We start from the raw sequence: 55,316 nt of genomic DNA, 5'->3' as shown, positions 1-55,316 counted from the left end.
GATCGTCTGTGGCCGGTTCGAAGGGATCGACCAGCGGGTGATCGATGCGCGCAACCTCGAAGAGGTGTCGATCGGCGACTACATCCTCTCGGGCGGCGAGCCGGCTGCACTGACGCTGCTCGACGCCGTCATCCGCATCCTGCCGGGCGTCATGGGCAACGCGCTTTCCGGCACCCACGAGAGCTTCGCGGACGGCCTCCTCGAATATCCGCAATACACGCGGCCGCAGCTCTTCGAGGGCCGGGAAATCCCGGCCGTGCTCACCTCCGGCAATCATGCGGCGATCGAGAAATGGCGGCTCGAAGAAGCGAGGAAGCTGACGGCCGAACGCAGGCCGGACCTTCTCTCCAATCAGCCAGTCACGAAATAGTAGACCGTCAGGCCGATCCCGACGGCAACGACGCACCAGCGCATGACGGACTGCGGCACGCGCCGCGCCATCCACACACCCGCATATCCGCCGAGTGCGCCGGCCGGAATCATGACAATGGCCTCGGCCCAGGCGATCACCCCGCCGCCCACGAAAACCACGATGGCGACTGCCGCGATCAGCACCGCCAGCAGGTTCTTCAGCGCGTTGAGATGATGATACGTCCCGCCGGTGGTGATGCCCAGCACCGCGAGCATCATGATGCCCATGCCGGCGCCGAAGAAGCCGCCATAGATGGATGTCAGGAACTGGCCGATGATGCAGGCGGGCGAATTCCCCGACCGTTCGGTGGAGGATTTCGGCTTCAGCCAGGGGCCGGCGGCAAATACAGCCGTCGCGGCAGCGAGCAGCCAGGGAACGATCTGGCGGAAGGAAGGATTGTCGAGCGACAGGAGCGCAAAAGCGCCGGCAAACGCGCCGACGACCGAGACGATGGCCAGCAGGAGGGCGCTGCGCCAGCGGTGAGCGATCTCATCCCGATAGGCGATCGTCGAGGTGATATAACCAGGAAACTGTACGATCGACGAGGTGGCGTTGGCGGAAATCGGCGGAACGCCCGCAAGCGTCATGGCTCCGAATGTCAGGAACGTGCCTCCGCCCGCGATCGCGTTCACAGCACCGGACAGAAAGCCCGCGGCGGCGAGCAACGCTATCATCGTGATTGTCATGGTGTTTCCTCATCCCTTACGCGTGACATAGCCGCTTCGGAACCAGGCGGCAACGGCCGGCACATTCGTCACAAAATCGCGATGCAAGGGATGACAAGCGGGTTCGTTTCGTGTATTGGCCCACGCGGAAATGGGATCTGTCCCATCGACCGGCAACAAAGAATGGCGAACCCGCTCTGCCGACAAGGCAAACCCCGAGGCTTTGACCCAGGGATCATCGAGCGCTCTGGCTGTTTCAGAAGAACCAAAGGTTTGAAACGATGAACATCATTCAGCAGCTTGAGGCCGAACAGGTCGCCAAGATCGAAGCCAAGCGCACGCTTCCCGAATTCTCCCCGGGCGATACCGTCCGCGTCAACGTGCGCGTCACGGAAGGCAACCGCACCCGCGTGCAGGCCTATGAAGGCGTCTGCATCGCCCGCTCCGGCGGTGGCCTCAACGAAAGCTTCACCGTCCGCAAGATCTCCTACGGCGAAGGCGTCGAGCGTGTATTCCCGATCTGCTCGCCGATGGTCGAGAGCGTGGAAGTGGTCCGCCGCGGTAAGGTCCGCCGCGCCAAGCTCTACTACCTGCGCGATCGTCGCGGCAAGTCGGCCCGTATCGTCGAGAACACCAATACCCGCGCCCGCAAGCTGAACGAAGCAGAGCGCGCCGCAGCCGCCGAGGAGCGTGCACGCATCGAGGCCGAGAAGGTCGCAGCCGCCCAGGCGCTTGCCGCGGAAAAGGCAGCAGCCGAAGCCGCAGAAGCAAAGGCCGCAGCAGAAGCTGCCGAAGCAGCCAAGGCTGCGGAAGCTTCTGCCGAATAAGCTTCGGACAATCATTTCGGAAAAGGCGGCCGGCGTGCCGCCTTTTTTGTTTGTGGCGCAGTCGACGCAATGACGCGCCTTGCCATCCGCTTTTGAAATGTGAGAATTTCGGACGACTGATCTTCTAGGAGTTTTTCGATGCTCGCCCGACGCACCGTTCTCGCCGGCTTTGTTGCGCTCGCTCTCGCCCCGGCCCTGAGTATTGCCGCCGAATTGCCGGACCTGAAGGGTCGGACCGTCGTCATCGTGACCGAAAACGCCTATCCGCCGCTGCAGTTCGTGGATCCCAAGAACGGCCAGGCGATCGGCTGGGAATATGACGCTATGAACGAAATCGCCAAACGGTTGAATTTCAAGGTCGAGTACCAGAACACCAGTTGGGACGCGATGATCCAGGCGGTTTCCGACGGCCAATACGACATCGGCATGACCGGCATCACGATCAAGGACGACCGCAAGGAGAAGGTCGATTTCTCCGATCCCTACATGCGCTCGCAGCAACTCATGCTGGTGCGCGGCGACGAGAAGCGGTTTACCGATGCCAAGAGCTTTGCCGCCCTGGACAACGGACTGATCGGCGCGCAGCCGGGAACGAGTCCATTCTACACTGCGGTCTATGAGATTCTGGATGGCAATGAGCAAAACCCGCGGATCAAGCTCTTCGAGACTTTCGGCGCGACCGTACAGGCCCTGAAGGCGGGCGACGTTGACCTGGTGCTGACGGACAGCACTGCCGGCGAAGGTTATGTCAAGGCCTCCGGCGGCTCCTTGAAGACCATCGGTGAACCGCTCGGCACGGAGGATTTTGGCTTCATCTTCAACAAGGGGTCCGACCTCGTCGCGCCGGTCAACGCGGCGATCGCAGCGCTGAAGGCCGACGGCACGCTGGATATGCTCAACAGGAAATGGTTCCTCGACTACAAGATGGGCGAATAAGGGCATGGCGCCTCCGCGCTGGAAAGCCGGGCTTGAGGATTTCCCCTGGTGGCTGGTGGCATTCGGAGCTCTCTGCCTCGGCCTCGCAATTGTCATAGCCGCCAGCGATCTCTACGTGCAGGTCTTCGGTGTCGTCGTCAAAGGCATCGGCATCACGATCGGCGTGACGCTGGCCGCCTTCGCGCTTGCGACGGCATTGGGTCTGGCGATCGCGCTAGCCGGACTTTCCGGCAACGTCGTGCTGAGGCAGATCGCTCGCTTCTATGTCGAACTGATCCGCGGCATCCCGATCCTCGTCCTGCTCTTCTATATTGCCTTCGTCGGCGCACCGGGTTTCGTGGCGCTCTATAACTGGGCGCTGGCGCCGCTGATCGCGCGGGGATGGGCGGAAGCGCTTCTCGTGCGCGACGTTTCGCCGCTGTGGCGGGCGGTGATTGCCCTGACGATCGGCTATGCCGCCTTCATTGCCGAGATTTTTCGCGCCGGCTTTCAATCGGTGAATGAAGGGCAGATCGAGGCGGCCAAGGCGCTTGGTCTCACGCGCTTCCAGCGCTTCCGCTTGATTGTCTTTCCGCAGGCGATGCGGGTGATCTTCCCTCCGCTTTCCAACGATTTCGTCTCGATGGTCAAGGATTCATCGCTCGTCTCGGTGCTTGGCGTCGCCGACATCACCCAGATGGCCAAGGTTTATGCGGCCGGTTCCTTCCGCTTCTTCGAGACCTATTCCATCGTCACCTATATCTACCTCATCCTGACGATCGGCCTGTCGCTCATGCTGCGCAGCATCGAGGGTCGGATGCGCAGACGGACAGAGCGGTGAAGGCGCGAAGACTGCAAACTATATTCCGTCATGCCCGGGCCCGTCCCGAGCATCTGCAACCATTTTATCCCGTGAGGTGCAGCAGATCCTCGGCACGAGGCCGAGGATGACGTCGAGGGCGGAGCAGCGTTTGTCAAACAAAGCCCAGGCGGCGGCCCGGAGGCCGCCTCACGTTCCATCTCAAGCTCTTCCGAGCGCCAAACGCAGCGAGATTTCGACGGGCGAGTAGCCGCCGTTCTCGCGCTCCAATCGATATTGCTCCGCAAGACCGAGCGGCGGTTGCGCCATGAAACGCGGCTCCGTGCCGCGATGCTTCTGCGCCGCATGGATGAGCAAGGGGTGGCAAAGATAGACGGTACCGGCCTCCCCGGTCGCCAGCACCTCCGGGCGGCCGGTGCCGACATGCTCCAGCCTCATCGGCGGCATGCCCGCTTCGCCAGCCGGTTCGAGCAGCCGCGCCATGTCCATGTGCGAACCCGGCCGGATGCGGGTCGGTGCATCGTTCTCCCCGACATCGGAGAACAGGAAGAGCATCAGCAGCGCCCGATCGCGCGAGGTATAGTTCGCCCGCCAGTTGGAAAAGTCATGCTGTTCGCTCGGGTTCGACAGGGGCTTGGGGAAGCTGAGGTCGATATGCCATCCGTCGTCGCCGGCACTGTCCGGATGCGGAAAGCGCACCGGGAAACTGCCGAGCCCTTTGCGCGCCAGCCAGCGGCCCTTGCCGACGAGCTGGTCGAAAGCCTGATGGAGAACCGCTGTGTTGGCAGCGATCTCGAACGGTCCGCCGCCATAGCCGGGTAGCCGGACGACGGGCAGCGTCCAGGTTTTCGGATCGTCACGATCGAAAGGAATGTCGCGCCACATGATGTTGCGAGCTTCCGCAGCGATCTCTTTGGGAAAGGCATTGTCGATCCGCACGAAGCCGTCACGGATGAAGGCAGTGATCTCGGCAGCAGACAGCGCCCGCGCCTGGGCAGGATGATGATCGGTCATGTTAAAAACTCTCAGCTGATGCTCCGCTTCATCGGCACGCACGATGCTCGGGACGGAGTGTTTCGGTCATGAACCATCGCCGGCCCGAAGGGTCGCGGCTTGGCTCGTGTTCTTCATGGCCTGCAGCTCAGGCGGCTATGAAGAAGACCGAAGCGATATGGCGAGTGTTCATCATCATGATCGGACCAAGGTAAAGTCCGCGCTCCGCAGCGTCAACGGCCGCGAGGCGCGATCTACATCAATAGACTTCCGGAACGTACATGTCCGGCGGCACCGGATGGCGGATATAGTCCGGATGGCGGACGCGTTCGGGAAGCATGACCGTCTCTTTCGGCGCCGTCTCGTAAGGAACCTGCGCAAGAAGGTGGGCAATCATGTTGAGCCGTGCCCTCTTCTTGTCGACGGCCTGCACGACCCACCATGGCGCTTCCGGAATGTGGGTGCGCTCCATCATCTCCTCCTTGGCCTTGGTATATTCCTCCCAGTGAACGCGGCTTTCGAGGTCCATCGGGGAGAGCTTCCACTGCTTCAGCGGATCATGGATGCGCATCTTGAAGCGGAATTCCTGCTCCTCATCGGTGATCGAGAACCAGTATTTGAGGAGAATGATGCCGGAGCGGACAAGCATGCGCTCGAATTCCGGCACAGAGCGGAAGAATTCCTCCAGCTCGTCCGGCGTGCAGAAGCCCATGACCCGCTCGACGCCGGCGCGGTTATACCAGGAGCGGTCGAACATCACCATTTCGCCGGCCGTCGGCAGGTGTGGCACATAGCGCTGGAAATACCACTGGTTCTGCTCGCGCTCGGTCGGGGCCGGGAGTGCTACGACGCGGCAGACGCGCGGATTGAGGCGCTGGGTGACGCGTTTGATCGCCCCGCCCTTGCCGGCGGAATCGCGGCCCTCGAAGATCACCACCATCTTCAGCTTCTTGTACTGGACCCAATCCTGCAGGCGGACAAGCTCATGCTGGAGACGGAAGAGCTCGCGGAAATAGATCCTGCGGTCCAGCGTCTGCTCGGCGGGGCCTGACATGCCCTCGACGACCAGCTCATCAAGCTGATCTTCCTCCATCTGCATTTCCAGCTCTTCATCGAAGCTGTCGGCAATCTCTTCCTTGATGCGGCTGAGCTGTTCGTGAATGGGTTCGGACATTGAGCATCCCTCTGTTTTGGAAGCCCAGATCAAGCACGTTTCGGCGAAAACTTTATGACAGCGATGCGACAGGTCGTCCGCAACGCAATCCCGTTGCCGATTTCGTTGGAAACTGATATGGAAGCCGCTATGGGATCGAAATTCGGATGCCTCGCGAACCAGTTCATCGTGCTGCAGGACCACAAACGCCTGCCGGCACGCTTCTTCGCGCGCGTTTCCGGGGCGCTTTGCGACCGACTTAGCTGATCTTTCTCAGCTTGAAGGCAGCCTGCGGCTGCCGCACCCACATCCCTCGTTCCATTCAGCTTTACGGATAGCACAGCCATGAGCGCACCCCGCACCCTTTACGACAAGATCTGGGACGACCACGTCGTCTCCGAAGACGAAAACGGCACCTGTCTTCTCTACATCGACCGTCACCTCGTGCACGAAGTGACGTCGCCGCAGGCTTTCGAAGGCCTGCGCATGGCCGGCCGAAAAGTCCGCGCGCCTGAAAAGACCCTCGCCGTCGTCGACCACAACGTACCGACCACCGCCGACCGCCACGAGGGCATCAAGAATGAGGAAAGCCGTATCCAGGTGGAGGCGCTCGCCCAGAACGCCAAGGATTTCGGCGTCGAGTATTATTCCGAAAAGGACGTCCGCCAGGGCATCGTCCATATCGTCGGTCCGGAACAGGGTTTCACCCTGCCCGGCATGACGATCGTCTGCGGTGACAGCCACACTTCGACGCATGGTGCTTTCGGCGCGTTGGCGCACGGTATCGGCACCTCCGAAGTCGAGCATGTGCTCGCCACCCAGACGCTGGTGCAGAAGAAGGCGAAGAACATGCTGGTGCGCGTCGACGGCCAGCTTCCGCCGGGCGTCACCGCCAAGGACATCATCCTCGCGATCATCGGCGAGATCGGCACTGCCGGCGGCACCGGCCACGTCATCGAATTCGCCGGCGAAGCGATCCGCTCGCTCTCCATGGAAGGCCGCATGACGGTCTGCAACATGACGATCGAAGGCGGCGCCCGTGCCGGCCTGATCGCGCCGGATGAAACGACCTTCGCCTATATCAAGGACAAGCCCCGCGCCCCGAAGGGAAAGGCCTGGGACATGGCCCTCGACTACTGGAAGACGCTGAAGACGGATGAAGGCGCGCATTTCGACAAGGTCGTCGTTCTCGATGCCGCCAACCTGCCGCCAATCGTCTCCTGGGGCTCCTCCCCCGAAGACGTCGTCTCGGTTCAAGGCGTGGTGCCGAACCCGGACGACATCCGGGACGAGACGAAGCGTACCTCCAAGTGGCGTGCGCTCGACTACATGGGCCTGAAGCCCGGTACCAAGATCACCGATATCGCGGTCGATCGCGTCTTCATCGGCTCCTGCACCAACGGCCGCATCGAGGACCTGCGCGCCGCGGCGAAGGTCGTCGAAGGCAGGAAGGTGGCCTCCACGGTCAATGCCATGATCGTCCCGGGCTCGGGCATCGTCAAGGAACAGGCGGAAGCCGAAGGCCTCGACAAGATCTTCAAGGAAGCCGGTTTCGAATGGCGTGAGCCGGGCTGCTCCATGTGCCTTGCCATGAACGACGACCGTCTGAAGCCAGGCGAACGCTGCGCCTCCACCTCGAACCGCAATTTCGAGGGCCGCCAGGGCTACAAGGGCCGCACCCATCTCGTCTCGCCGGCCATGGCCGCCGCAGCCGCGATCGCCGGCCACTTCGTCGATATCCGCGAGTGGAAGTAATCATTCGCCGCATGAGGTCAGACGCATGCCGCCCGTTCCGCGGGCGGCATTTTTGTTGATGCTGGCCTGAAAGGCAGACAAGCGCCCGCTTTGCCCTCATAATGGCCACCATGTCCAAGCGACCGCAAAAACAGTCGAATGAAACGGACCGCAGGCTGATCTTCCTGCGGCATGCGAAATCGGCATGGCCGGAAGGCGTGGCGGACAAGGAACGGCCTCTCGCGACGCGCGGCAGCAAAGCGGCTTCGCTGATGGGCGACTATATGGCCCGCGAGGGACTCGTCCCTGATCTTGCCCTCATATCCACGGCGCGGCGGACAGAGGAGACGTGGGCGCTGGTTCGCGAGAAGTTGCCCAGGGACGTGGAAGCGCGCAATTTCGCCGGACTCTATGCCGCACCTGCAACGACGATTCTGGATATCCTGGCGCAAGTCGAACCCGGTTGCCGCAGCGTTCTGATCATCGGGCACAATCCCGGCATCGAGCAACTTGCGCTCACCCTGGTCGGGACGGGCAACGCAGACGCCCGACAGGCGATGGCGGAGAAATATCCGACCGCCGGCCTTGCCGTGATCGATTTCGACGCGGCAGACTGGCAAAGCATCGGCAAGGGGTCCGGCCGCCTGGAGCGCTTTGTCACGCCACGTTCCCTTGAGTGAGCGACGGAGCCCCGGAATCAGCCGATCACCTGCACGGCCGTTCCCTTCCTCATGAACCGGATGAGCCGCTGCATGTCCCGGAAGCTGACGGCAATGCAGCCGGCGGTCGGCTGGTAGCCGGGCTTGATCAGGTGGAAGAAGATCGCCGAACCGCGATGGCGGCGTCGCGAAGTGATGTTCCAGTCGAGCACGAGACAAATATCGTAAAGCCCGTCGGCACGCATCATCTCTTCATGGCTCGGCCGGAAGGGCGCCTTGACGAGGCGATTGTAGGAAGGATGATACGGCAGGTCGCACCAAAGCATGTCCTTTCGAATGCGCTTGATTGGCAAGGCCGTCGGCGACAGACGCACCCGCTCGCCACGCACGAAACCATAAAGAAGAGGCATCGCGGCAATCGGCGTCGCGCCGTCTCCTTCCCGCTTGAAGGCGCTTGTGCCGGAGCGGCCGATCGCTGCCGGCAATGCGATACCGTCAAAGGATACGATCGCTCGCCGGCGATCGCGCGGCGCCGTCCTGACGGCGATCACATTCGGCTTGCGGCCCGGGCCGCGAAAACGCTGTATTTTTCTCACAAGTTTTTGCTTTGAATATGATTTCGTTTGAATTCATAGCACATGAGAGCGTCGCGCGTCCTTACGGACGCACAAGGGACGCTCCAACATATTTGACTCTAGGCATCTTGCCTTCCGAAAATCGATTTCGATTTTCAGGTCGATGCTGTAGGGATTTAGATCGAGGACTCTGATCGCGTTCGGCACGCGGAAATTGCAGACGCCGAGGCGAACAAGACGAAAGGCAGGAAGCATGGCAGCCCGCACGATACTCCTGGTGGATGACGACGACGATCTGCGCGAGACCCTGGTCGAGCAACTGTCGTTTTACGATGAATTCTCGATCCTTCAGGAGCCGAATGCCGCCAAGGCGCTGCAAACGGCCAAGAGCGCCCAGATCGATCTCCTGATCATGGATGTCGGCCTGCCGGACATGGACGGGCGCGAGGCGGTAAAACTCCTGCGCAAGAACGGTTTCAAGGCGCCGATCATCATGCTGACCGGCCATGATACCGATTCCGATACGATCCTCGGGCTCGAAGCCGGCGCCAACGACTATGTCACCAAGCCCTTCCGCTTCGCGGTCCTGTTGGCGCGTATCCGCGCTCAGCTTCGGCAGTACGAGCAGAGCGAGGACGCAACGTTCACGGTCGGCCCTTATCTCTTCAAGCCGAGCCAGAAACTGCTCACCACCGAGGACGGCAAGAAGATCCGGCTCACCGAAAAGGAAGCGGCAATCATCCGCTATCTCTACCGCGCCGGCCAGAAGGTCGTGACCCGCGACGTGCTGCTCGAGGAAGTCTGGGGCTACAATTCCGGCGTCACCACCCACACGCTGGAAACCCATGTCTATCGCCTGCGCCAGAAGATCGAGCGCGACCCCTCCAGCGCCGAAATCCTGGTTACCGAAAACGGCGGCTACAAGATCGTCCCCTGACAGGCAGGACCTGACCATGTCTCTCGCCGAAGATATCCGCCTGTTGTCCCAGGTTCCGCTGTTCAAGGACATGAACAACGACCAGCTTCGCCTTGTCGCATTCGGTGCGGAGCGACGGCAGGTAGCGCCCGGCCAGGAACTGTTCCGGGAGAAGTCACCGGCGGAATCAGCGTTCATCGTAGCAAAGGGACGCTTCGAACTGCTGATGTCGGACCGCAACGGCGAGATGAAGGTGGAGGCGACGGTCGGTCCCGGAACGCTATTGTCAGAACTCGCGCTCGTCACCATGGTGGAGCGGAAGTTTACGGCCCTGGCGATCACGGAGTCCGAAGCGCTGAAAATCAGCCGGACACTGTTCCACCGTCTTCTGGAAGAATATCCTGAAGTCGGCAGGGTGATCGAGAGCCGCATTCGCGACAATATCGCCAGCCTCGCCAAGGCAGCGGCGGCGATGGGACACAGGTTCGCTTGAGCCTGCAACCGAGTGCCCCTCCCCCCGACCCTCTACCCGCAAGCGGGGAGAAGATGCCAGCAGGCGGATAAGTGGCGGGCATCACCTTGAATTTCAGAACTTGAACACCGCCGTCACCGGCACGTGGTCGGAAGGCTGGTTCCAGCCGCGCGCTTCCTTCAGCACCTCGATGCGATCGAGGAACGGTCCGAGGTCGGGCGATGACCAGATGTGGTCGAGCCGGCGGCCCTTGTCGGCCGCCTCCCAGTCCTTGGCACGATAACTCCACCACGTGTAGATCTTTGTCGGTTCCGGTGTGTGATGGCGCATGAGATCGAGCCAGCCGCCCTGCCGGATGACCTCCTTCATACCCTCGGTTTCGACCGGCGTATGGCTGACGATCTTCAGGAGCTGCTTGTGCGACCAGACGTCGTGTTCCAGCGGCGCGATGTTGAGATCGCCGACGAGGATGGAGGAAATGCCGGGCACCGCACCCGCCTTCAGCGCCTTCATCTCCTCGACGAAGTCGAGCTTGTGGCCGAACTTCGGGTTGATCGACCGATCGGGCTCATCGCCGCCGGCCGGCACATAGAAATTATGGAGCCGGATTCGCCGCGAACCGCGCTCGAAGATCGCCGAAATATGCCGGGCGTCGCCGACGCCGCAATAATCCTGCCGGTGATCTTCAAGGAGCGGCACTTTCGAGGCGATGGCGACGCCGTGATATCCCTTCTGGCCGTGAATAATGATGTGCCGGTAGCCCAGATCCTTGAGCGGCTGCAGCGGAAATTCCGCCTCCCGGCACTTGATCTCCTGCAGGCAGAGGATATCCGGCTTGTGGCGGACGAGGAACTGCTCGACGATCGGCATGCGCAGCCGAACGGAATTGATGTTCCAGGTGGCGATGGAAAATGTCATGATTGAACCCCGACGTATTGCCGAGGTTTAGGAAATTTTTCATGCCGTGAGAAGCGAAAAGGGCAACGCTTTCCACCTAGCCCTTCGTTTCGAGCAGCGCTCGGCGCTACATCTTCCTGACTTCCGCATAGGGAATGGTGAAGACCTTATCGTCGAATTTCACGCCGTTCTGGACATTGTAGATCATCACCGATGTGTCCTTGTTCTGCGCGTCGGTGATCGTCCACTGGCGCAGGTCATAAGTCTTCGAATCGAACATCATGGTAATGGTCGAATCGCCGAAGACTGTCTTGTTGCCGAGAACGATGGTGGTGAGATCGGACTCTTCTTGCACATCGCGGACCATCTGGTTGCCGAGATCGATGCGGCTGGCAAGCAGCAGGCTCAGCGGCGTCTTGGAGAGCGGGTAGATGTCCCACGTCTTGAGCTTGAGGTTGCCGATCACGACGTTCTTGCCATCGGCGATCACCCGGATCGGTGAGGGATCCTCAAAATTGAAGCGCAGTTTGCCCGGGCGCTCGATATAGAACTTGCCGCCGGTCTGCTCGCCGCGCGGACCGAACTGGACGAATTCGCCCATCATGGTTTTGACCGACGAGAAATGATCGGCGATCTTCTGCGCCGCAACTGAGCCGGGAGCGCCCTGGGCGAAGCCCAGGCCCGGCGCAAATGCAGCCGCCGCCAATCCCGCAAGCCCGAGAGAAAACTGCCTGCGGCCGATCGCATTTGAACGGAAATTTGAAAGGATGGTTTTTTCGTTCTTCATTCAGGTCTCCTTCCGTATATTCCTCCGTGCGAAAGGCGGCGGCTTGATGGCCAACTTTCCTTTATCACGAAAGCCTTACCGGTCGAGAATATCGCCTTCGGTCGGCACGAGGATTTCGCGCTTGCCGGCATGGTTGGCCGGCCCGATAAGCCCCTCCTGCTCCATCCGCTCGATGAGCGAAGCCGCCCGATTGTAGCCGATGCCGAGACGGCGCTGGATATAAGAGGTGGAAGCCTTGCCGTCGCGCAGCACGATCGCCACCGCCTGATCGTACGGATCATCCGAATCGGACAGGTTGGAGGTGCCTGCGGGGCCTCCGCCATCTTCGTCCTCGTCGTCGTCGGCCGTGATCGCGTCAAGATATTGGGGCGCGCCCTGGGTTTTCAAGTAGGCGACGATGTCCTCCACTTCCGTATCGGAAACGAAAGGACCATGGACGCGCTGGATACGGCCGCCACCGGCCATGTAGAGCATGTCGCCCATGCCGAGAAGCTGTTCGGCGCCCTGTTCACCGAGAATGGTGCGGCTGTCGATCTTTGACGTCACCTGGAAGGAGATGCGGGTCGGGAAGTTCGCCTTGATCGTACCGGTGATGACGTCGACCGAGGGGCGCTGCGTCGCCATGATGACGTGGATGCCGGCCGCACGCGCCATTTGCGCCAGACGCTGCACGGCCCCTTCAATATCCTTGCCGGCGACCATCATCAGGTCGGCCATCTCATCGATGATCACGACGATATAAGGCATCGGCTCGAGATCGAATTCCTCCGTCTCGTAGACCGCCTCGCCCGTCTGCCGGTCGAAGCCGGTCTGCACGGTACGGGTCAGGATCTCGCCCTTTTCCATCGCCTGCTCGACGCGGCTGTTGAAACCGTCGATATTGCGCACGCCGATCTTCGACATCTTCTTGTAGCGCTCTTCCATCTCGCGAACGGTCCATTTGAGCGCAACGACCGCCTTCTTCGGGTCAGTGACAACCGGCGAAAGCAGATGCGGAATGCCGTCATAGACGGAAAGTTCGAGCATCTTCGGGTCGATCATGATCAGGCGGCACTTCTCCGGCGTGTAACGGTAGAGAAGCGAAAGGATCATGGTGTTGATGGCGACCGATTTACCCGAACCGGTCGTGCCGGCGACGAGAAGATGCGGCATCTTGGCAAGATCGGCCACGACCGGTTCGCCACCGATCGTCTTGCCGAGCGCCATGGCAAGCTTCGCCTTGCTGCCCTCGAAATCCTTGCTGCCGATCATCTCCCTGAGATAGACCGTCTCGCGGGTGCGGTTCGGCAATTCGATGCCGATCGCATTGCGGCCGGGAACGACCGCGACGCGGGCGGCGATCGCGCTCATCGAACGGGCGATATCATCCGCCAGACCGATCACGCGCGAGGATTTGATGCCCGGGGCGGGTTCAAGTTCGTAGAGCGTGACGACCGGACCGGGGCGCACGTGGATGATCTCGCCCTTGACGCCGAAATCCTCGAGCACACCTTCGAGCAGGCGGGCATTCTGCTCCAGTGCGTCTGCCGAGAGCGATGCATCGCGGGCAACGGCCTTCGGCTCATTGAGAAGATGAACGGAGGGAAGCTGGAAGCCGTCCGGGGAAATGAACGAGGCTTGAGCTTCACGGGCGACGCGAGCGCTGGGCTTCGGCGGCGCGGCAGCCGGCGCTATACGCGGTTGCACGCGACCGGCCAGAGGTGCGCGGGAGGAGACGAATGGCGCGTCATCGTCGTCGTCCGACAGGATGCCGGCTGGACGCGGCGGCATGTCATCCATGTCGAATGGCGGATCGTCATCGTAGTCGTCGTCATCATGAGCGGCAATCGGCGGCGACGCCACGATCCGGCGCGAACCGGCGACCCGCTCCGCAGGACCGTCGAGAGAGGGTTCCAGACGGCGTCCGCCGGCCACGGCAGACGTCTTGGCGCGGACCGGTTCGTTCAACGTGCCGAACTCATCCTCGTTGAAATCGTAGGGCTGATCGAAACCCGTGCGGGCCCGCGGCTTGATGCCGGCAAGGCGACGGAGCCTCGCCTGGGCTATGTACCAGTAATGAGTGAGCGCACCGAATGCCAGGAAACCTGCAAAGCCGCCCTCTTCATCGTCCTCATCATCCATTTCCTCGCGCTTCGAACGGGCCTTTGCGGCGGCTACCGGCTGATCGTCGTCTTCGGCGTTTTCATCGAAAGCTGTGCCTACCAGGCCGGCCGCAAAGAGCATCAGCCAGACGCAGGGAATCGTGAAGATGCAGCCGAGCACGATTGCGACCATGCCGGTCGGATAGGCACCGACGAAAAGCGCGGGAAACCGCAAGATCATGTCGCCGATGACGCCGCCGATGCCATTCGGGATCGGCCAGGTGGGCGGGGCGGGAAAACATCCGAGCGTGGCCGATGCGAGCAATGTGCCGCCCCCCCACGCCGCAAGCCGGGCCGGAATGCGATGATAGGTGCGGCCGGATATCAACGCCAGCGCGAAGGCAAGCACCGGCAAAAGCGACACAAGGCTGGCAAGCCCCAGGAACTGCATCATCAGGTCGGCAAAGGCAGCGCCGGGAAAGCCGAGGATATTGGTGGGGTCGTTATCGGTCGCGTAGGAAAAGCTCGGATCTGCGACATTCCAGGTGGCCAAAGCCGCGACCGCAAGCGCCAGCGCAATGAAGATGCCGAAACCGGCGAGCGCAAGCGCCTGCCTCCAGACGAAGGCGGTGAGCGCCAAGCGGGTAGACCGGTTTGCCATAGCCGCCGAACTGCTTCTGCCCATCGTGTCTGTCCGCTATCCTTGGAACGCAACCCTTCGCGCGAATCGGCAGACGCCGGCCAATTCACACAGTTCCGTCGAAGATTAGCGCAGCGATAGTTAATGCGGCTTTAACCAAGATGAGCGGCGGAAGACCTGAAAATACGAATAAAAAGGCCCGGACCGAAGTCCGGGCGAATGCAGCTTCGGGGGGAAGCTGCGACGGGACCAAGAGCGGCGGCGATAACCGCCACCGCCAGTTCCGGATCAGGAGTGGTAGGCGGCTTCGCCGTGGGTGGCGAGGTCGAGGCCTTCGCGCTCGGCTTCCACGGTGACGCGCAGGCCGACGATGACATCGGTGATCTTGTAAAGGACGACCGAACCGACACCGCACCAGGCGATTGTGATGATGACGGCATAGAGCTGCGTCATGAACTGGCCGCCCATGGTGACGCCGTCAGCATAACCGATGCCGCCCAGCGACGACGAAGCGAAGATGCCGGTGGCAAGCGCGCCAAAGAAACCGCCCACGCCATGGATGCCGAACACGTCTGCTGTGTCGTCATAACCGAACTTGTTCTTGATGACCGAAACGAAGAAATAGCAAAGCGGCGATACGATCAGACCCATGATGATCGCTCCCATCGGACCGGCAATGCCGGCTGCCGGGGTAATGGCAACCAGACCGGCGATCATGCCGGAGACAGCACCCAGCAGCGAAGCCTTGCCGCGAGTGAAGGTTTCAACGATGCACCAGGAGATGACGGCCGCAGCTGTGGCAATGAAGGTGTTTACGGTTGCCAGCATCGCGCCACCGGAAGCTTCGAGGTTGGAACCGGCATTGAAACCGAACCAGCCGACCCAAAGCATTGCAGCGCCCACAAGCGTAAGCGTCATGGAGTGCGGTGCCATCATGTCCTTGCCGTAACCGGTACGCTTGCCGATCATGATCGCGCCGATCAAACCGGCAAGACCGGCGTTGATGTGGACGACCGTGCCGCCGGCGAAGTCAAGCGCGCCCCAGCCGAACAGAAGGCCGTTTGCATCCCAGACCATATGGGCGATCGGGAAATAAACGAAGGTGACCCAAAGCAGGCAGAACAGAATGGAGGCGGAGAACTTGATGCGCTCTGCGAAAGCGCCGACGATCAGGGCAGGCGTCAGCGCTGCGAAGGTCATCTGGAACATCACGAAAATGAACTCCGGAATGACGACGCCATCGGAGAAGGTCGCAGCCGTGGAGTCCATGGTCACGCCGGAAAGGAACATCTTGGCCGTGCCGCCCCAGAAGGGGGAGGTCCCGCCGCCGAAGGCGAAGGAATAGCCGTAGATGACCCAGGCCAGCATGATGGCCGAACCGGCGACCGTGCATTGCATGAGCACGGACAACATGTTCTTGGCACGCACCAGGCCGCCGTAGAAAAGCGCAATGCCCGGCATCAGCATGAACAACACGAGAAGGGTGGAGATGAACATGAAGGCGGTGTCGCCCTTGTCCGGAACCGGAGCGGCCGCGGCAGCCTCGGCAGCCGCCGGCGCAGCTTCCTGTGCGAAGGCAACCACCGGCGCAAACAGAGCGCCAACGGCCGCACCCATGCGCCCGATCATAGAAATCTTGTTAAATTGCATAGCTTGAGAACTCCCCTGTCAGCCCGTGCTTCAAAGCGCTTCTGTGTTGGTTTCGCCGGTACGGATGCGCACGGCCTGCTCGATCGAATAAACGAAGATCTTGCCATCACCGATCTGGCCGGTCTTGGCGGCCGAGGCGATCGCTTCCACGGCCTTGTCGACGAGGTCGGAGGGGACGGCGATTTCGATCTTCAGTTTCGGCAGAAAACTTACGGCATATTCGGTGCCGCGATAGATTTCGGTATGTCCCTTCTGGCGTCCGTAACCTTTGACTTCGGTGACGGTCAGGCCCTGGATACCGACAGCCGTGAGGGCTTCGCGCACCTCATCCAGCTTGAACGGCTTGATTATGGCCATCACGATTTTCATCTGGCTTCCCATCCTTTGTTTGTCCTCGGCATGCAGGCCGACTCTCCTCATCGCCGGCAGATCATGACAGCGACTGGAAGGATACATTCAAAGGGCGTGCCAGATTCGAATGCAGCTATAACTTATTGAAAAGTAAAGATTTCTGGAAACAGTTCCAAGAAACGGGCATTTGGATGGCGCAAAGGCGGCCAAAACTTGTGCAAATTTCAAAATTTGCACAATTATTATTCATTTGCCTTTTTCCGAATCAATCCTTCCTGCGCCACGGAAGCGATCAGCGCGCCGGAACGCGTGTAGAGGCTGCCGCGGGTCATGCCGCGGGCACCAGACGCACTCGGGCTATCCTGCGTATAGAGCAGCCAGTCGTCGAATGTGACAGACCGATGAAACCACATGGCATGGTCAAGGCTCGCGGCCTGAAGCGCCGGATCGAAGATCGACGTGCCGTGCGGATAGAGGGAGGCATCGAGCAGCGTCATATCGGAAAGGTAGGCAAGCACGGCAGCCTGATAGTGGCGGTCGGCCGGCACCTCGCCGACCGTTCGCACCCAGATGTCCTGACGTGGTTCGAGCTTGTCCCTGGTCAGATAGTGGAGAAGCGAGGTCGGCCGCACTTCGATCGGTCGTTCCCGGTTCCAATACCGCCGAACTGCTTCCGGAGCGTGCTCGAGGAAAAGCGCCTTGAACTCTTTCTCCCCCATCAGATCCTCCGGCTGAGTGACGGAAGGCATGTCGATCTGGTGCTCGTACCCTCCCTCCTCGATCTGAAAGGACGCTGACATGGAGAAGATCGCCTTGCCGTGCTGTATGGCCACCACCCGCCTCGTCGTAAAGCTTGATCCATCCCGGATGCGCTCCACCTGATAGAGGATCGGCACGGAAGGATCGCCCGGGCGCATGAAATAGGCATGCAGCGAGTGAACGAAACGATCGGCTTGCACGGTGCGCTGGGCGGCCATCAATGCCTGGGCGATGACCTGGCCGCCAAAGACCCTTTGCCAGCCGACGTCCGGGCTGAGGCCGCGATAGAGATTCTCCTCGAGCTTCTCGAGGTCGAGCGTCGCGATCAACTGCTCCATGGGGGACGAAGATTCGGCCTGACGCGACATTATGACGAACTCCGGCGATAGGAAGCGGCTGACCGATGGTCTATATGGATGGCATGATATTCTCAAGTCTCACGGGAGCTTAAGCCAATGCTGGATATGCTGGTTGCAGGCGGTGGTTATGTGGGCCTCGCGGTCGCGGTCGCAGTCAAGCAGGCGGCCCCGCATCTGAAGGTCGAAGTGGTCGAGGCCGCTCCGGCGGGCGCCTGGGAGAAAGACGAGCGTGCTTCCGCCATCATCGCCGCGGCGACACGCATGCTCGAAGTATTCGGCGTCTGGGACGAAATCGCGCCCGACGCCCAGCCGATCAACAGGATGATCGTGACCGACAGCCGCACGTCCGACCCCGTGAGACCGGTCTTCCTGACATTTGAGGGAGAAGCCGACGAAGGCCGGCCCTTCGCCCACATGATCCCGAATGTCACAATCGTCAGGGCGCTGCGCGGAGTGGCAGAAAGGCTCGGCATATCCATCCGGCATGGCTTTTCCGTCACCGGCTTTGTGACGGAAAGCACCCGTTGCACCGTTTCCCGTTCGGATGGCTCCGTCATTGAAACCCGCCTGCTCGTCGCCTGCGACGGCGTGCGCTCCAAACTCCGGGACATGGCCGGCATCAGGACCGTCACCTGGGACTACGGCCAATCCGGTATCGTTGCGACGGTTGCCCATGAACGGCCGCACGAGGGCGTGGCGGAAGAGCATTTCCTGCCCTCCGGCCCCTTCGCCATCCTGCCGCTCACCGACAACCGTTCGTCTCTCGTCTGGACCGAGCGGACGCCGGAAGCAGAACGCCTGGTTGCCTCCGACGACCTGGTGTTCGAGGAGGAACTGCAACGACGCTTCGGGCATAAGCTCGGCGAATTGCGGCTGGTCGGCGGACGGCGCGCCTTCCCGCTCGGCCTGACGCTGGCACGCGCCTTTGTCGCGCCGCGCTTCGCTCTTGCCGGCGATGCTGCACATGGAATCCACCCGATCTCCGGCCAGGGCCTCAATCTTGGCTTCAAGGATGTCGCGGCACTCGCCGAAACGGTCGTGGAAGCCGACCGGCTCGGCCTCGATATCGGAGCGCTGAATGTGCTGGAGCGCTACCAGTCCTGGCGGCGCTTCGACACGTTCCGCATGGGGGTCACGACCGACGTCCTGAACCGCCTGTTCTCGAACGATATAACCCCGATCCGCATCGCCCGCGACTTCGGTCTCGGCATCGTCGACCGCCTGCCAAGGCTCAAGGGCTACTTTGTCGATCAGGCAGCGGGTAAAACCGGCGAGGGCGGACCGAAGTTGCTTGCCGGGCAGGCGATCTGAGGCGCCGTTCAAAGCATTGCCCCTTATCCGGTTCCCAGCCCCTCTCCCGCCTGCGGGGAGAGGTTAGGGGCATTTAGGGGATAAGGACAGGCGTCAGTCCTCGATCCGGCGAGCCTCGGAAACCAGCATGATCGGGATGCCGTCGCGGATCGGATAGGCCAACTGCGCCGCCTGCGAGATCAGTTCATTGGTTTCGCGGTTGAAGGACAGCCGCCCCTTGGTCAGCGGACAGACGAGCAGGTCGAGGAGTTTGGGATCAACCTTGCTGAGCTTCTCGTCCATGACAGCCTTACTGGAGTATCGTGTCGGTATCGCTCAACTCCCGCGCCAGGAAGATTTCCGTGATGGCGATCAGGGTTTCGGCGCGGGTCTTGAGGTCGGGGGCTTCGAGCAGGGCTTGCTTCTCGGCCGGACCGAAAGGCGACATCATGGAAAGCGAATTGACGAGCGTGCGGTTGCCGGCGCGCTCGACGCTTTCCCAGTCCGCTTCCAGCTTATTGGCATCGAGATAGGCCCGGAAGACGCGCAGAAGTTCGCCGCGGTCGACGGTGCTCTCATCATCTTCTGCCGAAAGATCGGTCATGAACGGCGCGATCTTGAAGGTGCGATAGGGATGACCCTCCCCCACTTCCTCAAGCAGCCGGAAACGGCACACACCGCTGATCGAGGTAATATAGCGGCCATCACCTGTCTCTGCAAAAGACGTGATGCGACCGATGCAGCCGACGCTCGACAGTGCGGGCCGAGGGCTTTCCGCAGGATCGCCGGTCTCCAGAAGTGACGGCTGGACAATACCGACCAGCCGGTCGGATGCAAGCGCCGCATCGAACATTGCAAGATAGCGCGGCTCGAAGATGTTGAGGGGCAGCTGGCCGCCAGGCAAAAGCAGAGCACCCGTCAACGGAAAAACAGGAACCGTTCCCGGCAGATCCTCTCGCTTTACATATCGCGCATTTCCCACATGCATGGGACCGACACCTCCCAGACGACAGGTCCAAATCCGTCGCCCCTCGAAATAATGTGGGGCACCGGCAGAAGAACGCAAGACCGTTCCCTGGCCGAATCGATCCCCGCTTACGAAAAGAGGATCGAAGACAGGCGGCGGCGGGCGGAAATCGTGGCCGGATCCTTCGGTCCCCAGACTTCGAAGAACTCCAGAAGCTGGCGGCGCGCACCGTCGTCATCGAAGCTGCGATCCTTGCGCATGATCATCAGCAGGTGCTCGGCAGCCTCCTCGCGCTTGCCTTGAACATTCAGGATCTTCGAAAGCATCAAACGTGCCTCGTGATCGTCCGGGTTCAGCGAGAGCCGATGCTCCAGCGAGGCCGGATCGCCGAGCTTGCGAGCCTCCTCGATCTGTTCGAGCTTCCTGGCGACCGCCTGGATTGCCGGGTCCTTGGAAAGGGTCTCCGGAAGCGATGCGAGCATCTGGCTTGCGCGGGCCGTATCGCCCATGGCGATCAGGCACTGCATCATGCCCGCCGCGGCCTTTGCATTTTCCGGATCGGCCTGGAGTACCGCTCCATAGAGCTGGGCTGCCCCCTGGACGTCACCGCCGGCGAGCATCGTTTCGGCTTCGGCAAGCGCCGCGTCAATCTCGGCCGCCTGATCGGCGCCGGCAGGCCCCGCAATCCGGTCGATGAACTGGCGTACCTGGCTTTCCGGAACTGCACCCATGAACCCATCGACGGGACGGCCATCGACAAAAGCGATGACAGCCGGAATCGACTGGATGCCGAGCTGGCCAGGGATCGACGGATGGTCGTCGATGTTCATCTTGACGAGCTTGACCCGACCCTTGCCTTCATTGACCACCTTTTCGAGAATGGGCGTGAGCTGCTTGCAGGGGCCGCACCAGGGCGCCCAAAAATCCACAAGGACCGGCTGACCGCGCGATTCCTCGATGACATCCTTGGCGAAGCCGGCCGTCGTCGTATCTTTGATAGGGGAACCGCCAGCTGAGGTCGCGGCAGGCTCCGCGCCGTACTTCGCCGAAGCGGTCATCTGCCCGCCATAGCCGCTGGCGCCGAAGGAACCGCCATAGGGGTTGTCTGTGCCGCTCATGAATGCTCTCCAGGGAACGCTTTATGGTTCTATCTTGGCCACAAAGATCGTATGTCAGTCTGTCACTTTCAAGACAAGCGGCGTGTGGCCGGTTGCCTCCAGAAAGCGGATGAGATCGTCGCGGCCGATCGATGTCGTGGCGTCATTCGATAGCGGATGACCATTGATGATGTCGTGCCTCATAAGATCTTCATCCAGCACGAAGGTAACATGTCGTCCGGTATCGTTGAAGGCACCGAATATCGTCACCGAACCCGGAATGACGCCGAGATATTCCATCAGCTTTTCCGGCCTGCCGAAAGAGACGCGGCCTGCGGCGCCGATCACCTTGTGAACCGTCTTCAGATCGACCGTGGCGTTCTCCTCCACCGTCAGGACAAAATACCGGTCCTTCTTGTCTTTTATGAAGAGGTTCTTGGTATGGCCACCGGGAATCTCGTCACGCAGGCTTTCCGATTCCGCCACGGTAAAGACCGGCGGGTGGGTCTTGGTGGAATGGGGAATGTTGAGGCTGTCGAGGAAACGGAACAGGTCCTCGGCGGTTTTCGGAGCAGTGTCGGTCATTCTTGAGGGATGGGCTCTGTTGGTGGGCAGGCGAACTATAACCCCAATGTTGCCGCCGGCCAAGCAAGTGCACACGATTTCGTGAGACGCTTGATCTTGCCAAGCTGGTCGACCAACCTAATCTAACCGGAGGGTCATCCGATTGGAGCGGCCCCCCGCAAACATCATAAAAATAAGAAGCCTCAATTTTTAATTTGATTCCGGCGCACCGTTTTCCGCGTCCCGAATATCGGCTTTCGGCCGATAGCAGCCGCTTTCATCCATCGCCCGGCGCAGTATGCCGGCTTCTCACAAGAAAGGTCCGCTCATGGTCACCTTCACGCTCAACGGACAGGAACGAACGTTCGACGGCGACCCCGACACGCCCCTCCTCTGGGTTATTCGTGATTTCGAAAAACTCACCGGAACGAAGTATGGCTGCGGAATAGCCCAATGCGGCGCCTGCACCGTGCATCTCGACGGCATGCCGCATCGCTCCTGCATCTTGCCGATCTCGGTGGTCGAAGGCTCCGAGGTCATCACGATCGAAGGCGTTTCCGGAAAAGAAGCCGAAGCCATCAAGACCGCCTGGGCTGGCCTGGACGTGCCCCAATGCGGTTACTGTCAATCCGGGCAGATCATGTCGGCGGTCGCCCTGCTCCAGATGGTGCCGAAGCCGACGGATGCGGATATCGACGGGGCGATGACCGGCAACATCTGTCGATGCGCCACCTATCATCGCATCCGGGCGGCGATCCACAATGCCGCCAATTCGATGGAGGGCTGAGCCATGACACTGCATGATATCGCTGCCACCCGCCGCGGCTTCCTGGCCGGCTCGGGCCTTCTCATCGGCGTGGCGATCGCGCCCAAGTTTCTTGCCGCGGCCCCGACCGGCGTGCAGGCGGGCGGAGGTTCCGCACTGACCCCGATGAACGCCTTCGTTAAAATCGGCACCGACGACACGGTGACGGTCCTGTCGAAGCATATCGAATTCGGCCAGGGCCCATTCACCGGCCTCGCAACGCTGGTTGCCGAAGAGCTCGACGCCGACTGGGGCCAGATGCGCGCCGTTCACTCGCCGACGGACAACAAGATCTATGCAAACCTGCTCTTCGGCCTGCAGGGCACCGGCGGCTCGAGTTCGATCGCCAATGCCTATGAGCAGATGCGAAAAGCCGGCGCGACCGCGCGTGCCATGCTGATTGCCGCCGCGGCCGAAGACTGGAAGGTCCCCGCTTCCGAGATCACTGTCGAAAAGGGCCGCATCAGACATGCCGCATCCAACAGGGAGAGCGGTTTCGGGGCATTCGCCGAAAAGGCGGCCCTACAAACTCCCCCTGCGGAGCCGAAGCTCAAGGACCCGAAGGATTTCGTGCTGATCGGCACCGATCTGCCGAAGCTCGACACGCATGGCAAGACGAATGGTTCGGCGATCTTCACGCTCGATATCACCCCGGACAACCTTCTGATCGCGGTGGTCGCCCATCCGGAGCATTTCGGTGCGACGGTGAAGAGCTTCGACGATACCGAAGCCCGCAAGGTGCAGGGCGTCGTCGACGTGAAACAGGTGCCTCAAGGCGTCGCTGTCTATGCGGAAAACACCTTCGCCGCCTTGAAGGGCCGCGATGCGCTGAGCATCGAATGGGATCTCTCCAAGGCTGAGACCCGCTCCTCGGAGGAACTGTCCGCCGACTATGTCAAACTCTTCCGCGAGAAGGGGCTTGAAGCAGCCGGCAAAGGCAATGTGGAGGAAGCCTTCAACGCATCGGGTCTGCAGACGGTGGAAGCCGAGATCGTCTTCCCCTTCCTGGCGCACGCGCCGATGGAACCGCTGGACGCCGTCTTCATCAGGGCGGATGACGGCTCGGTGGATATCTACAACGGCGCGCAGTTCCCGGGCATGGACCAGGCGACGGCCGCCCAAATTCTCGGACTCGACGAATCGAAAGTGCGGGTCAACACCCAGCTCGCCGGCGGCAGCTTCGGCCGCAGGGCGCAGTTTGGCTCGCCCTATATGCAGGAAGCGGCGTCGGTTTACGCCGCCAGCGACCGCAGTCGCCCCTTGAAGCATATGTGGACCCGCGAGGACGACATTCGCGGCGGCTTCTATCGCCCGATGTATGCTCACAGGATGCGCGGCGCGATCAATGCCGATGGCGAGATCATGGCCTGGGAACAGGTGATCGTCGGTCAGTCGATCATGGGCAAGGCCGATCTCGATCAGACATCGGTCGAAGGCGCTTCGAACCTGCCCTATGCGATCCCCAACCTGAAGGTAACCTCGCACAACGTTCCGCTCGCCGTGCCGCCGCTCTGGTGGCGTTCGGTCGGCCACACGCATACGGGCTTTGCGGTCGAGACTTTCGTGGACGAACTCTTCGAGAAGATCGGCAGGGATCCCGTCGAAGGGCGACTTGCCCTCCTGAAAGAGGAACCTCGCCACGCGGGTGTGCTCCGGAAGGCTGCCGAGATGGCGAACTGGGGCGGACAAGTGCCGGAAGGCCGCGCTCGCGGCGTCGCGGTGGTCGAAAGCTTCAGCACCTATGTGGGTCAGGTCGTCGAAGTCTCGGTCGGGACCGATGGCGCTCCGCATGTCCATAAGGTCTGGTGTGCGGTCGATTGCGGAGTGGCCGTCAACCCGAACGTCATCAAGGCACAGATGGAGGGTGGCATCGGCTACGGCCTCGGGGCAGTCCTCTTCGATGCGGTGACCCTCGGCAAGGGCGGCAAGATTATCCAGTCGAACTTCCACGACTACCGGTCCATCCGGATCAACGAGATGCCGGACGTGGAGGTGGAGATCATCAAGTCGACCGAGAAGCCGAGCGGCGTCGGCGAACCCGGCGTGCCGCCCGTCGGCCCGGCGGTTGCCAATGCCTGGCGGCGCCTCACGGGAGCACCTGTCAGAAAGCTCCCGATCGTCAATATCGTTTCGGCTTGAGGATCAACGCCCGATGAATTGGAAACTCGCATTCACCGGCGTTGCCGCCGCCTGTCTTTTCGTGGGTGTCGGCACGGCGCTGTCACCCGTCTCGGTGGCGCAGGACGCCCAGGCCGATGCCAGGACGCTGAAGCCAGCCGCCTCCTTCCAGTCGATCGCCAACGAGCAGGACCGCTCGGTGGCGCTCTTCCAGGAAGCGGGCAAGGTCATCCAGCACCCGCGCTGCGTAAACTGTCATCCTGCTACCGACCGGCCGCTGCAGGGCGCGTCGATGCGCCCGCATCAGCCGCCGGTCTTACGCGGCGACGGCGGTATGGGTCTGCCCGGCATGCAGTGCACGACCTGCCACGGCGCCGAGAATATTCCGGTCGTGGGCCAGGCAGACACGATCAAGAGCATCCCGGGCAATCCTGCCTGGCACCTTGCGCCGATCGAGATGGCCTGGGAAGGCAAGACGCTGGGCCAGATCTGTCAGCAGATCAAAGATCCGGCACGCAATGGCGAGATGACCATGGACGAACTGGTCGAGCACATGGCGCATGACGAACTCGTCGGCTGGGGCTGGGCACCCGGCGCCGGCCGCGAGCCGGTACCGGGCACGCAGGCTGAATTCGGCGAGCTCATCGATGCCTGGGTGAAAACCGGCGCGGCCTGTCCCGCCTCCTGAGGCACAAAGCGGCCGCCGGTTCACGTGCGGAACCGGCGGTTTGTCAGGAGTTTGGGCGGATCGTAATTTTTCTTGCCGCCAATCGTCATTTCCCTGTTGCATTTGAAAAAAGTCTGGGCCATATAGCGCCCGTCGTCGGCAACAGCAGCGACCCACGGTCCAAGCGATCTACCCCGGACCGGTGGCTTGATGAGCGGGTGTAGCTCAGGGGTAGAGCACAACCTTGCCAAGGTTGGGGTCGAGGGTTCGAATCCCTTCGCCCGCTCCAGTTTTTCTCTCAAATCATACCTTGAAAAGGCCTTATCTTGGGCCGGAAGCGTCGCTGCTTGAATTCTATAGTGCAGACCCGGCTTGTGCCGCCGACTTTCCTGTCGACGGCCAAAGTCTCATGTCGAAGCGGTTCGACTTCCCATCATCGAATCTATTTCGCACCCCGCCTGCCACATGGGTGAGCCAAGCTTATCCCCGCTCACTGCTTCGAAAAGACATAGTCTGTCTCCTGCCGCAGCACTTCGCCCGGACGCAGCACAACGTTCGGGAAATTCGGATGATTGATCGCGTCCGGCCATACCTGGGTTTCCAGGCAAAACCCGGCAAAGGGGCCGTAACGGCGACCTTCGAGGCCCGGCACCGGGATTTCCTGAAGCTTGAAGGCGGCATAAAATTGCACACCGGGCTCGGTGGTCCGCACTTCCATCGAAACGCCGGAATAGACGCTGCGCGCCAGCGCCACGGAACGCTTCCGTGTCCGTTCCGGCGACAGACAGTAGTTGTGATCGAACAGGACCTGTTTGCCGTCGTCGAACCGCTTCATCGGCCCCATCTCCCGCAGGTCGAAAGGCGTATCGGCGACTGACGTCAGTCTGCCGGTCGGCAACTGCTTCTCATCCACTTCGACCAACTGATCGGCGGCGATCATAATGTCGTGACCAAGGGCGTCTTCACGGCCGTCAAGATTGAAATAGGAGTGCTGGCAGATGTTGGCGAGTGTCGGCTGGTCAGTCGTGGATTCGTAGATCACCGACAGCACGCCGTGGTCCTTGAGCTGATAGGTGGCGGTCACGGTGCAATTGCCGGGATAGCCCGCGCGGCCATCGGGATCGGTGATCTGAAGTACGACCTTGTCAGCCGCGTGATCGACGATCGACCAGTTGCTGCGGCCAAGACCATCCGTACCCCCGTGAAGGTGGCCGATCCCCGGTTGGTTCATTTCAAGCTGGTATTGTCTTCCGTCGAGCGTGAAACGGCCGGCGGAGATGCGGTTTGCGCAACGGCCGGGCGTTGCCCCGAAATACGGCGAATGGATCGGATATGGATCGAAAGCCTCGAACCCCAGCACGAGTGGCGGCCGATGGCCCTCCAGCCTGAGATCCTGGATCACGGCGCCCCATGTAATGATACTCGCGGTCAATCCGCCGCCGGCAATTCTCACGCGATAAACGGGCTCGCCATTTTCCGTCGTGCCGAAGACTTCGAAATTCTGATCCGTCATGACCTTTTCCTCCACCGGACATTTGGCGGCAACCTGCGTGATTTGGCGGCAAGCTGCAATGTCACGGGAAGCAAAATCCGTCAGCGGGCGAGTGTGCGCGTCGCCTGTTCAAGCCCGCCGAGCGTCATTGGAAACATCCGTTCGGTCATGAACTGCCGCATCAACCCGATCGAGGCCGTGTAGCGCCACTGATTTTCGGGCACCGGATTGAGCCAGACGCAGCGGTGGAAATGATCGGTGATACGCCTGATCCAGGCCTCGCCGGGCTCCTGGTTCCAGTGCTCGACGGAACCGCCCGCATGGGTGATCTCATAGGGGCTCATCGAAGCGTCACCGACAAAGATCACCTTGTAGTCCGAACCATAGCTGCGGATGAGATCCAGCGTTGCCATTCGCTCGGCGCGACGGAGGTTCTCCTTCCAAACGCCTTCGTAGAGGCAATTGTGGAAGTAGAAATGCTCCATATGCTTGAACTCTGCCCGCGCGGCGGAAAACAGTTCCTCAACGATGCGGATATGGTCATCCATCGACCCGCCCACATCGAAGAACATCAAAAGCTTCACGGCATTATGCCGCTCCGGCCTTGTCTGCACGTCGAGGTAGCCGTGCTCGGCGGTGGAACGGATCGTGCCGGGCAGGTCGAATTCCTCGGCCGCGCCCTCCCGCACCCAGCGCCGAAGCCGTTTCAGTGCCAGCTTGATATTGCGCGTGCCGAGTTCGACCTTGTCGTCGAAATCCCTGAATTCGCGCCTGTCCCAGACCTTCACTGCACTGCGATGGCGGGATTCGTCCTGCCCGATGCGCACGCCTTCCGGGTTATAGCCATAGGCGCCGAAGGGCGAAGTGCCGCCGGTGCCGATCCATTTCGACCCGCCCTGATGGCGCCCTTTCTGCTCTTCGAGCCGCTGTCGCAGCGTCTCCATCAGCTTTTCGAAACCGCCGAGCGACTGGACGAGTTTCTTCTCTTCCTCGGTCAGGTGTTTTTCGATGAGCTTGCGCAGCCATTCTTCGGGAATGTTCTGGGTATCGAGGCCCGGCTTGCCGGAGACCATCTCCAGGCCGCGAAAATAGGAGGAAAAGACCTGGTCGAATTTATCGATGTGGCGTTCATCCTTCACCAACGCCGTGCGGGCGAGGAAGTAGAAAGCCTCGACGTCGAAATCGGCCAGCCCCTCTTCCATGCCTTCGAGAAGCGCCAGGAATTCCCGGAGCGTTACCGGGACCTTCGCCTCCCTTAGGTGCAGGAAGAAGGGAATGAACATGCTGACCTATTCCGCGCCGGTCTTCTCCGGCTCGCCGATTTTCTCCAGATCGTAGGGCGTCGTCTGGTAGATCTCGTTGATCCAGTTGCCGAAGAGAAGATGCGCATGGCTGCGCCAGCGGTTCAGGGGCGTCAGAGTATCGTCGTTGTGCGGGAAATAGTCATGCGGCAACTTGATGGGGACACCGGCATTCACATCCCGGAAATACTCATCCGCCAGCGAGGTGGAGTCGTATTCCACATGATTGAACATGTAGAGACGCTTTCCCCTTTTCTCATGCACGAGGCAGATGCCCATATCGTCTGATTCCATCAGGATTTCAAGGCTTGGTACCTTTTCGATATCCGCGCGGCGCACCTCCGTCCAGCGCGATACCGGCACCTGGAAGTCATCCGAGAAGCCGTTGAGATAAACGGAGGAGGAAGCAAGATTGCGGTGCCGGTAGACACCGAAGGCCTTCTCCTTCAACTCGTATTTCGGCACGCCGTGAAAATGGTAGATGGCCGCCATCGCACCCCAGCAGACATTCATGGTCGAATGGACATTGGTGGTTGTCCAGTCGAGAATCTTCTCCATCTCGTCCCAGTAGGTGACCTCTTCGTAAGGCAGTGTCTCGATCGGTGCACCGGTGATGATGAAGCCATCGAACTTGCGGTGCTTCACCTCTTCCCATGTTTCGTAGAAAGCCAGCAGATGCTCTTCCGGCGTGTTCTTGGCCCTGTGGTTGCCGATTCGCACCAGCGACAGCTCCACCTGCAGCGGCGTCGCGCCGACGAGACGCGCCATCTGCAGCTCTGTCTTGATCTTGTTGGGCATGAGATTGAGAAGTCCGATCTGGAGCGGACGAATGTCCTGCCGCACCGCCGCAGTTTCGGTCATCACCCGCACGCCCTCGGAAACGAGGGTGCTGAAGGCAGGCAGCGTATCGGGAATCTTGATCGGCATGTCTAAACCCACGAAATAAAAAACCGGCGACGAAAAATCGCAGCCGGCCCGGGGAAGCATGATCTGGGGAAGTCATCTTCTCGCGGCCCTTTAGCGACTTTTTTTACGTGGCTGCAAGCCGGCCGGCCAAATCACCACGAAACTACGGACTTTCAAATACGCCTTGCTATGCCTGTCGTCAATGGGAGCAAAATCTTCCGCTTACCGCTCGCGCCGCGCCATGAAGGCGATCCGCTCGAAAAGATGGACATCCTGCTCGTTCTTGAGCAACGCACCATGCAGCTTCGGCAGCGCGTTCTTCACGTCCCCGCGCAAATCGGCCGGGTCGACATCGTCTGCAACGAGGAGACGTATCCAGTCGAGCGCCTCTGACGTCGACGGCTTCTTCTTGAGCCCCGGCATCTCGCGGATTTCATAGAACTGCATCAATGCGTTGCGCACGAGGGTCTGCTTGATACCCGGATAATGCACCTCGACGATGCGTGACAGCGTCTCGACATTCGGGAAACGAATGTAGTGGAAGAAGCAGCGGCGCAGGAAAGCGTCTGGAAGCTCCTTCTCATTGTTCGAAGTGATGATGACGATGGGCCGGACTCTAGCCTTGACCGTTTTGCCGGTCTCGTAGACGTGAAATTCCATCCGATCGAGTTCCTGCAGAAGGTCGTTCGGGAATTCGATATCCGCCTTGTCGATCTCGTCGATCAGCAGGACGACCTTCCTGTCCGCCGCAAAGGCCTGCCAAAGCTTGCCGCGTCGGATATAATTCGCGACATCGTGGACCCGCTCGTCGCCGAGCTGGCTGTCGCGCAGGCGCGAGACCGCATCATATTCGTAGAGGCCCTGCTGTGCCTTTGTGGTGGACTTGATGTTCCACTCGATGAGATCGAGACCAAGGGCTGCTGCCACCTGCCGGGCAAGTTCAGTCTTGCCGGTACCCGGCTCGCCTTTCACCAGCAGCGGGCGCTCGAGCCGGATCGCGGCATTCACCGCCACCATCAGATCCTTGTCCGCGATATAGTCCGCTGTACCCTGAAACTGCATCCTGATATCCCGATTGAAAAGCGAGCCGCAAACTAAAAGCTTGGCTTCGGCGGTGCAACAGCTTTCCCAATGAGGTCCCTTTACGCTAAGGGCAGTAACCATGAGCCATTCGACCTTTACCATCCTGCTTGGCGGCGATCTCACCGTCACCGACCGACTGCTGGAAGCGACCAGTACCAGCCGCTTCATCGCGGCTGACAGCGGCATGAGACATGCAGCGACACTCGGCGTCGAGCCCGAACTGTGGGTCGGCGATTTCGATTCCACCGATGCCGAACTTGCAAGACAATGGCCGGGCGTGAAACAGCAGACCTATCCGCCCGCCAAGACCGAGACAGACGGTGAGATCGCCACGGCGGAAGCGATCGACCGCGGCGCCGCACGGCTGATCTTCGTCGGCGCACTCGGCGGGGAACGGAGCGATCACGCGCTCCAGCACCTCTTCCATGCCATGAGCCTTGCCGAACGCGGCTTCGACATTTTGCTCACGTCCGGCGAGGAGGAGGCGGTGCCGCTGCTGCCGGGGGATAAAAAGCTCGACTTGCCGAAAGGCTCGCTCTTTTCGATCATCGGTTTTTCGGCACTGGAAGGCCTGGACATCATTGGTGCGCGTTATCCGCTCCACAATTTTGGGCTTCCCTTCGGCTCTTCTCGTACGGTCTCGAACATTGCAGAAGGACCGGTGGAATTCCATCTGAAGGCCGGCAGAGCGATGATCCTTGCTCGCCCCTACGACATGACAGGACCCTGACTTTTGGCACCCCCCATCTTGAAACTCGACGATATCTTCCTGAGCTTTGGCGGCGCGCCGCTGCTCGCTGGCGCGGGCCTGCAGGTGGAGCCAGGCGACCGCATCTGCCTCGTCGGTCGCAACGGTTCCGGCAAGTCGACGCTGATGAAGATCGCCGCCGGCATGGTCGAGCCGCAGTCAGGCGAAGTCTTCCGCCATCCGGCCTCGACGATCCGCTACCTCGAACAGGCGCCGGATTTTGCCGACTATGCCACCGTGCAAGCCTATGCGGAATCAGGCCTCGGCCCGGGCGATGATCCCTATCGCGTTACCTACCTACTCGAACATCTCGGCCTCACCGGCCAGGAAGACCCAAAGACGCTTTCGGGCGGCGAATCCCGCCGCGCCGCGCTCGCCCGTGTGATGGCACCCGAGCCGGACATCCTGATGCTGGATGAGCCGACCAACCATCTCGACCTGCCGACCATCGAATGGCTGGAAGACGAGTTGCGGAAAACAAGGAGCGCACTGGTACTGATTTCCCACGATAGGCGCTTCCTCGAACGGGTTTCGACCGCGACCGTCTGGCTCGACCGCGGCATCTCCCGCCGTCTCGACAAGGGGTTCGCTCATTTTGAAGCATGGCGTGACGAAGTGCTGGAGGCTGAGGAGCTGGAACAGCACAAGCTCGGCAAGGCGATCGAGCGCGAGGAGCATTGGCTGCGTTATGGCGTGACCGCGCGCCGCAAGCGCAACATGCGGCGCCTCGGCGATCTGCAATCCATGCGAGCAGCCTATCGCGGCCACAAAGGGCCCCAAGGGACCGTCCAGGCGCAGGTCACCGAAGGTCGTGAATCGGGCAAGCTTGTGATCGAGGCGGAGAACATCACCAAAGCCTATGACCGGCAGATCGTCGCACCTTTTTCGATCCGGATTCATCGCGGCGACCGGATCGGCCTCGTAGGGCCTAATGGCGCGGGCAAGACGACATTGCTCAAGATGCTGACCGGGCAGCTCGCACCAGATAGCGGTACCGTCAAGCTCGGCACCAATCTTGAGATCGCAACGCTCGACCAGAAGCGCGAGAACCTGAATCCGGAGGAGACGCTCTCCCACTACCTGACAGACGGCCGCGGGGAGACGTTGCTGGTCAATGGCGAGCAGCGGCATGTCGCAGGCTACATGAAGGACTTCTTGTTCCAGCCGGAACAGATCAGGACACCGATCAGGAGCCTTTCCGGTGGTGAACGTGCCCGCCTGATGCTCGCCCGCATCATGGCGAAGCCCTCGAACCTCTTGATTCTCGACGAACCCACCAACGACCTCGACATCGAAACGCTGGATCTGCTGCAGGAAATTGTCGCCGGCTACAACGGCACGGTGATCCTCGTCAGCCATGATCGCGATTTCCTGGACCGCACCGTGACCTCGACGATCGCCCCGGCCAATCCGGAGGCGCCGGACGGGCGGTGGATCGAATATGCCGGCGGCTATACGGACATGCTGGCCCAACGGAGAGGCGCGATCGAGGAGAAGCGCAAGACGGAGAGAACGGAACGGCAGAAGACAGAGGCCGCCGCGCCGCCGGCCGAAACCTCCAAGGCCAAGGGAAAGCTCTCCTATAAGCAGAAATTCGCACTCGAAAACCTGCCGAAGGAAATTGCCAAGGCGGAGGAAGAAATTGCTGTCCGCGAGAAGAAGATGGCGGACCCGAACCTCTTTTCCAAAGACCCTGCCGCCTTCCACAAGCTTGCGGCGGAAATGGAAAGCCTGCGCGAAAGACTGACGAAAATGGAAGAAGAATGGCTCGAGCTCGAGATGCTGCGGGAAGAGCTGGAGAGCTGAACTAACGAATTATTAACTCTAATAACCGTTTCGGCAGAGGCGTCTGTCGCAAAACGGAACAAGCCACCATCCTGCTCGTTCTGCCTGCGTTCATGGTCGAGGCGCCAGTCGTCGCCCTCGATCCGAATTAAGGACCGGAAACCGTGCGGGGACGTCCAATGCTGACAAATGTAACGCGTCGTCGGCCACCCAGTGAGGTGACGAGTCAACGGGTGCTGATCGTGGAGGATGAGTTCCTGATCGCTCTCGATATCGCCGAAACTGTCGAAAATATGGGACTGAAGGTGGCGGGTTTTGCCAATGCCCGAAAACATGCCCTGGAACTGGCGCCGCGCGCCGATATCGCGATCGTCGACGTCAATCTGACCGATGGAAGGACCGGTCCGGAGATTGGACGGCAGCTTGCCGAACGATATGGCGTGACGGTCATCTTCATGACCGCGACCCCTGATGATCTCGAAGATGGCGTGGAAGGTTCTCTCGGTGTTCTCACCAAGCCCGTCATGCCGGAGGTCATGGAAAGGACGATCGATTATGCCATTGCCAACCGGCTTCACGGCATGGCAGCCGTTCCGCGCGAACTCAAGGTGTTCCGCCGGAACCCGCACCACTAGAGAAAAACCCTGGCTGCGATGTCGGTTTTACATTCTCTTACTCATCCTTGGGGCGAACGCGCCCATGTGCGTTGGATGGGGACAAAGAGGAAAAAACATGTACGGCTGCAGCTTCCGGGATCCGGACGGCCACGTCTGGGAAATCATGTAGATGGATATGAGCGCTGCCTGATCGCGGCGCAGCCTCTTGCCAGCCGATCCCACCGCCGCTACACCTGATTCGCTCTAACGGGGTGCCACGCCAGTGTGGCTGAGAGGCTTTGCCAACCCGCGGAACCTGATCCGGTTAAGACCGGCGGAGGGATTAGACGGCTTCCCATCAGCGCCTATTCCCACAATCAAAAGAGGAGGCGCTGATGCGCAAGATCGTTCTTTCGATGTTCGCGGCCGCAGCCGCCCTTTCCTTTTCACTGTCCGCTCAGGCGCAGGAAAAGACACTGACTGTCTATACGTATGAAAGCTTCGTCTCCGACTGGGGGCCCGGCCCGAAGGTCAAGGAAGCCTTCGAAAAGAGCTGCACCTGCAGGCTCAACTTCGTCGGCGTTGCCGATGGTGTGGCGCTCCTCACCCGCCTCAAGCTCGAAGGCGAGAAGACGGATGCCGATATCGCGCTCGGCCTGGACACCAACCTGATTTCGGAAGCCAAGGCAACCGGCCTTTTCGAGCCGCACGGCCTCGATACATCCGCGATCAGTGTGCCTGGAAATTATACCGACGATACGTTCATCCCCTATGACTACGGTCATTTTGCCGTCGTCTACGATACGCAGGTGATGAAGAATCCGCCCAATAGCCTGAAGGAACTGGTGGAAGGCGACCCTTCGCAGAAAATCGCAATCGAAGATCCGCGCACCTCGACGCCGGGACTAGGCCTGCTGCTCTGGGTGAGGTCGGTCTACGGCGACAAGGCGCCGGAAGCCTGGGCGAAACTCAGGAAGCGCGTGCTGACAGTCACCCCCGGCTGGTCGGAAGCCTATGGCCTTCTCACAAAGGGCGAGGTGCCGATGGTCTTCTCCTACACCACTTCGCCTGCCTATCACATGGTCGAGGAAAAGACCGAACGCTACCAGGCCGCATCCTTCTCGGAGGGCCACTACATCCAGATCGAGGTGGCCGGCATGTTGACAAACGCGTCCGACAAGGATCTGGCCAAACAGTTCCTCAGGTTCATGGTCTCGCCAGTCTTTCAGGACATTATCCCCACCACCAACTGGATGATGCCGATTTCGAAGACATCCGAGCCGTTGCCGGACGCCTTCGACAAGCTCGTGCAGCCGAAAACGACCTTCCTGATGGGCTCGGACGAGGTGGCGAAGAATCGGCAGGCCTGGATCGACGAATGGCTGACCGCCATGAGCATGAACTAAGACCTCCGCCTTGCTGACCCGCGCCCAACGACGACGGGGGATTGCCTGGGGCCTGCTGAGCCTCCTTGGCATCACCCTCTTCGTCGGCATTGCTGTCACCGCACTGCTTTCATGGGATGCCGGGGACACAGGAGCCCGGCTCTTCACGGCCTATACCTGGCGGATCCTGCGCTTCACCCTATGGCAGGCTGTGCTTTCGACACTGCTCTCCATCGCCTTTGCCATACCCGTTACGCTGGCGCTTGCGCGCCGCCCCCGTTTTCCAGGACGTGTCTGGATGATCCGGTTGATGGCGGTTCCCATGGGCCTGCCGGTGCTGATCGGCGCATTGGGTCTTATCGGCATCTGGGGCCGGCAGGGTGTGATCAACAGCCTGCTGTTGAAACTCGGCCTCGACCAGCCAGTCAGCATCTACGGACTTACCGGCATTCTGCTGGCCCATGTCTTCTTCAACCTGCCGCTCGCCGCCCGGCTGCTGCTCGCCGCGCTGGAGCGGCTTCCGGCGGAATACTGGCAGCTCGCCTCCAGCCTCGGCATGCGACCATTTTCGGTCTTTCGGTTCATCGAGTGGCCGGCTGTGCAACGCGTCATACCCGGCATTGCCGGCCTGATCTTCATGCTCTGCGCCACCAGTTTCACGCTCGTGCTCGTGCTCGGCGGTGGACCTGCGGCAACGACGCTCGAAGTTGCGATCTACCAATCGCTGCGTTTCGATTTCGACCCGCCGCGCGCCGTCGCGCTCGCGATCCTGCAGATCGGCATTACCGCGCTGATCCTGATCGCCATGGCGCGGTTTCCCATACCGGACGATGCGGGCATGACAGCAGGTCAGGCGACCCGCCGTTTCGACGGCCGGACCGTGCCCGCACGACTTTGGGATGCGTTCGCCATTTCGGTCGCCACCGCCTTTCTGGTTCTGCCGTTGGCATCGATTGTCTCTGCCGGGCTGAAGGCCGATCTCTGGAAACTTGCGACCAGCATCGCCTTCCTTCGCGCCGCATGGACGAGTTTTGCCATCGCCCTTACCGCCGGCTTGCTCGCCGTCCTTACATCGCTGGCAATCATTGCCGCGCGGGGGTCTGTAGCCGATATGAAGCGACCTGGAAAAGTCGCCGGAGGATTCTCCGCCCTGCTTGGCGGCATGTCCTCCCTGGTACTCCTGGTCCCGCCTGTCGTGCTTGGGACCGGCTGGTTCCTCACGCTGCGCCCGATCGGCGATGTGACCCGTTTTGCGCCGGCTTTGCTGGCGTTGATCAACATGCTGATGGCGTTACCCTTCGTCATGCGCGTGCTCGCGCCGGCAATTGAGACCCATCGTCAGCAATCGGGCAGGCTATCGGCAAGTCTCGGGATTTCCGGCTTGGCAAAGCTTCAACGAATCGACCTGCCCGTCCTGATAAGACCCCTTTTGACGGCCCTCTCCTTTGCGATGGCCCTGTCGCTCGGCGATCTCGGCGCGGTAGCACTATTCGGCTCCAACGATCTCACGACGCTTCCCTGGCTTGTCTACAGCCGGCTATCCAGCTATCGCACCAACGACGCTGACGGGCTGGCACTCCTCCTCGGCATCATCTGCCTGTTGCTGACCATGCTCGGCACGGTCGGCCAAAAGGAGGCGAGACATGACTGATGGCGTCGTGCTGGACAAGGTCGAACTCCGGCTTGGCACAAAGGACTTTCGTTTCAATTGTAGCCTGCCTGCCGGCGCTGTGACGGCAGTGACCGGCCCGTCGGGCTCCGGCAAATCGACTTTGCTGAACCTTGTGGCCGGCTTTGAAACGCCGGATCGGGGCCATGTACTGGTCGGCGGCGAGGACGTGACGCACGAGCATCCTTCCGGACGCCCGGTTTCGCTGATCTTCCAGGACAACAATCTTTTCACGCACCTCGATCTGTTCACCAATATCGGCCTCGGCATCAACCCATCGCTGCGGCTTTCCGCAGACGATCGAAGAGCGATCTCCAAGGCGCTGCAACGGGTTGGCCTCGATGGCTTCGAGAAGCGCATGCCGGGCACGCTTTCGGGTGGCGAGAGGCAGAGGGCCGCCTTCGCCCGGGCACTGGTGCGCAAAAAGCCTGTTCTGCTGATGGACGAGCCCTTTGCGGCGCTCGACCCGGGTCTTCGCCTTTCGATGGCGAAGCTGCTGCTCGAACTGCACCGCGAGGTAGGCAATACCGTGTTGATCGTCACTCATGATCCGGACGAGGTCGGGCGGCTTGCCGACCATGCCATCTTCATCGATCACGGGCAAATTTTACTCCAGGCACCCACAACGGAATTCCTTGCCAGGCGTGATATCCCGGCACTCGCTGAATTCCTCTCCGGCTGATCAGGTCGTCTGGTCGCCCTTTTTCCGGATCACGTTTCGAAACCGTGACGAACCGTCCGTTATCCGGCTCGCCACAATTTGGACGTGACGCAATGGCATCGCCACAAAGCGACGGGGGTTTTTCTTTGCAAACGCGCCGGTAAGACATATCTCAATAACTATCTGTGCATGCGACGCGAAAATCGCTAAGCGGAGATGGAGAATGAACCGGTTTGGGTTGAAGGGAACCTTTCGAAGCCGGAAGGCGGGCCGTGGGAATGATGGTGCAAAACACGAGGACGATGAGGCGCGATACGGCGGGCCCGGCTATCTTGCAGAGAGCCCGCTTCATGGCGGGCCTTCGAGTTCTGGGCGCCCTCCTGCTGAGCGGCGTCGTGCTGGCCGGCTGCCAGTCGCTCTTCGAACAGGCCTATACACCAAACGTTTCGCCCTCGAATTCACCGCAGATCGTCGATGAAGTACAAAAGAACGATCCCCGGGCGCAGATGGGTGCAAGGGAGCATCCCCGTATCGTCGCAAGCTATGGCGGAGAATATCGCGACGCCAAGACGGAGCGACTGGTCGCCCGCATTGCCGGCGCGCTGACGGCAGTCTCCGAGAACCCGAACCAGTCTTTCCGGATCACCATTCTGAATTCGCCGGCAATCAATGCCTTCGCATTGCCGGGCGGCTATCTTTACGTAACGCGCGGCCTGCTGGCGCTCGCCAACGATGCCTCAGAAGTTGCAGCGGTCCTTTCCCATGAAATGGGCCACGTAACCGCCAACCACGGTATCGAACGCCAGCGCCGGGAGGAAGCGGAGGTCATTGCAAGCCGCGTCGTGACGGAAGTGCTTTCCAGCGACCTCGCCGGCAAACAGGCGCTCGCCCGCGGCAAGCTTAGACTTGCAGCCTTCTCGCGCCAGCAGGAACTGCAAGCCGACGTAATCGGCGTGCGGATGCTCGGAGAAGCCGGCTACGATCCTTACGCCGCCGCCCGTTTCCTCGATTCCATGGCCGCCTATGCCCGTTATTCGGCTGTGGATCCGGACAGCGACCAGAGCCTCGACTTCCTCTCGAGCCACCCGAATTCCACTCAGCGCGTCGATCTGGCACGCCGCCATGCCCGCAATTTCGGCCAGGAGGGGACAGTCGGCGACAAGGGGCGCGACTATTATCTTGCGGGCATCGACGGGCTGCTTTACGGCGATAGCCCTCAGGAGGGCTATGTCCGCGGCGAGACTTTCCTCCATGGCGGGCTCGGCATTCGCTTCGACGTTCCACGGGATTTCCGCATCGACAACAAAGTGGAAGCTGTTCTGGCAACAGGCCCGGGTGAAACGGCCATCCGTTTCGATGGTGTTGCCGCCGACGACAACAACAGCTTGACCAATTACCTGACAAGCGGCTGGGTGGCTGGCCTGCAACCCGATACGGTACGTCAGATCGAAGTGAATGGATTGCCTGGCGCAAACGCGCGCGCTTCCGCCGACCGCTGGGATTTCGACGTAACGGTCATCCGCGTCGACAACAAGATTTTCCGGTTCCTTACCGCCGTACCCAAGGGAAGTGCCACCCTGCAGACGACGGCCGACGTCTTGCGGGCAAGCTTCCGGCGCATGACGAGGGAAGAGATTGCCTCCTTGAAGCCGCTGCGGGTACGCATCGTCACGGTCGCCCAGGGTGACACCGTCGCCTCGCTCGCCGTCCGCATGATGGGCACGGATCGAAAACTCGATCTCTTCAAACTGATCAATGCACTCCCGGCCGGTGCCGTTGTGTCGCCCGGCCAGAAGGTCAAGATCATTTCGGAATAGCCGAAACTCGCTTAGCAGACGGCAGCCATCTGCGGATTGGCGGAAACCAATGCCAGCTTGAGTTTCTCGATGGCGCGGCTCTCGATCTGTCGGACACGCTCCTTCGAGATGCCCAGCTCAGCGCCGAGAGCTTCGAGCGTCGCCCCTTCGTCTGTCAGGCGGCGTGCACGGATGATCTTCTTTTCCCGGTCATTGAGCTTGGTCAGGGCGCCTTGCAGCCATTTCAGGCGCCGTTCGCCATCTATCATGCCGGAAACCTGTTCATCCGGCAGTGGCTCGGCGCTCGCAAGCAGGTCCAATCGCTCGCCGCTATCCGCATCGCCGGCTATCGACGGAGCCTGCAGGGAAGCGTCATTGCCGGAAAGACGTGCATCCATCGTCTGGACGTCGGCTACGCTGACGCCAAGAGCGACAGCGATCTCCTCATGGATGGCGCGGGCAGTCAGATTGCTGTCACCGCGGGCAAGCTTGGCGCGTAGCCGGCGGAGATTGAAGAACAGCGCCTTTTGGGCAGAACTGGTGCCGCCACGAACGATCGACCAGTTACGAAGAATATAATCCTGCATGGAAGCACGGATCCACCAGCTGGCATAAGTGGAAAAACGAACATCCCGTGCCGGTTCAAACCTTGCCGCCGCCTCCAGCAGCCCTACATAGCCCTCCTGAACAAGGTCGCTCATCGGCAATCCGAACCCGCGGAACTTGGAAGCCATGGCGATCACGAGACGCATATGCGCAAGGGCGATCTGGTTGCGTGCCTCCTGATCGCGATCGTCCTTCCAGCGGACCGCCAGATCGCGCTCTTCCTCTCGGGCGAGATAGGGAGCGGACATCGCTATCTTGATCATGGTTCGGTCTGCGGACATGGCTGTCATCGTGTTCTCCGTGAACGGTCTGATCCGACAAAAACAGCAAGGGGGAATTCCGACACGATTCACGGGACCCGTGATGCGTATCTGGAGACCTGCTGCCTTTGCTCCCCTCGTTTGAGCTTCGCGGGAGTTCACATCGGCCCGAGAGCCTGAATATCCGCCCGCGATACGTATTCCGGGGGCGAAACAAAACTGCATCGATGCAGTGTCAGTTCGCCGTACCGGCGGGTTAACGCGTGGCAGTGGAAAAAGTTCCAATAAAAAACCCGGCTCCAAGGCCGGGTTTTTTAGAGAATGCGATGATGAAAAAGATCAGGCTGCCTCTTCCTGAGCCTCATCCTCTTCGATGGTCTTGCCGCGTTTCGGCCCCTTGGCAAGATTGACCTCGACGAGGCGAACGGCCTCCGTTTCGGACATCTTGTTCACCGCAGCAATTTCACGAGCCATGCGATCGAGGGCAGCTTCATAGAGCTGCCGTTCCGAATAGGACTGCTCCGGCTGGTTCTCTGCGCGATAAAGGTCGCGGACCACTTCAGCAATCGAGATCAGATCGCCGGAATTGATCTTGGCGTCATATTCCTGGGCACGGCGCGACCACATGGTGCGCTTCACACGTGCCTTGCCCTGAACAACTTTGAGGGCGCGTTCGACAAAATCCGTTTCGGACAGCTTGCGCATGCCGATGCTCACGGCCTTTGCGACCGGCACCTTGAGGCGCATCTTGTCCTTTTCGAAATCGATAACGAAAAGTTCGAGCTTCATGCCCGCGACTTCTTGCTCTTCAATGGCAGTGATCATACCTACACCATGAGCAGGATAGACAATCGATTCGCCGGTCTTGAAGCCTTGGCGGGCGGGAGAATTCTTCTTCTGCTGGGTCGTCATTCGTTTCACAAACTCCCTGTTACTCACCCGTTTTTCGGGTCGGGGAAACCGGGTCGGTCAGGCCCGGATGAGACGGGGGATACCGTCGGGTCACTCCATACTGGTCCGACCAACGCGCGCGAAAAACAGATCCCACCGCGAATTGCGATCGACAACATTCGAGCGTTGCAATGTCACGGATACCGCGTTTTGGATGATCTGTTGCTTTCGTGATGTTTTTTGGGCACGCCAGTGCCACCTTGTGGAACAGTTCGCCATGTGTACCACAAAAAAGTGCGGAAATCAATAATTTGCTTTCGCATGTGCTCAGAGGGCACGGCCAACCCTCTGCCCATCAAAAAGGCAGAGTGATTCGAGGCCTCTGTCGAGCCATGCCATTTCGGCAAAGCTCAATCCCCTTTTCCGGGTTCCGTAGAGAAGAACTGATCGTACTTGTTTTCGACGCCGTCCATCTCCTTGGCATCCGGCAAGGGGTCGCGCTTGACAGTGATGTTCGGCCAGACCTGGGCGAACTCGGCATTCAGCTTCAGCCACTTGTCGAGACCCGGCTCGGTATCCGGCTTGATCGCTTCGGCGGGACATTCCGGTTCGCAGACGCCGCAGTCGATACATTCATCCGGATGGATGACCAGGAAATTTTCGCCTTCATAGAAACAATCGACCGGGCAAACCTCAACACAGTCGGTGTACTTGCAGCGGATACAATTGTCGGTCACGACATACGTCATGCGGCACTCCAAGACTATCGCGGACAACGGTCGTGTCGACGGCAGGAAAGCGCCGGCACACCGGAAAGCCGGGAGAGGCGAAACCCTTACTGCAAAAGAGGACAGGAGGCAGGCAATCCGGCTTTTCGACTGTCAGGTAAAGCCTTTGGCCTTGCTTAGCAAGGTTAAACAATCCTGCCGAGGCCAAATTGGAGAAGCTTTATTCCTCAGCATGACCCTTTATCGGTTTCCGGTTCTTTCAGCGATCGGGGCCACCGAATCTGCCCGCGCCAAGGCCACGTTGCGCCCGCTCGAAAGGCGTGAGCCGTGTCTGCTTGTCCGGAGACGGCGTCAGGTCGTCATAGAGAAGCTTAGCCTCCTCAAACGGACCTCGGCGATGGCCGCCAGCACGAACGACAAGGATGACATCCCGCCGCTCTAGGACAAGTTCAATGCGGTCTCCAGATTTTATCGTACGGCTGGACTGACTGCAGATCTCTCCATTCACCGTCACTGCACCCGCGGCGATCAGCGATTGGGCAAGCGAACGCGACTTCACGATGCGGGCGAAAAAAAGCCACTTGTCGATGCGCTGTCGCGAACCGTCCGGTAGCTCTTTTTCCGTCATGGCCTCACTTCTTCATCTGCTCCTTGAGAGCTGCAAGTTTTGCAAAGGGCGAATCCGGATCGATCGGTTTCTCTTTGCGTGGCGGCTTCGCTTCGAAACGGGCCGGCTGCGGCCCTTTGCCGCGGTCGTTTCGCTCAGGCCGTTGCCCGCCTTCGGGGCGTTCCCCACGATTCGGGCGATCCCCCCGGTTTTTGTCGCGATTCGGCCTCCCGCCGTCCCGTCGGTCTCGATCGCCGTTCTGACGTGCATCACGACGATCATCACGATGACCTTGGGATCCCTGGGGCCGTTCCCCGCCGGCATTCCGCTGTCCGCCGTGACCCCGGCGATCTCCATTTTGCTGACGCCCGCTCCGCTGGTTGTCTCGGCCACCACCTGGACGCCAGAGCAGGACCGGCTTCGGCTCCTCGGCTTCGGCAGGTTTTGCTTCATCTCCATCTGTCGAAACAGCGGCAGACGCCTGTTCGGTTGCGGCAGACGCCTGTTCGGTTGCGGCTTCCGCTACAGCCTCCACAGGGGCAAGTTCAACACTTCCCTCAATCACTCCCCCCGAGGCTTCGCCACCCGAGGCGTCGGTTGGGTCAGCACCATCGCTCACCGCGACCTCTTCGGCTGCAGCGGGAGTCGCAGCACCGGCAGCGCCCACATTCTGAGTCTCAAGGAAGGCCTGCGCTTCTTCCGCCATCACGGCATCAGCACGATAGCCAAGCCCTTTCAGAATCTCCTCCATGTCATCCGGCGTCGCGCCGAGAATGGAGAGCATCGCAGTCGTGGTCGTGAAACGACGACCGTCATAAGCGCCTTCCGGACGCGGCGTCGTGCCGGGCTTCCACTGAAGGAGCGGACGGATGATATCCGCCAGGCGCTCGAGAATGTCGATACGCACTGCGCGCTTGCCGAGGAAGCGGAAGCCCGCGAGCTTGTAGAACATTCGCTCGAAGCTCGGATCCGCAACGACCGAGGTGCGGCCAGCAGCAAGCGCCGGGATGAGATCGCCGTAACCGGGCTTGTCGAGGCCGTCGTTCTTCAACGCCCAGAGAAGCGTGATGAGTTCGGCCGGGGCCGGCTTCAGAAGCGCCGGCATGAAGACGTGATAGGCGCCGAACCGAATACCATAGCGCCGCATCGAGGCACGCGCATCCTGATCGAGCGACTTCACCTCTTCGGCGACGTCGCGACGGAAGAGTACGCCAAGATTTTCGACGAGCTGAAAGGCAAGCCCCTTGGCAAGACCCTGCAGATCCTCGGCACGCGATAGGTCGTCAAGCGGCTTTAGAACCGTCGCGATATGATGGTTCACGAAGCGCTCGATGCGAGCGAGCACGTGTTCGCGGGCGTTGCCGGTGAGCTGCTCATCGGACAACAGGATGACACGCGGACGCATCACATGGTCGCTTGCCGAAAGACGGGCGATAGGTTCGCCGAGCCAGCGCACGAAACCATCGGAGCCGACAGCAAAATCGCTGTTGCCGGATGCATAAAGTCTCGCCGCTCGCGCCTCGAATTCCAGCGCCAACGCCTTTTGGGCGGCCGCCTGCACCGCCTTGGCGTCAGGTCCTTCGGTCCCCGTGACGGGCGTGAACCGGAATCCGGCCAATTGCCCGACGTGATGTCCCTCCACGAAGACATCGCCATTCACACTGATTTCAGCTTCCAGCATCGCATTCTCTCTCAGGCGCTTCATGAGCACAGATGTCCTGCGATCAACGAAGCGTTTCGTCAACCTTTCATGTAGCGCGTCCGACAACCTATCCTCTATTTCCCGTGTCTTTTCTTGCCAGTGTGTCGGATCGGCAAGCCAGCCGGGACGGTTGGAGACGTAGGTCCAGGTCCTGATCTGCGCGATGCGGGCAGACAGCGTGTCGATCTCGCCATCCGTCCGGTCCGCGCGGCGGACCTGCTCCGCCATGAAATCCTCGTTCACTGTTCCGTAGCGCACAAGATCGGAAAAAAGAGTCGAAATAAGGTCCGCGTGCTGTGCAGGCGCAATCCGGCGGTAATCCGGCAGCGCACAGGCCTCCCAGAGCTTTTCGACCCGTTCCGGTGTCGTCGCGGCATCCTGGATTTCGGGATAACGCGAAAGATGATCAAGGGCTTGGCTATCGGTCGCAGGCAGCGCCCGAGTGAGTCCCGTGATCGTCGGCGAAACATCCAGGCTTTCGCGTAGCGCACGCAGTGTGGAAAAATCGAGATTCTTCGAGCGCCATTGCAGCACTTTCACCTGATCGAACTGATGGCTTTCGATTCGCTCCACCAGCTCGTCATCGAACGGCGCGACCTGTCCGGTGACACCAAACGTCCCGTCTCTCAGATGCCGGCCCGCACGACCGGCGATCTGGCCGAGTTCGGCGGGATTGAGATTGCGGAACTGATAACCGTCAAATTTCCGGTCCTGTGCAAAAGCAACGTGATCGACATCGAGATTAAGACCCATGCCGATTGCATCTGTAGCAACCAGATATTCGACGTCGCCCGATTGGTAGAGCCCGACCTGGGCATTGCGCGTCCGCGGACTGAGCGCGCCCAGGACAACCGCAGCCCCGCCCCGCTGGCGACGGATCAGCTCCGCAATCGCATAAACCTCATCAGCGGAAAACGCCACGATCGCCGACCGTTGCGGCAGTCGGGTGATCTTCTTTTGACCTGCGTAGAACAGCTGGGACAAACGCGGACGTTCGACAACGGTAATACCCGGCAGCAGCTTTTCAAGGATCGGCCGCATCGTGGCGGCTCCCAGAAGCAGGGTCTCGTCGCGGCCGCGCAGATGCAGAATTCTATCCGTGAAGATATGGCCGCGTTCCAGGTCTCCGGCAAGCTGCACTTCATCGATCGCGACGAAGGAGGCTCTCGTCTCCCGCGGCATGGCCTCGACGGTGCAAACTGAAAAGCGGGCGTTCGGCGGAGTGATCTTTTCTTCGCCGGTGATGAGCGCCACCCAGGAAACCCCGACCTTTTCGACAAGGCGCGTATAGACCTCGCGCGCCAGCAGCCGAAGCGGCAGGCCGATCACGCCGGTGCCATGCGCAACCATGCGCTCGATGGCATAATGCGTCTTGCCTGTATTGGTGGGGCCGAGGACGGCGGTGACGCCGCGCCCCGTGGGCATCATGGGCTGGAAATTCAAAGCCAAGTTCCGCGCATCACTTACGGCTTCGGCTTCGCCTTTGCGAAAACCTGAAGCCATGCCACACATGGCGATCCCAGCCGACAAACGCAAGCCTGAAGAATGGTTTTGCAGCCGAAGAATCTCGGTTTGGCCCGCTCAAACCAACATTCAGCCGTTCAGATTTCACCCTTGCGGGAACAGATGCGAACGAATCGGAGACGAATCGAAGACTCGAGGGGATTCAGCCTTTGTTCACGGCTATATGTTGACAAGACTCCGTTTCCCGCCACGACATCCTGAATCTGCATTCAATTTGGGTGTCTACAACCTGGAGATTCACCCGGAAGCTGCGCACCCACAGAGAGACGACGGAGTCAATCCCTTGATATGGTTAACCTTTCTTCAACGAGTTCAAAGGCTTCAGCCGTTTGAACCGCCCATTGTTAAGATTCAGGTCAAAGGCGGAACGAATCATCGACGAATCGCCGACATCTCCATATTCTCGTTTCGTTCGTACAAGATGTTGTGGGTATCTGCCGATTGGAAGCGCAATAAGAACGACCCTCGGAGGGCTCGGACACGAATCACGAATGCCCCTCGTTAACGTTGACTAACGGTCTTTAACCACATGTGACATGGACACCGCGTCGATCCCCTGGAACAAAATTTGCGAAGGCGCGTTTCCTCGCCAAATCCATACCGGATTATCTAGCGGAGTGGAAAATCATGCTCGGAACGGTATTGCTCATCATCCTCATCCTGCTCCTGATTGGCGCGCTGCCGAATTGGGGCTATAGCCGAGGTTGGGGTTACGGTCCGTCGGGCGGATTGGGCCTCGTCGTCCTGATTATCATCATCCTGTTGCTGATGGGCAGGATTTAAGAGCGGCGCAGCCGTATGTCACCAAGGGAAGGGAATAAACATGAAAAAGATTCTGATTGTGGGCTGCATGATCGGCGCGCTCGCCTCGTGCACCTCTACGGAGAAGGGCACCGCGATCGGCGCGGGCACCGGTGCAGTCATCGGCGGTGCCGTCACCAATAGCTGGGGTGGTGCAGCGGTAGGCGCTGTGGCCGGCGGTCTTGTCGGTGCTGCAATTGGCGAATCCGAGAAGCGTCGCGGCTACTGTGTCTATCGGGATCGGTACGGCCGCACCTACGAAGCGCGCTGCCGCTAGCGCTGATATATTCTGGATTTCTCGGAAGCCGGCGTTGCAATCAACGCCGGCTTTATTTTGCCTGACCGGCCCTATGTTAACTTCTGACCAAAGCCGGAACGAAACGCTGACGAATCGGCGACATTGTCCTTTTCCCGGTTTGTTCACCGCAACATTTGGTGGAAAAACAGCGCGTTAGCCATAGTCATAGATGGTTTCACGCACATTTCCGCGACAGAATCCACGTAAAGGTTAACGCGCGAAAAGTTCAACCGGCCATGAACTGGCCGCCATTTGCCGTGAGCGTCGAGCCAGTGATGAAGCCCGCTTCATCCGAAGCGAGGAAAACAACACATCGGGCTATCTCTTCCGGCTCACCCAGGCGACCAACCGGGATTTGCGGAATGATCCGCTCATTCAGCACTTTCTCCGGTACGGCCCGAACCATTTCCGTGGCAATGTAACCGGGGCAGATCGCATTGACGGTGATGTTCTTCGCCGCCCCCTCCTGAGCAAGGGCCTTGGTGAAGCCGAGATCACCAGCCTTGGCTGCGGAATAGTTCACCTGCCCCATCTGGCCCTTCTGGCCATTGATGGAGGAAATGTTGATGACGCGGCCAAAACTGCGGTCCCGCATGCCGCTCCAGACGGGATGTGTCATGTTGAAGAGACCGGTGAGGTTTGTGCCGATCACCTCGTTCCATTGTTCCGGTGTCAACTTGTGAAACATGCCGTCGCGGGTGATACCCGCATTGTTGACAAGGATCTCGACCGGACCAAGCGCTGTCTCGATTTCGGCTATACCTTCAACACAGGCATGATAATCGGACACATCCCATTTGAAGACGGGAATTCCGGTTTCGTCATGAAAGGCTTTCGCCTTTTCCTCATTGCCGGCAAAATTGGCAGCCACCCGATAACCTGCAGCCTTCAACGCCACAGAGATCGCAGCACCGATTCCCCGCGTCCCTCCCGAAACCAACGCCACTCTGTCCATTTTGCCTTCCCCTTCTCGGATTGATCCTGCCCTTCTGCGTGACCGGATACTTACTTATTTTGACAGGCTTTCGTCAGGGCGACAGCCCGCCACGCATTTTTTCAACGCTGGCGGGCCATCCACGACCATCACATGGCTTCGAGGCACATGGCGACGCCCATGCCGCCGCCGATGCACAGCGTCGCGAGACCCTTCTTCGCGCCGCGGCGCTTCATCTCGAAGAGGAGCGTATTGAGGATGCGCGCACCGGAAGCGCCAATCGGGTGACCGATGGCAATTGCGCCGCCGTTGACGTTGACGATCGACGGGTCGAGACCGAGATCCTTGGTGACGGCGCAGGACTGGGCCGCGAAGGCTTCGTTGGCTTCGACGAGGTCGAGGTCGCCGATTTTCCAGCCGGCCTTTTCCAGCGCCTTGCGGGAGGCAGGGATCGGGCCGGTGCCCATGATCTGCGGATCGACGCCCGCCGTTGCCCAGGAAACGATGCGAACCATCGGCGTGATACCTCGGCGGACAGCTTCCTCCTCCGTCATCAGAACAGCCGCCGCCGCTCCGTCATTCAGACCGGAAGCGTTGCCGGCCGTCACCGTCCCTTCTTTGTCGAAGGCAGGGCGAAGCTTCGCCAGCGCATCGAGCGTCGTGCCGGGGCGGATAAATTCGTCGTTTTCCACGATCACGTCACCCTTCCTCGTCTGGATGACATACGGGATAACCTCATCCTTGAAGCGGCCGGCGAGCTGCGCGGCCTCCGCCTTGTTCTGGGAGGACACGGCGAACTGGTCCTGCTCATCGCGGGAGAGTTGCCACTGACGAGCGACATTCTCTGCCGTGATCCCCATGTGGTACCCATAGAAGGCGTCCGTCAGGCCGTCCTTGATCATGGTATCGATCATCTTGAAATCACCCATCTTCACGCCGCCGCGCAGATGCGCGCAATGGGGCGCCATGGACATGGACTCCTGGCCGCCGGCCACGATGATCTTCGCATCGCCCAGCGCAATCTGCTGCATGCCGAGCGCGACGGCGCGAAGGCCTGAACCGCAGAGTTGGTTGACGCCCCAGGCGGTCTTCTCCTTGGGCACTCCGGCTTTCATCGCCGCCTGCCGGGCAGGATTCTGCCCCTCGCCCGCTGGCAGAACCTGACCGAGGATGACCTCATCCACCTCGGACGCATCGACACCGGCACGCGCAAGCGCGCCCTTGATCACCGCAGCACCCAGTTCATGGGCCGGGACATTGGCAAAAGCACCGTTGAATGAGCCGACCGCCGTACGGGCGGCGGACGCGATCACGATGGATGGATTGGTCATGGGACGTCTCCTCTTATTAAGATATTTATTTCCGAGACTGACAAAGCTTGACCGCAGAGTCAAACATCCTGCAGGCCGACGATCCTTCCCTAAAAATGCTCCTCAGTTTTCGCGGGTTTGCTGCGCAACAAGTCAACCGCCGCATCGCACAAATCGATTGTAAGTCCGCTTCATTTAGGCTTACATTCCTGTCGGGAGAAGCAGCCAATCGATATAACCAAACCATATTGACGGGAGCAGGAGGCAATCATGGCAAAGACCGAAGGCGAAATCATAATCAAAAAATATGCCAACCGGCGCCTCTACAATACAGGCACCAGCACTTACGTGACGCTGGAAGACCTTGCGAAGATGGTAAAGAAAGGCGAAGAATTCCTCGTCCAGGATGCCAAGACCGGCGAGGACATCACCCACTCGGTGCTGACGCAGATCATCTTTGAACAGGAATCCAAGACCGGCAATACGCTGCTGCCGATTTCCTTCCTGCGGCAGTTGATTTCCTATTACGGCGACCAGATGCAGATGGTCGTACCGACCTTCCTGGAACATTCGATGAAGGCGTTTACCGATCAACAGGTGCAGATGCGCGAACAGATGACCCGTGCTTTTGGCGATACACCGCTTAGCAAGAACCTGCAGGCGCCCATGCAGATGATGGAAGAGCAGGTGCGCCGCAACACGGAAATGTTTCGCCAGGCTCTGCAGATGTTTTCGCCTTTTACGGCACAGCCGCCTACCTCGGCTGCCAAGAAGACCGATTCGAAGGATATCGACGAATTGAAGGAACAGCTTCGCAATCTTCAGAACCGTCTCGATAATCTCTGATCTATAGAACCTGGATCAGAGTCCGATCGAAACGTCGCGACCAGCCGAACGGATTGCGACGGCAAAACCACCGATGACATCGACGAAAGTGATCGTCATCAGGATGAAGAAAATCTGCGTTGCGGCATCCCTGACCAGCAGGAATTCAACCAGGTAGGCCACGAAGACCAGCATCGACAGCATGTGATTGAGAAGCGAGCCACGACCGTTGCGGCTCGCTTTGAGGATTTCGACAAAGAGAAAAACGAGTGCGACGACAATCAGTGCGTCGCCCACCGTCATCGTCCAGACGGCACCGGAAAGCATCTGGAGAGAACTGACGATATTGCCAAGCGCAACAACTCCGCCGCCACCCAGAATGCCGAACATGGCAAGGTTGTAGAGAACAAACGGGAAGATCATCAGCGGCAATGCAGCGAGCATGAGCGGCTCCGGAGCACGAGAAATGGACGGGCCGAACTGTGATGCCGGCCTGCATTTTGCGCAAGGCTTGGCAGAAACAAAAAAGGCCGGCAAGGCCGGCCCTTCAAGCGAACTTCCGTGGCAACGCTTATGCGTTTTCCTTCGGCGTCAGAACCTGACGGCCGCGATACATGCCGGTCTTCAGGTCGATGTGATGCGGGCGGCGCAGTTCGCCGGAGTTCTTGTCTTCGATATAGGTCGGAGCCTTGAGTGCGTCGGCGGAGCGGCGCATACCGCGCTTCGACGGGCTCGTTTTTCTCTTCGGTACAGCCATTTCGTTACTCCACTTCGTGCAAAACATGATCCCCGGCCGGAACTGAGGCCGAACTCATCACGTCTCGATCTCGGAAATTTGCCGGGCTTATACATGTCCGGCAGGGCTTTGACCAGTCCCCGCCGGGATTTTTTCGACATTGCCGTGTTAGGCTTCGTCTTCCGGCACTATCCAGGGCTCGGCAAGCGCCGCCTCCTGCCATTTGACCCAGGCCGGATGGGATTTCATCGCCGCCATATAGGCAAGCGTACCGGCATCGGTCACGAGGTCATAAACGTCGAAACGGTTGACGACGGGCGCAAACATGGCGTCCGCCCCGGTAAAGGCGCCGAACAGGAACGGCCCGCCGGACTTTGCCCGCAGTTCACGCCAGATCGTCTCAATCCGCGTCACATCGTCCATCACGCCTTCCGGCAGATCGAGCTTGCGCTTCGGGCGCCGCATATTCATCGGGCAGGCATTTCTGAGCGCCCGGAAGCCGGAGAGCATTTCCATGGAGATCGAGCGGGCAACGGCCCGGTCCGCAGCCGCCTTCGGCCAAATGCCTTTCTCTGGAAAAAGCTCGGCTACGTATTCGATGATCGACAGCGATTCCCAAACGCGGATATTGCCGTGGTGCAGGACGGGCACCCTGTCTGTCGGCGAAATAGGCTTGAACTTCGGATTGCCGGCCGGAAAATCGAAGGGGATCAACACTTCCTGGAAATCAATGCCCGCCGCAGTCATCGCAATCCAGGGACGCAAGGACCACGAGGAATAGTTCTTGTTGCCGATGTAAAGGGTGAGTTTTCCCATGGGCCACGCCTCCGGTTGGTTCATTCAGCCTATAATCGCAACAGCCGAGCGCGACCAATGAAATCGCTAGAACTCAATCATAAATGCATTTGATATAGTCGCCGGAGTTGCGCGCGCGGCGCTCAACAATGCCGGCCAGCCGCTGCATGCCGCGACCGGGCTTGCCGGCGACCCGCGTGATCGGGTTGGGTAACGAGACGGCGAGAAGCGCCGCCTGCCGGGAGCTGAGCTTCGAGGCCGGAATCTTGAAATGATGCCGGGCTGCGGCTTCCGCTCCATAAATGCCAGGCCCCCATTCGGCGACGTTAAGGTAGATTTCCATCATCCTCCGCTTCGACCAGACGAAATCTGCCCCAATGGCAAGCGGCAATTCGAGCCCCTTGCGAATGAAGGAGCGGCCGTTCCAGAGAAACAGGTTCTTGACCGTCTGCATGGAAATGGTGCTGGCGCCACGCGTCGCCTCGCCGTCTAGCGCATCCTCGACCACGTCGCGCATCTGCGTCCAGTCAACCCCACCATGGAAACAGAACTGGCCGTCTTCCGACATCATGACTGCACGGACGAGATTGGGCGAGATATCATCGAGATCCACCCAGCGCCTGTCGTAACCGCGCAACAGCACCAGTTCCGACAGCATCAGGGTCGAGACGGGATGAATGAAAGGCAGGGCATAAACAAAGATAAGAAGATAAGGCAGCACCACGAGAGTGATCCCGATCAGTACGAGCCGCCGGACAAGTTTAGGGAAAAACGAGCGCCGTCTATCCCTCACGGGCTCTTCCTCCTGCACGTGCTGTTCCGGCGTGATGTCCAATGTCCCGCTCATTCCTTGTTTTGGATTTCATAGACTCTGAATGGAGCCAAGGCGAGTCTGATGCCGAAAACTTCCCATAACCCGGTAAATCGCCGTTGCCAGTCAGCCATCGGCATGCCAAACAGCGGCCATGACGGACACGAAGACGGTATTCGAAGAGCGCTTGAGGCAGAGCGCCGCCGAGACGGAAGCTCTGCTTGCGTCGCTGCTGTCCGATGCCACTCTTCCCGAAGAGATTGTCCGCCCCCCGCATCTCATGGCAGCCATGCGGCATGGATCGCTGAATGGTGGAAAAAGGCTCCGGCCCTTCCTGGTCCGCGAAAGCGCGATCCTGCTCGGCGGACCGCCGGATGCTGCGCTTCGAGTAGGCGTGGCGCTGGAGTGCCTGCACTGTTATTCGCTGATCCACGACGATCTGCCAGCCATGGATAACGACGACCTGCGTCGCGGCCGGCCGACGGTGCACAAGGCCTTTGACGAAGCAACGGCAATCCTGGCCGGAGATAGCCTGCTTACCTATGCTTTCGATATCATCGCCGCTCCGGAGACGGTACTTGCCGACCGATTGAAGACAGAACTTGTGCTGGCGCTTGCTCGCGCCGCCGGACTTGGTGGCATGGTGGGCGGTCAGGCGCTCGACCTCGCGGCAGAGAAGTCTCCTCCGGGCGAGGTGGGCATCACGACGCTCCAGTCGATGAAAACGGGCGCACTTCTGCGTTTTGCTTGCGAAGCGGGCGCTATCGTCGCGGGTTCGGAGCCGGGACATCGCGAAAGAATGCGTGCATTTGGTCGCAAGATAGGGCTGGCTTTCCAGCTTGCTGACGATCTGCTCGATCTGACCTCGGACGCCGTCACCATGGGTAAGGCAACGGGTAAGGACGCCGCACGCGGAAAGGGCACGCTCGTGGCGCTGCATGGCATGGCCTGGGCAGAAGACCGGCTTGGCGCTTTGACCAAGGAAGCCGTTGATCTACTGGTGCCCTTTGGCGAGAAGGCTGTAGTCCTGCAGGAAACGGCCCGCTTCATTGCCAGTCGGGAAAAATAAAAAGCCGGCAACGCTAGTTCGATACGTTGCCGGCTTTGAACCTTCGGACAAGCCGCATCTGAAAACGGTTTGTTTTTTGTCAGCCCTGCGTGATCGGCGCGATCTGCACTTCGACGCGCCGATTCTGCGCGCGTCCGTCCGGCGTCGCATTGGAAGCAACCGGCTGCGATGGGCCGAAGCCCATGGTCGACATGCGGCGCTGATCGACGCCGCGGCCCGCCAGGTAATTCGCCACGGAGGCAGCACGGCGTTCGGACAGGCCCTGGTTATGCTGCAGGCTGCCGGTCGAATCCGTATGACCGTTCACGTCGATGAAGGTCTTGTTGAACTTGTTCAACACGATCGCGACTGAATCGAGCGTCCGGTAGAAGGGCGGAATCACCTGATCCTGGTCCGTGGCGAAAGTGATGTTGGACGGCATGTTGAGGATGATGCGATCGCCCATGCGGGTCACCGAAACGCCGGTGCCTTGAAGCTGGGCACGCAGTTCCGCTTCCTGATTGTCCATATAGGCGCCGATCCCGCCGCCTGCGAGCGCGCCGATGCCGGCGCCGATCAGCGCGTTGCGGGCACCGTTCTTGCCTGTGCCGCCAATGGCAAGGCCTGCGAGAGCACCGACGCCGGCACCGATCGCCGCGCCGCCAGCGGTGTTGGAAACCTTCTGTTCACCCGTATATGGATCGGTCGTGGTGCAGGCAGAAAGATAGGTCGCGGAAAGCGCGACGATTGCAATTTTCTTGAGCATTGTAAATCGAAGTCCCCGTCGTCTGTGAAGACACCTGATTTACCATGAATTGCGGCAATAGCGAGGAGAGACCACATGTCCTCGCCAATCATCATTGACCGGGAAAAAGCCTGACGTTTTGCTGCATCATTTCGCAGCCGGCGGAAGGCTTTTCAGGACTTCGATCAGCCGCTCGCATTCAGCATCCGTGCCGATGCTGATGCGCAGATGGTCGGCGATTCGCGGCTTGTTCCAGTGCCGCACCAGCACGCCTTCGGCACGCAGCCCGGCATAGACTTCCGCACCCGGCAGGTCTGGATGTCTGGCAAAGACGAAATTCGCCTGCGATGGCAGCACCTCGAAGCCAAGCCTTTCAAGTTCGCCGGTCAGCCGCTCGCGCGTGGCGATAATCTTCTGCCGGCAGGTCTCGAACCAATCCACATCTTCGACGGCCGCGGTGGCGGCGACCTGCGCAAGCCGATCGAGCGGGTAGGAGTTGAAACTGTCCTTCACCCGCTCGAGAGCGTCGATCAGCGGCCGCTGACCGAGCGCGAAACCGACACGCATACCAGCCAGCGATCGGGATTTCGACAGCGTCTGAACGACCAGCAGATTTGGATAGCGGGAGATCAGACCCACTGCGGTCTCGCCGCCGAAGTCGATATAGGCCTCATCAATCACCACCGGCGCATCCGCATGCCCGGCCACCAGCGTCTCGATTTCCGCAAGCGACAGACCGACCCCAGTCGGCGCATTGGGGTTGGGAATGATGATCGCGCCGCAGGATCGATCGTAGTCTGCAAGCCGGATGCGGAAGGCCTCGTCGAGCGGGATCTCGACCGCCTCGATATCGTAGAGCCGGCTATAGGTCGGATAGAAGCTATAGGTTATATCCGGATAGAGCAGCGGCTTGTCGTGCTTCAGCAGCGCCTGGAACGTATGAGCCAGCACCTCATCGGAACCATTGCCTGCGAAAACCTCGTCCGGTTGCACGCCGAAACGCGCGGCGATCGCCTCGCGAAGCACCGTCGCCGAGGGATCGGGATAAAGCCGCAGACCGTCGTCGGCAGCCGCACGGATGGCGGCAAGCACCTTCGGCGAAGGGCCGTAGGGGTTTTCGTTGGTGTTGAGCTTGACGAGATTCCGGATGCGCGGCTGTTCGCCGGCGACGTAGGGCTTCAGTGTATCGACGATCGGAGACCAGTACCGGCTCATGCTTTATTCAGCGGCCGTCTTCTGGCCGAAACGGTTCTCGATATAGTCGATGACGAGCTTTTCGAAATCGGCTGCGATGTTCGACCCGCGCAGCGTCATCGCCTTCTTTCCGTCGATGAAGACGGGCGCGGCCGGCGTTTCCCCCGTGCCCGGCAGCGAAATGCCGATATCCGCGTGCTTGCTCTCGCCGGGACCATTGACGATGCATCCCATGACAGCGACGTTGAGCGCCTCGACACCCGGATATTTCTCACGCCAGACCGGCATGTTCTTGCGGATGTCGTTCTGGATGTTCTGGGCGAGTTCCTGGAAGACCGTCGACGTGGTGCGGCCGCAGCCCGGACAGGCCGCGACGACCGGCACGAACTGCCGGAAACCCATGACCTGCAGAAGCTCCTGCGCCACCTGCACTTCGCGAGTGCGGTCGCCGTTTGGCTCCGGCGTCAGCGAGACGCGGATCGTGTCGCCAATCCCCTGTTGCAGGACATAACCCATGGCAGCAGACGATGCGACGATGCCCTTCGAGCCCATGCCGGCTTCGGTAAGGCCGAGATGAAGCGCGTGATTGGAGCGCTCGGCAAGCATGGAATAGACAGCGATCAGATCCTGCACCTGACTGACCTTGGCCGACAGGATGATCCGGTTACGCGGCAGGCCGATCTGTTCGGCAAGTTCGGCGGAGATCAGCGCCGATTGGACGATCGCCTCATGCATGACCTGGCGGGCCGAGAGCGGTGAACCTTCAGCCGCATTGCGGTCCATCAGCGTGGTCAGGAGATCCTGATCGAGCGAACCCCAATTGACGCCGATCCGCACCGGCTTGTCATGGCGGATCGCCATCTCGACAATGTCGCCGAACTGCTTGTCCTTCTTATCCTTGAAGCC

56 protein-coding genes, 1 tRNA gene and 2 riboswitches (2 of these 59 cut by a window edge) are annotated in these 55,316 nt (G+C 60.2%); of the genes, 25 read left to right on the top strand and 32 right to left on the bottom strand.

Annotated features, from left to right (window positions below):
• On the top strand, positions 1–370 hold the 3' portion of the coding sequence (trmD, locus tag JL39_RS23930; protein ID WP_037156661.1) for a tRNA (guanosine(37)-N1)-methyltransferase TrmD. It extends 326 nt beyond the left edge of the window; only the last 370 of its 696 coding nucleotides appear in the window; its start codon lies beyond the left edge, outside the window; it ends in the stop codon at positions 368–370.
• Here trmD and JL39_RS23925 read toward each other — a convergent pair.
• Positions 352–1,098 carry a sulfite exporter TauE/SafE family protein gene (locus JL39_RS23925; RefSeq protein ID WP_037156658.1) on the bottom strand — a complete coding sequence of 249 codons (747 nt, stop codon included), beginning with the start codon at positions 1,096–1,098 and terminating at the stop codon, positions 352–354. The genes trmD and JL39_RS23925 overlap by 19 nt on opposite strands.
• A gap of 260 nt (positions 1,099–1,358) precedes the next feature.
• On the opposite strand from JL39_RS23925, the gene rplS reads away from it, so the two are divergent.
• The 3 genes from rplS (at position 1,359) to JL39_RS23910 (ending at position 3,660) form a co-directional block, all read left to right on the top strand.
• Positions 1,359–1,904, top strand: coding sequence for a 50S ribosomal protein L19 (gene rplS / locus JL39_RS23920; RefSeq protein ID WP_037156656.1), 546 nt, complete (start codon positions 1,359–1,361; stop codon positions 1,902–1,904).
• 138 nt (positions 1,905–2,042) lie between these two features.
• A complete protein-coding gene (locus JL39_RS23915) occupies positions 2,043–2,840 on the top strand; it encodes a transporter substrate-binding domain-containing protein (protein WP_037156654.1) in 798 nt (265 codons plus the stop codon).
• A gap of 4 nt (positions 2,841–2,844) precedes the next feature.
• Positions 2,845–3,660, top strand: coding sequence for an amino acid ABC transporter permease (locus JL39_RS23910; protein WP_037156652.1), 816 nt, complete (start codon positions 2,845–2,847; stop codon positions 3,658–3,660).
• A 180-nt stretch (positions 3,661–3,840) separates the two neighbouring features.
• On the opposite strand, the gene JL39_RS23905 is transcribed toward JL39_RS23910, so the two are convergent.
• Positions 3,841–4,653 (bottom strand): phytanoyl-CoA dioxygenase family protein, encoded by an 813-nt coding sequence (locus JL39_RS23905; protein ID WP_037156650.1) that lies wholly within the window; start codon positions 4,651–4,653, stop codon positions 3,841–3,843.
• Between the two features lie 238 nt (positions 4,654–4,891).
• On the bottom strand, positions 4,892–5,806 hold the full coding sequence (gene ppk2 / locus JL39_RS23900; RefSeq protein WP_037156648.1) for a polyphosphate kinase 2: 915 nt from the start codon (positions 5,804–5,806) through the stop codon (positions 4,892–4,894).
• Positions 5,807–5,923: 117 nt separating this feature from the next.
• On the opposite strand from ppk2, the gene JL39_RS32840 reads away from it, so the two are divergent.
• From JL39_RS32840 to JL39_RS23885, 3 genes are all read left to right on the top strand, one after another.
• Positions 5,924–6,052: a hypothetical protein gene (locus JL39_RS32840; protein WP_152601252.1), complete on the top strand. Its 129-nt coding sequence runs from the start codon at positions 5,924–5,926 to the stop codon at positions 6,050–6,052.
• Positions 6,053–6,130: 78 nt separating this feature from the next.
• A complete protein-coding gene (gene leuC / locus JL39_RS23890; RefSeq protein WP_037156644.1) occupies positions 6,131–7,540 on the top strand; it encodes a 3-isopropylmalate dehydratase large subunit in 1,410 nt (469 codons plus the stop codon).
• Positions 7,541–7,650: 110 nt separating this feature from the next.
• Positions 7,651–8,199 carry a histidine phosphatase family protein gene (locus tag JL39_RS23885; protein ID WP_037157267.1) on the top strand — a complete coding sequence of 183 codons (549 nt, stop codon included), beginning with the start codon at positions 7,651–7,653 and terminating at the stop codon, positions 8,197–8,199.
• 17 nt (positions 8,200–8,216) lie between these two features.
• On the opposite strand, the gene JL39_RS23880 is transcribed toward JL39_RS23885, so the two are convergent.
• Entirely contained in the window at positions 8,217–8,765 is a 549-nt protein-coding gene (locus JL39_RS23880; RefSeq protein WP_037157265.1) for a L,D-transpeptidase family protein, read from the bottom strand.
• A 241-nt stretch (positions 8,766–9,006) separates the two neighbouring features.
• Here JL39_RS23880 and JL39_RS23875 point away from each other — a divergent pair, with 241 nt between their 5' ends.
• Both JL39_RS23875 and JL39_RS23870 read left to right on the top strand, forming a co-directional pair.
• The gene (locus JL39_RS23875; RefSeq protein WP_037156642.1) at positions 9,007–9,690 is read left to right on the top strand and encodes a response regulator transcription factor; all 684 of its coding nucleotides are present in this window, start codon (positions 9,007–9,009) and stop codon (positions 9,688–9,690) included.
• 16 nt (positions 9,691–9,706) lie between these two features.
• Positions 9,707–10,162, top strand: a complete 456-nt coding sequence (locus JL39_RS23870) for a cyclic nucleotide-binding domain-containing protein (protein ID WP_037156640.1) — start codon at positions 9,707–9,709, stop codon at positions 10,160–10,162.
• A 93-nt stretch (positions 10,163–10,255) separates the two neighbouring features.
• On the opposite strand, the gene JL39_RS23865 is transcribed toward JL39_RS23870, so the two are convergent.
• From JL39_RS23865 to tesB, 6 genes are all read right to left on the bottom strand, one after another.
• A complete protein-coding gene (locus tag JL39_RS23865) occupies positions 10,256–11,059 on the bottom strand; it encodes an exodeoxyribonuclease III (RefSeq protein WP_037156638.1) in 804 nt (267 codons plus the stop codon).
• A 106-nt stretch (positions 11,060–11,165) separates the two neighbouring features.
• Positions 11,166–11,825 carry an outer membrane lipoprotein carrier protein LolA gene (locus JL39_RS23860; RefSeq protein ID WP_037156637.1) on the bottom strand — a complete coding sequence of 220 codons (660 nt, stop codon included), beginning with the start codon at positions 11,823–11,825 and terminating at the stop codon, positions 11,166–11,168.
• A gap of 75 nt (positions 11,826–11,900) precedes the next feature.
• The gene (locus JL39_RS23855) at positions 11,901–14,591 is read right to left on the bottom strand and encodes a DNA translocase FtsK (RefSeq protein ID WP_037156635.1); all 2,691 of its coding nucleotides are present in this window, start codon (positions 14,589–14,591) and stop codon (positions 11,901–11,903) included.
• Between the two features lie 243 nt (positions 14,592–14,834).
• On the bottom strand, positions 14,835–16,196 hold the full coding sequence (locus tag JL39_RS23850; RefSeq protein ID WP_037156633.1) for an ammonium transporter: 1,362 nt from the start codon (positions 16,194–16,196) through the stop codon (positions 14,835–14,837).
• Between the two features lie 30 nt (positions 16,197–16,226).
• Positions 16,227–16,577: a P-II family nitrogen regulator gene (locus tag JL39_RS23845; protein ID WP_037156631.1), complete on the bottom strand. Its 351-nt coding sequence runs from the start codon at positions 16,575–16,577 to the stop codon at positions 16,227–16,229.
• 212 nt (positions 16,578–16,789) lie between these two features.
• Positions 16,790–17,674 carry an acyl-CoA thioesterase II gene (tesB, locus tag JL39_RS23840; RefSeq protein ID WP_037156629.1) on the bottom strand — a complete coding sequence of 295 codons (885 nt, stop codon included), beginning with the start codon at positions 17,672–17,674 and terminating at the stop codon, positions 16,790–16,792.
• Positions 17,675–17,761: 87 nt separating this feature from the next.
• Here tesB and JL39_RS23835 point away from each other — a divergent pair, with 87 nt between their 5' ends.
• Positions 17,762–18,976 (top strand): ubiquinone biosynthesis hydroxylase, encoded by a 1,215-nt coding sequence (locus JL39_RS23835; protein WP_037156627.1) that lies wholly within the window; start codon positions 17,762–17,764, stop codon positions 18,974–18,976.
• A 93-nt stretch (positions 18,977–19,069) separates the two neighbouring features.
• On the opposite strand, the gene JL39_RS23830 is transcribed toward JL39_RS23835, so the two are convergent.
• The 4 genes from JL39_RS23830 to JL39_RS23815 all read right to left on the bottom strand — a co-directional run bounded on the left by JL39_RS23830 (position 19,070) and on the right by JL39_RS23815 (position 21,604).
• The gene (locus JL39_RS23830) at positions 19,070–19,258 is read right to left on the bottom strand and encodes a Trm112 family protein (RefSeq protein WP_037156625.1); all 189 of its coding nucleotides are present in this window, start codon (positions 19,256–19,258) and stop codon (positions 19,070–19,072) included.
• A gap of 7 nt (positions 19,259–19,265) precedes the next feature.
• The gene (locus tag JL39_RS23825; RefSeq protein WP_037156623.1) at positions 19,266–19,943 is read right to left on the bottom strand and encodes an LON peptidase substrate-binding domain-containing protein; all 678 of its coding nucleotides are present in this window, start codon (positions 19,941–19,943) and stop codon (positions 19,266–19,268) included.
• Between the two features lie 107 nt (positions 19,944–20,050).
• Positions 20,051–21,040: a thioredoxin gene (trxA, locus tag JL39_RS23820; RefSeq protein WP_037156620.1), complete on the bottom strand. Its 990-nt coding sequence runs from the start codon at positions 21,038–21,040 to the stop codon at positions 20,051–20,053.
• A 54-nt stretch (positions 21,041–21,094) separates the two neighbouring features.
• Positions 21,095–21,604 carry a prolyl-tRNA synthetase associated domain-containing protein gene (locus tag JL39_RS23815; protein WP_037156618.1) on the bottom strand — a complete coding sequence of 170 codons (510 nt, stop codon included), beginning with the start codon at positions 21,602–21,604 and terminating at the stop codon, positions 21,095–21,097.
• Between the two features lie 307 nt (positions 21,605–21,911).
• On the opposite strand from JL39_RS23815, the gene JL39_RS23810 reads away from it, so the two are divergent.
• The 4 genes from JL39_RS23810 to JL39_RS23795 all read left to right on the top strand — a co-directional run bounded on the left by JL39_RS23810 (position 21,912) and on the right by JL39_RS23795 (position 25,462).
• Complete coding sequence (locus JL39_RS23810; protein ID WP_037157263.1) at positions 21,912–22,370, top strand: (2Fe-2S)-binding protein; 459 nt, start codon at positions 21,912–21,914, stop codon at positions 22,368–22,370.
• 3 nt (positions 22,371–22,373) lie between these two features.
• Positions 22,374–24,527: a xanthine dehydrogenase family protein molybdopterin-binding subunit gene (locus JL39_RS23805; RefSeq protein WP_037156615.1), complete on the top strand. Its 2,154-nt coding sequence runs from the start codon at positions 22,374–22,376 to the stop codon at positions 24,525–24,527.
• A gap of 13 nt (positions 24,528–24,540) precedes the next feature.
• Positions 24,541–25,194, top strand: a complete 654-nt coding sequence (locus tag JL39_RS23800; protein WP_037156613.1) for a hypothetical protein — start codon at positions 24,541–24,543, stop codon at positions 25,192–25,194.
• A gap of 193 nt (positions 25,195–25,387) precedes the next feature.
• Positions 25,388–25,462, top strand: a tRNA-Gly gene (locus tag JL39_RS23795).
• 201 nt (positions 25,463–25,663) lie between these two features.
• Here the strand turns inward: JL39_RS23795 and JL39_RS23790 are convergent.
• The 4 genes from JL39_RS23790 to JL39_RS23775 all read right to left on the bottom strand — a co-directional run bounded on the left by JL39_RS23790 (position 25,664) and on the right by JL39_RS23775 (position 29,934).
• A complete protein-coding gene (locus tag JL39_RS23790) occupies positions 25,664–26,686 on the bottom strand; it encodes an aldose epimerase family protein (RefSeq protein WP_037156611.1) in 1,023 nt (340 codons plus the stop codon).
• Between the two features lie 80 nt (positions 26,687–26,766).
• A complete protein-coding gene (locus JL39_RS23785; protein ID WP_037156609.1) occupies positions 26,767–27,948 on the bottom strand; it encodes a VWA domain-containing protein in 1,182 nt (393 codons plus the stop codon).
• Positions 27,949–27,954: 6 nt separating this feature from the next.
• Complete coding sequence (gene metA / locus JL39_RS23780) at positions 27,955–28,893, bottom strand: homoserine O-succinyltransferase (RefSeq protein WP_037157261.1); 939 nt, start codon at positions 28,891–28,893, stop codon at positions 27,955–27,957.
• Positions 28,894–28,963: 70 nt separating this feature from the next.
• Positions 28,964–29,041, bottom strand: a riboswitch (SAM riboswitch).
• Between the two features lie 53 nt (positions 29,042–29,094).
• Positions 29,095–29,934, bottom strand: coding sequence for a MoxR family ATPase (locus tag JL39_RS23775; protein ID WP_037156607.1), 840 nt, complete (start codon positions 29,932–29,934; stop codon positions 29,095–29,097).
• 100 nt (positions 29,935–30,034) lie between these two features.
• Here JL39_RS23775 and JL39_RS23770 point away from each other — a divergent pair, with 100 nt between their 5' ends.
• The 7 genes from JL39_RS23770 to JL39_RS23740 all read left to right on the top strand — a co-directional run bounded on the left by JL39_RS23770 (position 30,035) and on the right by JL39_RS23740 (position 38,616).
• Positions 30,035–30,685, top strand: coding sequence for a thiamine diphosphokinase (locus tag JL39_RS23770; RefSeq protein ID WP_037156605.1), 651 nt, complete (start codon positions 30,035–30,037; stop codon positions 30,683–30,685).
• Positions 30,686–30,688: 3 nt separating this feature from the next.
• Entirely contained in the window at positions 30,689–32,509 is a 1,821-nt protein-coding gene (locus JL39_RS23765; RefSeq protein ID WP_037156603.1) for an ABC-F family ATP-binding cassette domain-containing protein, read from the top strand.
• Between the two features lie 158 nt (positions 32,510–32,667).
• Positions 32,668–33,123: a response regulator gene (locus JL39_RS23760; RefSeq protein ID WP_037156601.1), complete on the top strand. Its 456-nt coding sequence runs from the start codon at positions 32,668–32,670 to the stop codon at positions 33,121–33,123.
• Positions 33,124–33,342: 219 nt separating this feature from the next.
• Positions 33,343–33,444: riboswitch (TPP riboswitch) on the top strand.
• A gap of 56 nt (positions 33,445–33,500) precedes the next feature.
• Positions 33,501–34,490 (top strand): thiamine ABC transporter substrate binding subunit, encoded by a 990-nt coding sequence (gene thiB / locus JL39_RS23755; protein ID WP_244446964.1) that lies wholly within the window; start codon positions 33,501–33,503, stop codon positions 34,488–34,490.
• A 10-nt stretch (positions 34,491–34,500) separates the two neighbouring features.
• Positions 34,501–36,120, top strand: coding sequence for a thiamine/thiamine pyrophosphate ABC transporter permease ThiP (thiP, locus tag JL39_RS23750; RefSeq protein ID WP_052183087.1), 1,620 nt, complete (start codon positions 34,501–34,503; stop codon positions 36,118–36,120).
• The gene (locus JL39_RS23745; protein WP_037156597.1) at positions 36,113–36,820 is read left to right on the top strand and encodes an ATP-binding cassette domain-containing protein; all 708 of its coding nucleotides are present in this window, start codon (positions 36,113–36,115) and stop codon (positions 36,818–36,820) included. The genes thiP and JL39_RS23745 overlap by 8 nt, the downstream gene beginning before the upstream one ends.
• A 329-nt stretch (positions 36,821–37,149) precedes the next feature.
• The gene (locus tag JL39_RS23740; protein WP_052183109.1) at positions 37,150–38,616 is read left to right on the top strand and encodes a M48 family metalloprotease; all 1,467 of its coding nucleotides are present in this window, start codon (positions 37,150–37,152) and stop codon (positions 38,614–38,616) included.
• 11 nt (positions 38,617–38,627) lie between these two features.
• Here the strand turns inward: JL39_RS23740 and JL39_RS23735 are convergent, their stop codons facing one another.
• From JL39_RS23735 to JL39_RS23715, 5 genes are all read right to left on the bottom strand, one after another.
• A complete protein-coding gene (locus JL39_RS23735) occupies positions 38,628–39,491 on the bottom strand; it encodes an RNA polymerase factor sigma-32 (protein ID WP_037156595.1) in 864 nt (287 codons plus the stop codon).
• 309 nt (positions 39,492–39,800) lie between these two features.
• On the bottom strand, positions 39,801–40,373 hold the full coding sequence (locus JL39_RS23730) for a CarD family transcriptional regulator (protein WP_037156593.1): 573 nt from the start codon (positions 40,371–40,373) through the stop codon (positions 39,801–39,803).
• Between the two features lie 389 nt (positions 40,374–40,762).
• Entirely contained in the window at positions 40,763–41,101 is a 339-nt protein-coding gene (gene fdxA / locus JL39_RS23725) for a ferredoxin FdxA (RefSeq protein ID WP_037156591.1), read from the bottom strand.
• A gap of 238 nt (positions 41,102–41,339) precedes the next feature.
• Complete coding sequence (locus JL39_RS23720) at positions 41,340–41,708, bottom strand: RNA-binding S4 domain-containing protein (protein WP_037156589.1); 369 nt, start codon at positions 41,706–41,708, stop codon at positions 41,340–41,342.
• 4 nt (positions 41,709–41,712) lie between these two features.
• Entirely contained in the window at positions 41,713–44,838 is a 3,126-nt protein-coding gene (locus JL39_RS23715) for a helicase-related protein (protein WP_037157254.1), read from the bottom strand.
• A gap of 702 nt (positions 44,839–45,540) precedes the next feature.
• Between JL39_RS23715 and JL39_RS31275 the strand changes: the two genes are divergently transcribed.
• Both JL39_RS31275 and JL39_RS23710 read left to right on the top strand, forming a co-directional pair.
• Positions 45,541–45,696 carry a DUF3309 family protein gene (locus tag JL39_RS31275; protein ID WP_081952972.1) on the top strand — a complete coding sequence of 52 codons (156 nt, stop codon included), beginning with the start codon at positions 45,541–45,543 and terminating at the stop codon, positions 45,694–45,696.
• A 40-nt stretch (positions 45,697–45,736) separates the two neighbouring features.
• Positions 45,737–45,991 (top strand): YMGG-like glycine zipper-containing protein, encoded by a 255-nt coding sequence (locus tag JL39_RS23710; protein WP_037156587.1) that lies wholly within the window; start codon positions 45,737–45,739, stop codon positions 45,989–45,991.
• 247 nt (positions 45,992–46,238) lie between these two features.
• Here the strand turns inward: JL39_RS23710 and JL39_RS23705 are convergent, their stop codons facing one another.
• Both JL39_RS23705 and JL39_RS23700 read right to left on the bottom strand, forming a co-directional pair.
• Complete coding sequence (locus JL39_RS23705) at positions 46,239–46,967, bottom strand: beta-ketoacyl-ACP reductase (protein ID WP_037156585.1); 729 nt, start codon at positions 46,965–46,967, stop codon at positions 46,239–46,241.
• Between the two features lie 128 nt (positions 46,968–47,095).
• Positions 47,096–48,277: an acetyl-CoA C-acetyltransferase gene (locus JL39_RS23700; RefSeq protein ID WP_037156583.1), complete on the bottom strand. Its 1,182-nt coding sequence runs from the start codon at positions 48,275–48,277 to the stop codon at positions 47,096–47,098.
• A 249-nt stretch (positions 48,278–48,526) separates the two neighbouring features.
• Between JL39_RS23700 and phaR the strand changes: the two genes are divergently transcribed.
• Positions 48,527–49,102 carry a polyhydroxyalkanoate synthesis repressor PhaR gene (gene phaR / locus JL39_RS23695; RefSeq protein WP_037156581.1) on the top strand — a complete coding sequence of 192 codons (576 nt, stop codon included), beginning with the start codon at positions 48,527–48,529 and terminating at the stop codon, positions 49,100–49,102.
• 15 nt (positions 49,103–49,117) lie between these two features.
• On the opposite strand, the gene JL39_RS23690 is transcribed toward phaR, so the two are convergent.
• The 4 genes from JL39_RS23690 to mtgA all read right to left on the bottom strand — a co-directional run bounded on the left by JL39_RS23690 (position 49,118) and on the right by mtgA (position 51,459).
• A complete protein-coding gene (locus JL39_RS23690) occupies positions 49,118–49,525 on the bottom strand; it encodes a hypothetical protein (protein ID WP_037156579.1) in 408 nt (135 codons plus the stop codon).
• A gap of 127 nt (positions 49,526–49,652) precedes the next feature.
• The gene (gene rpmF, locus JL39_RS23685) at positions 49,653–49,838 is read right to left on the bottom strand and encodes a 50S ribosomal protein L32 (protein ID WP_003535764.1); all 186 of its coding nucleotides are present in this window, start codon (positions 49,836–49,838) and stop codon (positions 49,653–49,655) included.
• A 147-nt stretch (positions 49,839–49,985) separates the two neighbouring features.
• Complete coding sequence (locus tag JL39_RS23680; RefSeq protein ID WP_037156575.1) at positions 49,986–50,633, bottom strand: glutathione S-transferase family protein; 648 nt, start codon at positions 50,631–50,633, stop codon at positions 49,986–49,988.
• A gap of 73 nt (positions 50,634–50,706) precedes the next feature.
• A complete protein-coding gene (gene mtgA / locus JL39_RS23675) occupies positions 50,707–51,459 on the bottom strand; it encodes a monofunctional biosynthetic peptidoglycan transglycosylase (protein WP_081952971.1) in 753 nt (250 codons plus the stop codon).
• A 118-nt stretch (positions 51,460–51,577) separates the two neighbouring features.
• Here mtgA and JL39_RS23670 point away from each other — a divergent pair, with 118 nt between their 5' ends.
• Positions 51,578–52,492: a polyprenyl synthetase family protein gene (locus tag JL39_RS23670; RefSeq protein WP_037156573.1), complete on the top strand. Its 915-nt coding sequence runs from the start codon at positions 51,578–51,580 to the stop codon at positions 52,490–52,492.
• A gap of 79 nt (positions 52,493–52,571) precedes the next feature.
• Here the strand turns inward: JL39_RS23670 and JL39_RS23665 are convergent, their stop codons facing one another.
• The 3 genes from JL39_RS23665 to ispG all read right to left on the bottom strand — a co-directional run.
• Entirely contained in the window at positions 52,572–53,237 is a 666-nt protein-coding gene (locus JL39_RS23665) for an OmpA family protein (protein WP_037156571.1), read from the bottom strand.
• A gap of 126 nt (positions 53,238–53,363) precedes the next feature.
• Positions 53,364–54,431, bottom strand: coding sequence for a histidinol-phosphate transaminase (gene hisC / locus JL39_RS23660; RefSeq protein WP_037156569.1), 1,068 nt, complete (start codon positions 54,429–54,431; stop codon positions 53,364–53,366).
• 3 nt (positions 54,432–54,434) lie between these two features.
• A protein-coding gene (gene ispG, locus JL39_RS23655) for a flavodoxin-dependent (E)-4-hydroxy-3-methylbut-2-enyl-diphosphate synthase (protein WP_037156567.1) crosses the window boundary here: on the bottom strand, positions 54,435–55,316 show its 3' portion. The gene runs 369 nt beyond the window's last position; the window shows 882 of its 1,251 coding nt (coding positions 370–1,251); the start codon falls outside the window, past its right edge; its stop codon occupies positions 54,435–54,437.

It is taken from the genome of Rhizobium sp. YS-1r (assembly GCF_000757525.1).
Classification (GTDB): Bacteria; Pseudomonadota; Alphaproteobacteria; order Rhizobiales; family Rhizobiaceae; genus Neorhizobium; species Neorhizobium petrolearium.
The sequence above is the reverse complement of the archived record's forward strand: the minus strand, read 5'-3'. Positions and strand labels throughout refer to the sequence as shown.

What these genes read in the sequence shown, in the direction of transcription:
- JL39_RS23925 (WP_037156658.1), bottom strand. Translation starts at nt 1,098, where the DNA reads ATGACAATCACGATGATAGCGTTGCTCGCCGCCGCGGGCTTTCTGTCC.
- rplS (WP_037156656.1), top strand. Translation starts at nt 1,359, where the DNA reads ATGAACATCATTCAGCAGCTTGAGGCCGAACAGGTCGCCAAGATCGAA.
- JL39_RS23915 (WP_037156654.1), top strand. Translation starts at nt 2,043, where the DNA reads ATGCTCGCCCGACGCACCGTTCTCGCCGGCTTTGTTGCGCTCGCTCTC.
- JL39_RS23910 (WP_037156652.1), top strand. Translation starts at nt 2,845, where the DNA reads ATGGCGCCTCCGCGCTGGAAAGCCGGGCTTGAGGATTTCCCCTGGTGG.
- JL39_RS23905 (WP_037156650.1), bottom strand. Translation starts at nt 4,653, where the DNA reads ATGACCGATCATCATCCTGCCCAGGCGCGGGCGCTGTCTGCTGCCGAG.
- ppk2 (WP_037156648.1), bottom strand. Translation starts at nt 5,806, where the DNA reads ATGTCCGAACCCATTCACGAACAGCTCAGCCGCATCAAGGAAGAGATT.
- JL39_RS32840 (WP_152601252.1), top strand. Translation starts at nt 5,924, where the DNA reads ATGGAAGCCGCTATGGGATCGAAATTCGGATGCCTCGCGAACCAGTTC.
- leuC (WP_037156644.1), top strand. Translation starts at nt 6,131, where the DNA reads ATGAGCGCACCCCGCACCCTTTACGACAAGATCTGGGACGACCACGTC.
- JL39_RS23885 (WP_037157267.1), top strand. Translation starts at nt 7,651, where the DNA reads ATGTCCAAGCGACCGCAAAAACAGTCGAATGAAACGGACCGCAGGCTG.
- JL39_RS23875 (WP_037156642.1), top strand. Translation starts at nt 9,007, where the DNA reads ATGGCAGCCCGCACGATACTCCTGGTGGATGACGACGACGATCTGCGC.
- JL39_RS23870 (WP_037156640.1), top strand. Translation starts at nt 9,707, where the DNA reads ATGTCTCTCGCCGAAGATATCCGCCTGTTGTCCCAGGTTCCGCTGTTC.
- JL39_RS23865 (WP_037156638.1), bottom strand. Translation starts at nt 11,059, where the DNA reads ATGACATTTTCCATCGCCACCTGGAACATCAATTCCGTTCGGCTGCGC.
- JL39_RS23860 (WP_037156637.1), bottom strand. Translation starts at nt 11,825, where the DNA reads ATGAAGAACGAAAAAACCATCCTTTCAAATTTCCGTTCAAATGCGATC.
- JL39_RS23855 (WP_037156635.1), bottom strand. Translation starts at nt 14,591, where the DNA reads ATGGGCAGAAGCAGTTCGGCGGCTATGGCAAACCGGTCTACCCGCTTG.
- JL39_RS23850 (WP_037156633.1), bottom strand. Translation starts at nt 16,196, where the DNA reads ATGCAATTTAACAAGATTTCTATGATCGGGCGCATGGGTGCGGCCGTT.
- JL39_RS23845 (WP_037156631.1), bottom strand. Translation starts at nt 16,577, where the DNA reads ATGGGAAGCCAGATGAAAATCGTGATGGCCATAATCAAGCCGTTCAAG.
- tesB (WP_037156629.1), bottom strand. Translation starts at nt 17,674, where the DNA reads ATGTCGCGTCAGGCCGAATCTTCGTCCCCCATGGAGCAGTTGATCGCG.
- JL39_RS23835 (WP_037156627.1), top strand. Translation starts at nt 17,762, where the DNA reads ATGCTGGATATGCTGGTTGCAGGCGGTGGTTATGTGGGCCTCGCGGTC.
- JL39_RS23830 (WP_037156625.1), bottom strand. Translation starts at nt 19,258, where the DNA reads ATGGACGAGAAGCTCAGCAAGGTTGATCCCAAACTCCTCGACCTGCTC.
- JL39_RS23825 (WP_037156623.1), bottom strand. Translation starts at nt 19,943, where the DNA reads ATGCATGTGGGAAATGCGCGATATGTAAAGCGAGAGGATCTGCCGGGA.
- trxA (WP_037156620.1), bottom strand. Translation starts at nt 21,040, where the DNA reads ATGAGCGGCACAGACAACCCCTATGGCGGTTCCTTCGGCGCCAGCGGC.
- JL39_RS23815 (WP_037156618.1), bottom strand. Translation starts at nt 21,604, where the DNA reads ATGACCGACACTGCTCCGAAAACCGCCGAGGACCTGTTCCGTTTCCTC.
- JL39_RS23810 (WP_037157263.1), top strand. Translation starts at nt 21,912, where the DNA reads ATGGTCACCTTCACGCTCAACGGACAGGAACGAACGTTCGACGGCGAC.
- JL39_RS23805 (WP_037156615.1), top strand. Translation starts at nt 22,374, where the DNA reads ATGACACTGCATGATATCGCTGCCACCCGCCGCGGCTTCCTGGCCGGC.
- JL39_RS23800 (WP_037156613.1), top strand. Translation starts at nt 24,541, where the DNA reads ATGAATTGGAAACTCGCATTCACCGGCGTTGCCGCCGCCTGTCTTTTC.
- JL39_RS23790 (WP_037156611.1), bottom strand. Translation starts at nt 26,686, where the DNA reads ATGACGGATCAGAATTTCGAAGTCTTCGGCACGACGGAAAATGGCGAG.
- JL39_RS23785 (WP_037156609.1), bottom strand. Translation starts at nt 27,948, where the DNA reads ATGTTCATTCCCTTCTTCCTGCACCTAAGGGAGGCGAAGGTCCCGGTA.
- metA (WP_037157261.1), bottom strand. Translation starts at nt 28,893, where the DNA reads ATGCCGATCAAGATTCCCGATACGCTGCCTGCCTTCAGCACCCTCGTT.
- JL39_RS23775 (WP_037156607.1), bottom strand. Translation starts at nt 29,934, where the DNA reads ATGCAGTTTCAGGGTACAGCGGACTATATCGCGGACAAGGATCTGATG.
- JL39_RS23770 (WP_037156605.1), top strand. Translation starts at nt 30,035, where the DNA reads ATGAGCCATTCGACCTTTACCATCCTGCTTGGCGGCGATCTCACCGTC.
- JL39_RS23760 (WP_037156601.1), top strand. Translation starts at nt 32,668, where the DNA reads ATGCTGACAAATGTAACGCGTCGTCGGCCACCCAGTGAGGTGACGAGT.
- thiB (WP_244446964.1), top strand. Translation starts at nt 33,501, where the DNA reads ATGTTCGCGGCCGCAGCCGCCCTTTCCTTTTCACTGTCCGCTCAGGCG.
- JL39_RS23745 (WP_037156597.1), top strand. Translation starts at nt 36,113, where the DNA reads ATGACTGATGGCGTCGTGCTGGACAAGGTCGAACTCCGGCTTGGCACA.
- JL39_RS23740 (WP_052183109.1), top strand. Translation starts at nt 37,150, where the DNA reads ATGGCGGGCCTTCGAGTTCTGGGCGCCCTCCTGCTGAGCGGCGTCGTG.
- JL39_RS23735 (WP_037156595.1), bottom strand. Translation starts at nt 39,491, where the DNA reads ATGACAGCCATGTCCGCAGACCGAACCATGATCAAGATAGCGATGTCC.
- JL39_RS23730 (WP_037156593.1), bottom strand. Translation starts at nt 40,373, where the DNA reads ATGACGACCCAGCAGAAGAAGAATTCTCCCGCCCGCCAAGGCTTCAAG.
- fdxA (WP_037156591.1), bottom strand. Translation starts at nt 41,101, where the DNA reads ATGACGTATGTCGTGACCGACAATTGTATCCGCTGCAAGTACACCGAC.
- JL39_RS23720 (WP_037156589.1), bottom strand. Translation starts at nt 41,708, where the DNA reads ATGACGGAAAAAGAGCTACCGGACGGTTCGCGACAGCGCATCGACAAG.
- JL39_RS31275 (WP_081952972.1), top strand. Translation starts at nt 45,541, where the DNA reads ATGCTCGGAACGGTATTGCTCATCATCCTCATCCTGCTCCTGATTGGC.
- JL39_RS23710 (WP_037156587.1), top strand. Translation starts at nt 45,737, where the DNA reads ATGAAAAAGATTCTGATTGTGGGCTGCATGATCGGCGCGCTCGCCTCG.
- JL39_RS23705 (WP_037156585.1), bottom strand. Translation starts at nt 46,967, where the DNA reads ATGGACAGAGTGGCGTTGGTTTCGGGAGGGACGCGGGGAATCGGTGCT.
- JL39_RS23700 (WP_037156583.1), bottom strand. Translation starts at nt 48,277, where the DNA reads ATGACCAATCCATCCATCGTGATCGCGTCCGCCGCCCGTACGGCGGTC.
- phaR (WP_037156581.1), top strand. Translation starts at nt 48,527, where the DNA reads ATGGCAAAGACCGAAGGCGAAATCATAATCAAAAAATATGCCAACCGG.
- JL39_RS23690 (WP_037156579.1), bottom strand. Translation starts at nt 49,525, where the DNA reads ATGCTCGCTGCATTGCCGCTGATGATCTTCCCGTTTGTTCTCTACAAC.
- rpmF (WP_003535764.1), bottom strand. Translation starts at nt 49,838, where the DNA reads ATGGCTGTACCGAAGAGAAAAACGAGCCCGTCGAAGCGCGGTATGCGC.
- JL39_RS23680 (WP_037156575.1), bottom strand. Translation starts at nt 50,633, where the DNA reads ATGGGAAAACTCACCCTTTACATCGGCAACAAGAACTATTCCTCGTGG.
- mtgA (WP_081952971.1), bottom strand. Translation starts at nt 51,459, where the DNA reads ATGAGCGGGACATTGGACATCACGCCGGAACAGCACGTGCAGGAGGAA.
- JL39_RS23670 (WP_037156573.1), top strand. Translation starts at nt 51,578, where the DNA reads ATGACGGACACGAAGACGGTATTCGAAGAGCGCTTGAGGCAGAGCGCC.
- JL39_RS23665 (WP_037156571.1), bottom strand. Translation starts at nt 53,237, where the DNA reads ATGCTCAAGAAAATTGCAATCGTCGCGCTTTCCGCGACCTATCTTTCT.
- hisC (WP_037156569.1), bottom strand. Translation starts at nt 54,431, where the DNA reads ATGAGCCGGTACTGGTCTCCGATCGTCGATACACTGAAGCCCTACGTC.